Below are 57,671 nucleotides of genomic sequence, written 5' to 3'. Positions count from 1 at the left end.
CGCAAACATCAGCCGTCATACTCATCATTAAGGTGAATAAACTTCCTAAACCAAATGACATCAATGGAATTGGAATGAAAGAAAGCCAAACATTCTCTGGAGTAAAAGACCACCATTTTAAGGCATATCCCACGATAGATATAGCTGTGGAGATGATAAAGGCATTCTTTTTTCCCCATTTTTTTGACATTTGTGATACTATTGGAATCACTAAAAATGCTGAAACCAATGCGCCAATTGAACTAAACCAAGCCGGCCATGTTGCCGTTGCTTCATAGCTTCCATTAAAAATGTAAAAAACGAAAATAAAGAAACTGAAAGATGCCACGATCTGGTATCCATTAAAAACCAAGAAAGTCGCTCCACACAATTTCATAAATGGTTTGTTCTTAACCGCCTCTCCAATACTTCTAAACAAGTCTTTCACATTAGTGAAAATATTCTTCAGTGTTAGTGGTTTTCTATCCCCCATCTTAGCAGAATCTATTCCCCTGCAGAAAATGGCAGGTAAGAGCCCTAGGATCAAACAGGCAATACCAACATATAATGCCATTGTTCTGACCCCTTCAGCTTGGTTCTGGAAAATATCTGGATCAGCAATAATTACCCAAAACCAAGGAACTATTACCCAAGCTATAAGACCTACTGTTTGAGAAAAAGCCATTAAAGTAGTTCTTTCATTATAATCAGAAGTCATTTCGTACCCTAATCCCACCAATGGTGTAGCAAACATGGTATTTCCGATTAGAAAAACCATTGACATGATAAGGAAATACCAAAAATTATAGTCCGATGAGTTGTTTTCATCGAGTTGCCATAAAAGAACGAACGTAATGGCGCTCAAAATACCTCCAACCATAATATAAGGCCTCCTTCGACCCCATTTTGAACTTGTGTTGTCGGAAATGAATCCCATAATGGGGTCAGTAATTGCGTCAAAAAACCTTGGTAACCCACCTAAAAGCCCAGCTAAAAAAGGATCCATACCAAAGGCAGTCAATAAGAAAAACATAAAGAACCCTAGGGCTCCTGGGTATAGGTTTAAAACCAAATGACCTGCTCCAAAAGCGGCTTTTTGACCAATTGGGACTTTATCTTTCGGATTAGTAACAACGTTTGACATAATTCTATTTTTTTAGTTAGTTGGTTTGTGATTTAGGAATCACAATAGTTTGAATAGCCTGCGCATCTATCGAAAACACCACATTCTTTTCATTGATGGATAAGTTTATAGTTTTTGCGGTTTTTAATTCATTAAAAACTACCACCGCAATAGAACCATCAGGGTTTTCACAAGCTGTGACCATTAGCTCATCATCAGTTTTGGTCAGCCCAATTCTTTTGGATTCTGGACGAATGAATTTGCTGAAATGAGCCATTGTATAATACAATGGTGTAAAATAAACCTCATCAGAATCTGGATTGACGATTACAGGAGCAATACACCAGTTTTTGAACCAGTTTGGACCACCTTTTGTATCTAGAACCATATTCCAATCTACCCATCCGTCCACCCAGTTATTCAAGCATCCAATAATATCTCTGGCATAGCGATTAACTGGAGCATATTTTGGGTGTAAATGCTTGTCTTCTTCTGGCGCCCATTCAAAGCCCCAATCAGTTGCTTCTTTTTTCCAATACCAGGTATCATCTTCCCATACGGGAACTTCAGCATCTATGCAAGCTTCTGATTGAATTAAGAGTTTGTCTGGTGCCTTATGATGTGCATTTTGCAATTCTTCAGGAAACACGTCAAAGGTACTAGCATACCAATGAATGGCCGTGCCATCAAAATATTTTGAAGTTTCTTCATTTTTATATTGAGAATCTACCCATTCTTTTAAATGTTCTCTGTTCTGGTCGTAACCTAAAATTTTTAAGTCTCCCTTTCCATCTGCTTCCAGCTTTGGGCCCAAATGATTCTGCACAAAATTGGTCATTTCGTCAGGTGTATAATGCATGCTTTCCCAATTGTTTCCATTTCCTAAAGGTTCATTTTCAACAGTAAAACCCCAGATATCAATTCCTTCTTCTTTATAGGCATCTACATATTTTGAGAAAAATGAGGCCCATGTATCGTAATATTCGGGTAGTAATTTACCGCCCACCCAGTTGTTATTATCTTTCATCCAAGGCGCCGCTGTCCATGGTGAACCAAATATTTTAAATCCGTCTTCTGAAGCAGCCATGGCTTCTTTTATAAAGGGGATTAAATCATCTTTATCTTCTTCAATAGTAAAATGTTCGAGATCTTTATCACCTTCAACTGGCGTATAAGAATAATTGGAAACAGAAAAGTCACATGAGTTCATATGCGTTCTTGTTAAAGAATAGTGCGCACCATCTTTACTAAAATAAGCGTCGATGATTTTTTTACGATTCTCTTTTCCCATTTTATTGAGCAGATAAGCAGAAGATTCTGTAAATGCACCACCAAACCCTGTTATGGTCTGGAATTTTTCTTCAGGTAGCAAGTTTATCTCTACAACCTTATCCCCTGTTGAGAATTCGGTAATTGGAGTCAACTTATTTCCACTTTCAGAAGTTTCATATACTTCGACTTTTAATGGTTCTTGCTTTTCTTCGCAACTAAGCGTGATAAAAGTTAAAAAGACATACATTATTTTTTTAAGTGTTTTCATATTTAAGTATTTTAAAATTTTGCTACCTATGGCCAGCAATTTCTTGTCGAGTAGGCGGTACCAAAACGGTTTTCATTAATTCCTCCTTATTTCCGTCGTAGGTTTTTGTTATGGCATTGCCATTTCTTGTCAATCCTTCAAATATCCCTTGATCAACCAAATCCCAAATTGTATATTTTGCTTTCCCATCAACAGTGAACAGTCCAAAATGTTTTTCTGAATTTCCGGGATTATCGCCTCCTTTCCAGGGCTCGTCAAATCCTTCAAAATAGAAACAAGACATACCAGCCTCATTCGTCCATTCTCTCATATGCTTATAATACAATGCTTCTTTATACTCATCACATGCTTTTGAGCCATCAGGCCCATACTGCCCTCCAGAAAAACTAGCCCAACCGGTCTCGCCAATATGAATTGGCTTATTAACACCAAGACTTTCCATATATTTCTTCACATTTTCATATTGCATCATCGCATAATTCTTAGCCCTTAGCATAGAAATATCTATTTTCTCTATAGCCGTTTTTCCATCCAAACCTTCACCGTTCAACCAAAATTCAGGTTGATAATGGGTGTCATGCATCGGATACGTATGCATCGAGATAAAATCAACAGCTTTGATGAGTTGGTTTAGATCATCAATATGATATTCTTCACCACCGCCTCCCCAAGATGCAAAATTATCAGAACTGGTAACCCACAAATCTTTAGGTAATTTATCTTCCTTCTTCAGGTCTTGAAGGTGGTTTACCCATTTTAAGATAATCCAAGGCTCCACATAATAACTTGCTGCCCATTTCACCATAGCCTCATTGCCTACCGCAATTACTTTCACAATATCTGGATATTCGTTTGCCAGTGCTATAGCCCTTTCAATCTCAGCAGGATTTTCTTCATTTTCTTTGTTATGATCTGGTGCTCCGTTACCCGAATTAAATGAGTTTTTGCAATCGACCCATGCTCCTAACATTATATACATTTCAAAGTCAGGGTCTTCTTTTTTCATTTCACTAATTACCCTTACAAGATTAGCGGCTTGTGGCTTAAGCAATTTATAGGTCCGCAATATTCTAACCCCCATTGCATGTAAGATTTTCATATCCTCTTTAAGCTCTTCTGTTGTAGGCTCAATACTATGGTCTGCATGTCTATATCCGCCATATGACATTGCTTGGTATTTAGGGTTTCCTAAAATATCTTTTGCTGATAACTCTTTTGTCAAAACTTCTTCTTTCACATCACTCTTTTTAACCTCTTTGCAAGACGCTATTAAACCGATTAAAAAAATAAACAAATAAATTCTTATGATTGAAAAACAATTTTTCATAGTTCTTTCTTTTCCATATTACCTTACTGCTAGTGGAGGAATAAGCGCCTCCAACAATAAATCTTCTCTTTGACCATTAAATGTTTTTGTTATAGACCTACCATCTCTAGTCAATCCATTAAAATTTCCTTCATCTACTAAATTCCAAATAGCATATTTTGCTTCCCCCTTAAGGTTTATCAGTCCAAAATGATTTTCAGAACCTAATGGGTTAGTTGCATCTTTCCATTGTTCATCAAAAGCTTCAAAGTAAAAGCAAGAAACCTGTTCTTTTTTACTCCATTCTCTAATGAGTCTATAATATTTGCCTGATTTATACTCATCTGCAGCTTTAGAACCATCTGCGCCATAAGGACCATTAGATATAGTGGCCCAACCTGTTTCTCCGATATGCACGGGCTTATCAATACCCAAGCTTTTGATATAATCCGATACTCCTTGGTACTGCTTTGTTGCGAACTCAAGAGCCCGTTCCATCCCTGACTCAATTTTTTCTTTGTTTGAAAAATTCGCTTCACTCTCAGGCACCAACCAAAAGCCTGGATTATAGTGGGAGTTGTGCATGGGGTACGTATGCATCGAAATATAATCTACTGTATTTATTAAACTGGTTAGGTCTTCACAATGATAGCTAGGGTCACCGCCTCCCCAAGAAGAAAAATCATCGGAGCTTGTAATCCATAAATCTTTTGGAAGGTCTCCATTCTTTTTTAAATCCTGTAAATGACCGACCCACTTTAAAATAACATGGGGGCGTACAAAATAATTTGTAGCCCAACGTACCATTGCTTCATTTCCAACAGCTATTATTTTAACGATGTCAGGATATTGCTTAGTCAACGCAACCGCTCGATCTATCTCATCGGCATTATGTTCGCTCTCCACTTCGTGGTTAGGTGCATGCTCTGACCACGCGTTATGACAATCAATCCAAGCGCCGAGCATCATATACATTTCAAAAGATGGATCTTCGTCATTGAGCTGACTAATCGCAATTAATAAGTTTGGTACTTGTTGCAGCTGTACATTATAGGTCCTCAATATTTTAATCCCCATGGCACTTAAGATTTTCATATCTTCCTTAAGTTGCTGAATAGTTGGTTGAATATCTCTCGACTTCTCACGATATCCCCCATAGGAAATCGCTAGGTAATTGGGATTACCTAAAATATCTTTTGCTGTTTTGGTTCTATCTACAATCATAGATGTTTTTACAATCTTTTGCTTAAAGTTTTACTAACAATCTTTTTTTATCCTCAAGTAAAGTACCTACATTGATAAGCTCACCTCAATTCGATTGATTTCTCCTTTTCTTTCAAATAAGCCTCTTGACGTAATTGCATCTAGACTTGAGCCTTCAAAGACTAATCTAGATTTGTCGTTCATATAAACCGTGATGTTTTTATTCTCACTTAGAGTATAAATAATAGGAACTTGACAATAGGTAAATGCTAATGAATGTGGTTTCAATAAAATGCACTCATCATCTCCACTTAAATTCACATAATGAAATTCCTTATCCTTTTTAAGAAACTCTTCGCTGCGCAATAAGTAAGGTTTGAACAGCAGTTTTCCATTTTCTACCAATACTCCGAGTTCTCCAAACCTACTTAAAATATCTTCTTTTACCTGACCGGTCATCCCAGGTTGTTGCGCGCCTTTTCCGGCTGGCGTATGAGAATAAGGATCCGTAGGAAAAGCTCCGTATAATTCTGGAGATTTGTGTACGCCAATTCCTTCATTTATCTCATAATAATGCTCTAACAACCTTCCGACGATTTCATCTGACTCATTTTCTCTAATGGCCCTAAGGCATGTTTCTTGAACCGCCAAAAGCAATTTGGAGACCATATGCCAATAAATAGACCCTAAACCTTCATACCCAAAGAAAGTACCCGATCTTCCTGTAAAAGACTTATGATCAAAAATTTCTTCGAAAACCTTTAATAATAAAGAGGTGTCCTTTTCTAACAAGCTTTCATACTCTTTTGGCAAATCTGATAAGGCCGTTTTTAGACTTTCAGCGTTGTTGAAAGAACCATTAAAATGATAATTACCCAAACTGTCCTTTTCTACAATTTTAGTATTTCCATTCTTTAATAGCTTCATCACCAACTGTGACTTTTCTATCCTTTTAGAAGGAATATTATTTCTATCATTGAACTTTGCCAATTCTTTATTTGGATATAAAAGATAGCTGTATTGATCAGGTCTAAATAAAGCGCTATTCTTAAGACCATCTAGCAACTCAAGAGATGCCTTACTTGAAATAAAACCAGAACTAAGTGCAGCTACCTGCCCCTCAAGCATTTCCGATAAGTAGGAAATGGAAACCTCTGTTTCATTTTCCACAGTCATCAAGTTATAAGCGTGATACATTTTATCAGATCGCTTATTTGCCTCAATACTGTGATCCAAATATTTTAAGGTAGTATTGACAAATTGAAGTATGTCATCTTTTGAAAGTGTCTTGGCTTTTCCAACAAATCCTCTTTCATAAACCGTATTTCTATAAGTGCTTCCAGCAATTCCGAGACCATCCATAATTTTTTTTCTATCCGAGTTGGAAACAGGCCCGGAAAGAATGGATAAATTATTGCTCAAGGTTACTCGAACTTCATTAAAGAATATCAATAAATCCTTTGATAGATGGTAATTCATTTCTGGAATATCTTCTACTATTGTTTCGAAGAAATTCAAAAATCTTCGCAGGTAATTCAATGTTACCATTGAAACACCATTTCCTACAAGTGCATTATTGGCGTCATTCCATTCGGGCCTTTGGGTATTCATCCAAATACCACCTTCAGGTATAAAATTAGATACCTTGGCGAGTACGGTTGCTAGTAACTTTTCCAAAAGAGTCACTCTGTATATTTCTCCCGAAGCATCTTTCAACAAGGCGGCATCAGCGCCTTGCGCTATACGTTCTTGATCTATTTTACCATTCAATTCCTCATCAAATACAATAGTATCCTTGGGGTTTTCAAGTATGGATTCGTAGTCTTTGATTTTATAAGGAACATTAGCATAAACAAATATTTTTTCATTAAAATATTTCGCTAAATCGCCAGGATAATGGTTCTCACTAAACTCAAGAAATTTCAGTAAATAGATTATTTGATGGTCGCCCCAATATCCAATATAAGACCATGGGTCATCTGGTTCTATAATTTCCCAATCAAACCCACCTTTGGTCACCCTATAGGGATTATATCCATCAAAAGTTGTAGCATTGACGAATTTATGAATCATACTTTCAATGAATTCAGGATATGAATGTGCTAATGCTTCCCAATTTTGAAAAATATCACGCCAATTGCCTTCATAGTCTAAAATCTTTTTGCCCTCTTCAGTTGTTGTATTTATTGAAAAGCGATTCCATGGTCTACTGGGATCACCATGTCTTCTGCTAAACTTCAATGGTAAATATTCCAAACAAAGTCTTTCAAAATCTTTATCATTGCTTTTTGAGCCCAGTTCCTTTAATTGCTTATGAGCAAATTCTTCTGGGAGAATCTCAAATGTTGCCTTTTGATTAGAAAATACTATTGTATTGGCGTCAGCAATATATGATACAAAATCATCTTTCTCGATAACATAATTATTGTCGAAGATTCCACCACGCATAATATTGAACAGCACATTGGAATAATGTCTTGCATTTGTTCTTTTGTCTGAGGTAAGCTGTTTGCCATCGGACGCAGCAGTAAGTCTTACCAAATTTTCGGTGCCTTTCTCTACATCTGCATAAACCTGCTTTAAAATCTCTTTTGATGATTTAATCTCTTCCGATAAGCTGATAACCTTCGCAGAACTTTTGTTCACGTCTGCAATAATCGCCCATTCTTTTTCTTCTTTTTGCTTTAGTACTACTTCTGAAACAATAAAATAGGCTCCTTTTTCAGCCTTAATGTCTAATTCTTCTTTAATCGCTTTGCCATTTCTGAAATCATCTAATTGCAATGATGATAAAAGAACAGCATTATTTTCAAGACCTTTTGACCATACAACATTTGCTTTGAGTGCTTCACTTGGCTCTGCTTTGTCTACAATTATTGCACTCAGTGCAAAAATTCCTAATCGAGATTCTTTTATCAATTCACTTCTTTTGTAAGCATCTACCAAGTTGCTGCTTGCTTGTTGTGTACTCGCACCAACCCCAAATGGCATTATATTTTGAATACCATCCAAAATACAAACTTCAATAGTCCTGTCAGAAGTATTGGTCAACTTACTCTTTCTAACAAAACCAAAGCGATTACTAGAACTCCATTGATATTGAAAGGTTAACCCAAGATCATGATTTACTTCTTCAAAAATGACCTTATTACCAAACTCATTTTTATAGAGGTTACGGGTAAAATTAAAGACACCGGTATATCTATTTGAAAAAGGCTCCCAAATAGTTGTTTTATCTTTTTCTAGTGTTACTTGAAATATAGATTTGCTCCCGGTCAAATCAAACGACTCAGTTATCTTATCATCTGTATAGTAAGGAAATAGCGCATTGTCACTATCCTTTCTTCCTGCACTTAATCCTCCATTACTAGAAATGAACATCCAGTGATTTGAATCACTAACAATGCTCATAAAAAAGGGTCTTAAGGAATTGCTATCCCCAATCTTATAGTAACTTTCATTCTCTATTTGGATATAATCCATCAACTATATATTTTTTTAAATTTTACCTTACTATTAATTTTTTACTAATAATTCTTCAACTTCTTCAAGTGTCTTTCCTTTGGTTTCAATAACATATTTATAGACAAATAATATTGCTAAAAATGAAAGTATGGCATAGATACCAAATGTCATGGTAGGACCAAGGTTGGATAACTCCCAAGGGAAAACTTGTGTTACCGAAAAGCTCACCAAAGAGTTAAAAAAACCAACTACAGAAATAGCTATTCCTTTTATTTTTGTAGGGAAAACTTCCGAAATCAAAGTCCACATCACGGGGCCAAGAGAAATTGCAAAAGAAGCGACATACAATAAAATTGCAATCAACACCAACGTTGCGTTAATTTGAATAAAATTTGTTATTTCATTTCGTTTGAAATCTAAAAACTTACTCTCGTCCAGCTTATCTTCCAGAGCATTAAAAAGTGTAGCCTGACTATCAAATGACTGACCATTTAAATCTGAAAGTGCGGTTTTAATTTCAGCATCACTTACTTTTTCTAAGGTCTCTTTATTAAAATTATAAGTTGCATTATTGAATGCAAATGCCGCCATTAACAAAGCAATGGTCATAAAGCTTGAACCTATTAACAATAATGGTTTTCTGCCAAGGCGATCAATCAACCAAATTGCCACTAAAGTAAAAACAAGGTTGGTCAACCCTACCACAATAGCTTGTAAAAAAGAAGAATCTGTGCTACCTCCTGCTTGTTCAAAGATAGTAGGGGCATAATAAAACACTGCATTTATTCCTGTTATCTGTTGAAAAAAGGCTATCCCCAATGCAATTACCATTATTACAGAATACTTTTTTTGAAAAATATCAGATAATTTGCCTTTGGGTTCTTTCTTATCAACTCCTTTTTGAATTTCGGCTATAGTAAGCTCAGCATATTGTTCTCCGCCGATTTTCATTAAAATCTTTTGGGCTAGTTCAATCTTGTTCAAACGCTGTATTAACCACCTTGGGCTCCTAGGCACGGTAAACAAAGCTAAAAAGTAAATAATGGCTGGAATAGCCTCTACGCCTAGCATCCATCTCCAACTTTCTCCCTCCATATTTACCAAAAAGTAGTTCGAGAAATAAGCAACAGAAATACCAATAACAATATTAAGTTGATTAAAAGATACTAAGCTTCCCCTCAATTTTGCCGGTGCGATCTCCGCTATATAAATTGGAGCAATCAGTATAGCACCACCAATACCAATACCACCAATAATTCTAGCTATAATAAATTCATTATATGAAGTTGCAAGTGCTGACCATGTAGCTGAAATAGCAAATAGAGCGGCCACCATAATCAATACTTTTTTTCTGCCAAATTTATCGGCTAACGGTCCCGCGACCAGATTACCGGCCATTGCTCCAAATACCACACACCCTACTGAAAAGCCTAACATGGCATCGGTCATCTCGAAGTAAACTGTAATTCCTTTAATCGCTCCGGATATTACTGCGCTATCAAAACCCAGTAAAAAACCACCTAAAGCGACAATCAGGCTAATTAGAATAGTATACGATTTATTCATTTTCAAACTATCGTGTGGTTTCATATTGGTTTTTAGTTAGTTACATTGAAAATACGAAATAGAAAACTAGTTATTAGCATCAATAGTGATGAACTACAGAAAAAGGCTAGCAATTATATTATACAATGCCAACCTTTTTCATAATTCAAAAAAATGATTTTATTCTAATCTTAAATCGTCAAAATAAAAGGTTCGTTCTTCAGTAGTTACCTCACCATCCGAGCCATCTGGGTTATCGGGTTTGATAACCAATTGATTATAGGTTGTTGGAGTGGCTGGCAAGTTTATGAATGTAAATTCAATTTCTGTCCATGTATTAGCTCCACCACTAACTTGTCGAAATACAGGAGCAGGATTACCAGTTACTGGATCAGTTTGAGGGTCTAAAGCCAATTCAAATCTATATGTAACGTCTGGCACACTAGAGTATACCTTTACCTTAAACACCTGCGTTGTAATATCAATGGTACCAGCCGGAAAGGAATTCTGAACTCCACCCCAACGATTTATACCACTTGCTCTCACTACTTTTAAAACATTATCCGAAGTGTTGATTCCTGATGCTGATGGATTAGCATCTAAGCTTGGTACAACACCTCCATCGCCTATACTTGAAAACGCACTTATAAATGACTCACATCCTTCAAAGTCTAATGGAAGTGTAGTTGCTGAAACTTCAGAACCTGTGCAGCCTCCACCTGTTCCCCCACCGTTGGTGTCACTACCATCTCCACCTTCTACCAAAGATACATTGTCGATAACCACTGTCCCTACTGCAGCTCCCATATCGAATAATATTCGGCTATTGGCACCACCAAAATCATTAGCTGCCAATTGTAAAGTGAATGTCTGTGTTTCAGTCGTTAGATTTACTTCAGGTGCCGTGTTGGTAAAAGGAGCCTCGTTCAACCCGATTCCGGCCAGCATCGTTCTTGCCTGATCCGAAGAGGCATCAAAGGTCAAAGTATAGTTCGTGCCCTGAGTAATCTCAACAACTTGACTAAGGTTTACCGAAAATGGATCACCGGCCATTTGAACATCTGCAAAGTTAAAGCTATTGCCTCCCTCTGTCTGAACATTCAATGCATTGCCTATCCAAGAATCACCGCCATTTTCAAAATCGCCATTGGTCAATAATCCATCGTCAAAAGTACCGCCTGTACCGCCACCATTGGTGTCACTGCCGTCTCCACCTTCTACCAAAGATACATTGTCGATAACCACTGTCCCTACTGCAGCTCCCATATCGAATAATATTCGGCTATTGGCACCACCAAAATCATTAGCTGCCAATTGTAAAGTGAATGTCTGTGTTTCAGTCGTTAGATTTACTTCAGGTGCCGTGTTGGTAAAAGGAGCCTCGTTCAACCCGATTCCGGCCAGCATCGTTCTTGCCTGATCCGAAGAGGCATCAAAGGTCAAAGTATAGTTCGTGCCCTGAGTAATCTCAACAACTTGACTAAGGTTTACCGAAAATGGATCACCGGCCATTTGAACATCTGCAAAGTTAAAGCTATTGCCTCCCTCTGTCTGAACATTCAATGCATTGCCTATCCAAGAATCACCGCCATTTTCAAAATCGCCATTGGTCAACAAACCAGAGTCAAAACCACCGCCAGAACCAGCAGCTTCAAGTCTTAAATCATCAAAATAATAAGTCCCTCCATCAGTGATTGGATCATCAGTAGGAGTGTTATCAGGTTTAATAACCAATTGATTATATGCCATTGGCCCACCTGGCAAACCTGTAAAAACAACTTCAACCTCTGCCCATTCATTGGCATTAGGAACTGTCACAAAAACTGGGGCAGGGTTACCAGTCACCGGATCGGTCTGCGGATTCAGAGCCAATTCAAACCTGAATACCGTATTGGCCTTAGAACTGTATACCTTTAGTTTAAAGGCATCCGTTGTTGTCAAATCAAAATTACTTGCGAATGTATTTTGGATACCTGCAAAGAAATCTGACCCTGCGGGTTTATCTACTTTTAGAACAAAATCAGAATCATTAATACCACCCTTAGCTGGGTTCGCTGCTAATTCAGAAGTTATACCTGAACCAAAGTTGAATTCTGAGGCAAAAGTATCACATGCCTCAAAATCTAAAGGAAGTGATGCTGCCGCAACAGGGGTGTCAGAGCACCCACTATTAATATTGCCGCCACCACCGGCGGTGGTTTGAACAATATTATCTACTAAGAAAGTACCCTGAACACCAGGATCAGTATTGAACCCAATAAATAATATCATTCCACCATATTGACCATCTGGAACCAAAGCTTGGCCATTTTGAGGGTCTCCATCAATAAAACTAGCTACACCATCAGTGGCAAAATCAAAATTTAAGGTTTCCCAACCTGAACCGGTATGGGTAGTGCCAACCTCTACATCACGTGCTCCATCACCGTCCTCAAACTTGACCAAAACAGCAATTTCCGTTGAAGAGAACAATTCTAATTGAATCGTCTTATTCTCACTGCTAAAATCTACTGCGGTTCCTAAAGGGAATTGCACATTTTGGAATTGACCGCCACCGGCTACCATTTGTCCAACGTTTGTGGTGTTTCCATTTCCAGTTTCTGGGTTTGTCGCTACTGAAAACCCTATATTGTCCCCTACGATGGTATCATAATCTACATTAGTGCCATCAAAATCAATGGGCAATGCCAAAGGCCCTGGAGGTTCTGGAATACTGATAGTGATTTCATCTTCAAAAGTATCAGAGGCCCCTGCAACATTATTTGCTGTGAGAGTAACCGTGTAGGTACCCGAGGCAAATGTTACAGTGGGATCAATTTCGGTGGAAGTAGCTTCGTTCCCAAAATCCCATTCAAAAGTATCGGCATTCTCCGAAACATTAATAAAGGATACTGAACCAGTATTTGGAATCAAATCAAATGTAAATCCGGCAGTAACCGATGGCAAAGTTGTTCCCTCGTCGTCATCTTCACATCCTAAAAAGGCCAATACCAAAATTACCATTGACAGTATTCTGGCTTTTTTAAATAAATTTTTCATTGTATAATGGAGTTAGTTTAATTATTAAATAAGTTTTCGTCCAGTTCATAAACTCGAACGTAGTCTACTAGCATCGTTTGTGGAAATTGTGTCTCCGCGTTGGGAGGGCCCACAAAAGTGCCTCCAACAGCTAGGTTCATCAAAATGTAGAAAGGCTTGTTAAATACCCAAACCCCTTGACCATCCGTTTCTTCATTGACATCTTCGGGGGTAATTTGATTATACAAGACATCGTCAACATAGTAATTTATAAAATCGGGACCCCATTCAATTCCAAAAATGTGGAAACCCGTATCAAAACGGTCATTTTCTAAGGTATATTCCTTTGAAATGGCATCACCTCCACTGTATCCAGGACCATGGACACTTCCAATTAGAATGGTAGGTTCCTGTCCGCGATACTCCATAATATCAATCTCTCCGGCTCCAGGCCAAGGATTTTCATCAATATCCGCACCCAACATCCAAAATGCGGGCCAAATACCTTGGCCAAAGGGCAGTCTAATTCGAGCTTCAAACCTTCCATATTGTTGTTCAAATCGATTTTTGGTCGACAATCGGGCAGAGGTATATGACGCTCCTTCAAAAGTTTCCTCACGGGCCGTAATCAATAGTATCCCATTTTGTATAGTGGCGTTTTCTGGGCGATCTGTGTAATACTGCAATTCTTCATTGCCCCAGCCAGGGATACCTTGTTCGGTACCATCACCCAAATCATAGCCCCAACGATTAGAATCTGGTGCGCCGTCTATGTCAAAGTTATCCTCCCATACCAGAGTAGTTGACCTGGCTACGGTCTGGATATCATCATTTTCACAACCCAAAACCAATAGGAACATACCCAAACAAAGTATCCTTTGCCCCAGATTTAACTTTAAATGTCTATTTAGAATTTTATTTTTCATTGCTTTTTACTGTTTTATGTATTATTCCGCGGTGAAGAAAATATTATCTATCGAGATATTGGATATGGTGCCATCGGACACAAAGAATAACAATCCAAGTCCTGATTTGTCCGTCAAGCCTTCAAAACTGGAGAGTGGAATAGAAAAGTCCACAAATTCATTGGAAATCAGTTCCGATGATGCTATTGTAAAGGAAGAGCCTGACTCAACGCCGTTAAGAAAATTGTTTAGTTCCAATCGAATAAAATCATCAGGATCAACAGCTTCATCTACCCTTATCTGCAAGTTAAGGGTTGTCATTTCAGAGGCATCTATCCTGTTTTCTTCGCTAAAGAAATTGATACTTACAAAATCGAGGTTAGTATATTGTATGATATCATTGCCATTCTCATCAACGACTCCACCCAGTGTTCCTTGGCCTTGAAAAAATCCATTGAAATTATCCACGGGAACATCAGCAAATAAATCACTAAAGATGGAAATAATCTGTGCCGTTGCGGATGATTCCACTAATATTCCGCCCTCCGCTCGCACACCTGCGATGGAAGCGCTAATCTCTGTCGTACCAGTATTAACCACAGTTACCTCACCCAATTCGTTAACAAACGCCACGTTTGGATCTGAACTTGTGAAATCAAAGTAAGAAGGCGCAGGAATGACCGTTTGATTAATTCCCGATTCCAAATTAAACGTCTGCTGCAACTGGCCAATGGTAAGACTTTCCCCCACTATAGTCGGAAAACGGCCTTCATTACCCCCCAGTATGGAAGGTTGGGATTGTGCTATTGTTCCTAATTTTTCAAAACGTAACTCATCAATCCAAAAAGTATACCCAAAACCATTGGTACTTTGCGTTCCGGCAGAGAAGAAGAACATGCCCCTTTCTTGTATCAATTTTGACGGATCGGGAATGGGAATGATTACCTTTCTCCAATCCGTGGATAAACGGATGTTCTGGGCAGTTACTGCAAACTTATTTTCACCAAAATCGGTTCCAAAACCTACTTCGCCGATAGTGGCTGTTGTAGAGCCTTTCGCATAAAAGGTCAAAGCGTCGAAACCGCTTAAGTCCCTGCCATCACCTCGATCTAAGAAAATCCCTCCAATAAATCCCCCATCGGGATCATCGGGAGCTGGCACGTCAATTCGTATGGACGACTGTCCTTGAAAAGCGACGTTATCATCCGTGCCAAAGCCTTCAGGATTGGCTCCGGCATTAGGGTCAAAAGAATCAAAGAACTCATCCGTAAGACCTACAGGTGCATCCGTAAAGATGTCTCCAGTGGTCGAAAATGTTGCAAACTCCACATCATCAGAGAATTCTCTCTCACAACTTGAAAACAGGGCAATTCCTAAGCCCATGATAAGTATAGAACGTAAATTGATATATTGATTATTTTTCATGTTGCTTAGTTTTTAATTCCCGATATTGATGTGGACATACGTCATAATCTCCCATTCGCTGCCATTATCGAATCCGACTGGACTTAATGTCGGTTCATTTGAAAATCCGAGCGTGGCATTGGGTAAATATCTTGGAGAAAATTCATTGAGCGAGCGCCATGTTCCTCTAATACCCACTTGAGTACTTGGAAGGATAAACCAATCTGGTTTGCCAAGTGTTGTGGATATATCCAACATTAATTGTACAGGAAATGTTAGGTTAAAATCTCTATGGTAATCAAACGGTCCCCAGTCATTAATCTTTTGAGTGTATTGAACCTTCCAATTATTATATAACATTCGGATATCGCCTCCAAAACGTTTTATTAGTCTATCACTGTCCCCATTTGCTTGGCCATTCCCATAATAGAAATTTCCTATTATTCCAAAATCCGAACCTAGCTTAGATACCATACGAGAATGAACTTCCCAAAGATCTTGGGCCGGCGCAGAATTAGGAAAAGCAAAAAAGGTACGATCTGCCAAGAATCCAATAGCGGCATCTTGTGCTGTTGGAAGATGGCGGTATACAAAACCTAAGTTCATAGCGAACTTGGCATCTTCCGATCTATCATTATCCCACTCGTACATCCATGTACCTGGAGTTGGGTCAAATGTTAATAATATTTCGCCTCCAACAGTTTCACGATTGGCACGTACTGCAAAGGGATCGTCAAGTATATTCCTTAAACGCCCTGGTCCCTGCACATCTTGCGGCATCGCATCTACTAATGGTTTTTGCCACATAAAGTTTGGAGCGATTTGAAAATTCCCTGTAGCAAAAGTAAAACCAGAAAATACACTGGTAACATTACCGCTTCCGGTATCCTTAAGTTTCCAACCGGTAAAAGTAAGTGTTTGGTCTGCACCCCCATTAGCAATTAAACCCATAGCTGACCCTTGACCATACCAGTTAAATTTTCCTCCTTCATAAGTAATTTTAGCCTTACCTCCCCAATTATCTGTTGATTGAATTTTATCTTCAAATACTGTATAGTTACCAGATTCACCCCTAACATCTTGAAAATTAATACCATTAAGTGGGCTACCGCCCCAAATTCCTCCTACAGCAACTTCAAACTTTCCAAACTCTCTTTCTACTGCAATAGAAGCTCTTTCAGTTGGCCACGGTTGTATCACACCACTACGTGTTTGGTTCAAATCTAAAACTCGTCTTCCATTATCATCTAAAACAACGTCTTTTTCGAAGTCTCTGTGATAAATACCCGTAACACCAAACTTGCCGAGATGTGTACTATACTTAAGAAGCATTGTAGGGTTTGCGCCCCACCATAACTGCGGTCCAATAGCAGCTTTTAAGCCTTTCAGAGCTCCTTTTCCGTCAACTTCCATCCCTAAAATCTCACCATTATAAATATCAAGATTAGGACCATAATTAGCTTCGGGGTAAAAACCAAAGAAGTCCCCTTCGTAACCCCAATGGTAATGGCCTGTTCTATAAAAACCCCTTAAGTCGAATTCTTTTGCGTTCCATTCAAACTCCGCTTGATACATACGTATTCTATTTACATCCTGTACGAGCACATTACCTTGATCCGTATTTACCTCTAAAGGACGAGAATTATTCTCGTAAAATATTTCATTAATGGGGTTTTGAGCTACATTCCCTACAATATTAAAGTTCACTTCTGCCCTCATGTTCGGGGCAGGATTCCCTTCTACACCGACGAAGTAAGATTGCATGTGATCAAACCCTAATTGATTAGGGAAGGTGTTTGGGTCATCTGGGTCTGCATTAACTGGTGTAGTAATCAAGCTACCTCCTGTACTAAAAGTCGAAAACTTTGCCTGAAGATTGCTGATGCGAAGTAAATTGCTCTGCTCTCCCGTCAAAGCTGCTTTATCACCACGTGCCCTAAGCACTGCATCCATCAACTGTATATTATTAAAATGATTATCGACAAAATCAAGATTCACCCCTTCATCATAGGGATTTAGTTGATGCGCATCTTTTAATGCATAGTAAGCAGCTCGTGGATAAAGTTGATACAAACCCCTAGGGTCTGTTTGCCCTTTGGCACAAATACCAAACCACTCTTCATTCATATTGTTGGCTCCTTCTGATGCCAAATCTCTAGCATAGCCACCATTTGACCATGATGCGTTATTATCATGAACATCAGCATTTTTTCTATCGTCAAAACCGAATTTCCACCATCCATCACTAAACTGAAATGTAAATCCACCTATCGAGTTATTGGCTTTACCTAAACCAGCAGCATTCTCATAAATCTCTTTCCAATTTTCCACCATATAGTAGGCTTGGGAATATTGATCTTCTTTGTTGTCTATGGCATTAAAGGCATCAGCTCCAAACTCCGTAAACATGAGTGGTTTATTGAGCTTATCTTTAACCACATCAAACATATCACCGAAAGAAGCTCCTCGATAGGTATTGGTTCCATAGATATCAACATCTTTACATTCTTCCGCAACAATGTCAATAAAGAGTACATCCCCATTACATATAGCCACAGGATGTGAATCGTCCATTTCTTTCATCATTTTGGCTGCCTCGTTCATTAGTCTATACATCGGTCGCCCGCGCAACTCGCCTATAGCATCAATCTTTTCTTGACCATCAGGAAAATCTTCAGTTTCTGCTCCAGCCCAGAAAAGACCATAATTATTCTCGTTCCCCAATAAATACAATAGAAGACCAGGAGTATCCTTATAACCCTCAACTAGCTCTTTCATGTCGCTCATTAAAAGTTCCATGGTTTTTGCATCATCATAAATGGTCACTGGGGTCCAAACACCTTCTATGGTCAAGCCATATCTACCGAAAGAATGGTTTAACATGGTATAAATACCATAGTTCTCATAGATATAACGGATCCACTTTGCTGGAACCCCTGTATACTGTCTTATCACATTAACACCCATATTCTTCAAAAGTGACATCTCAGTATCAAGACCAGCTTTAATAACGTCGTCAGACTTGGTCCAAAAGGCGGCATTTACCGTATTGGTTCCAATTGGGATATAATCCCAATTCATACCATTAATCATAAAATCTTCTCCATTAACAACCAATTTCATCCCAGCTTCATCATCATTTACAACGGAAACTTTAGCCGACTGACTTAAAGCAGCTATAGTCGCTAGAATGAATGTTGATGTCAATAGTTTTTTTAGATATGTATTCATATGCGTTATTTTGAGTTTCTAAACTTATTGTTAAATATTGTCAAAACCGCAAAATCAACCTATACAAAAAACATACAATATAATTTAGGCAATACAATATTGAGAATATGACAATTGATAGATGTTTTGTTTAATTTTTTTTCAACAAAAAGGTTTTTTCAGCCCTTATGATTAAACAAAAAACAATGACCCAAAAAGCTATTGTATAGGTAATGTTGAGGTCTTATTTAGTTGTGATGTGGTAAATCAATGAAGTGTTGAGTTAATTATATAGTCAAAATATAGTTGACAAGGTTATCTTCGTGTTGAAGATTTAGTTTTTTCCTTAGTCGGTATCTTTTAATTTCGACACTTCTGGGAGAGATATTAAGCAATTGGGCAATTTCTTTAGAAGACAAATTCAACCTTAAATATGCGCATAACTTTAAATCATTTGGTGATAACTTGGGATGTACCTTTTTTATTTTTTTCAGAAACTTACTATCCGCATTATTAAAAGCTTCTTGAAAAAGCTCCCAATCATCATCTTGATTTAAATTTTCATTTATTACTTGAATTACTGGTTTAATAGCTTCTCTATCTTTAATTGGTGAAAGCTCATTCTTGATTTTTGTCAATAACTCATTCTTTTTAATAATATTCATTGTAGACGCGGCAAGTTCCTTACTTTTACCTTTAAACTCCGCTTCTAACTTTTGATTTTTGATCCTTATGATTTCTTTTTCACTTTGAATTTGGGCAAATTCAAGCTCCTTTCTGTTCTTTTCAATGAGCTTTTGGCGTTGTTTTTTATAATACCCTTGATAGATATTATGCATTAGAAAAGAAAATAATAAAATTCCCAAAATATAGAATACCACCATAGTATTGGAGATATACCATGGCTTAGCTATTTTGAAAGAATAAGTTGCCGTATTCAACGATAACTCCTTACCAATTTTACTTCTCACATTAAAAGTATATTTACCGTAAGGAAGGTTTTCAAAAGAAATGGTATGGTCCTTGGTCCAATCACTCCATGAATTATACATCCCATCTAGCTTGAATTGGTATTCCGTATCAAAAAACTTGTTGAACTCAGGTGTATAATAAGCTATTTCAATATTTTTCTCATCTGCTAAGAAATCGCCTTCTTCACTATTATACATTATCTTTCTTGAACCACCTTGTTTAACCACTGAAACATAATCTAGAAATATTTCAAACTTTCGAGGTACAACCTCATTTAGATTAGTTGTTAAGAAACCTGATGTTGTGCCCATTAAATACTTATTATTCCCTAAACTCAGTATATTTTCATAACCAAGAATTCCATTTCGAATATCCTTTGTGAGTGCTATATTATTTATTTTAGGAGTGTTTGTTAATGGTTCGTATTCTAAAAAATTTATCCCAGATTTTGTGAACGCCCATAAAACATCCTTTTTTTCATCAAAAATCAGTTTCCCAGATTCGTAATCTTCTTCGGCATATAGCTTACTAAAAAGAGTATCCTTTTTAAATTTTTCTTCTACCTCTTTATATACATATATTCCCTTTTTATACGAATAAAGAATTTCTCCTTTATATTTAACCATTCCAGAATTTGCCCCTTTAAGCGACCTATCTTCAGAAAAATTCTCAACTCTTTGAAAAAGTGAATCAACTTTTAATTTGAAAACACCGTTATATTCATGATTGACCAAAATTGTAGTTTCTATGGTTTCAAAATATCTAGAAGAATTTTTAAAACCTTCAATTTTATTCCTTAATGCCCAGATGCCTTCATCTGATTTTTCCAAAACATATAAACCATCATAATTTCCCTGTAGCAGAAAGTTTGAATTATCATCCAATAAGGCAATATCCCAAGTTCCTGGAATATTGGCCACTTTAGTCGCTAATCCGTTATTTATTAAAAAAGTACCCGAATGATGGGCACAAAATAGCATACCGTTGATGTTTTTCAAACTCCAAACTTGACCTTTAGTTCCCTTAACAAACTTGAAATTTTCAAAACTATCTAACCTTTTATAGAACAATCCCTGATTGGTACCCAAGTATAATATTTCATTTTTAATTTCCGCAACATAGACACTACCTAAAACACCTTTATCATCATTAAATACCCTATAGGGGGATTTGGTATTCAAGTAACTTATACCGTTATCCAAACCAAGCCAAATATTACTTTGAACATCTTCAAAAACAGATAAAACCGTATTATTCAATAGACCGTTATTAAGACTTATCTGGTTTAAAAAATCACCATTTTCATTGACATATACCACTCCATTTGATATAGTGCCTAAAACAAAATACCCATTCTTCGACTTGATACCATCATAAAAGGTAAGTGTAGCTAAAAACTCATTTGAGCTCATATTTGATTTTGTAAGGATACCATCCTTTAGGTCAAAGAATCCTTCACCTTGCGTAAGTATCAATAAATCATTGCCTTTTTGAAAGATATTAATGATCTCATTAGCTCTTAATATTGGATCGGCCGAAACTAAAGTATCTGCACCATACTCTATTCTAAAAACACCCTCACCAATTTTTTGAAAATATATGGTCTCACCTATCTTCGCTATGTTGGTGATAGTATTGTCTGAATCAATGGTCTTGAACGTATTGTTGGTAATATTATATATGTATATTCTCTTTTTTGATTGAAATACAATTAAATCGCCCAGCTCAAGAATATTCCAAAATTCTTCATCTTCTACTAAAGGAATGTCTAAATTTTTTGAAAGTGAGGTATAGTTCAGTACTCCAAAATCATCTCTTTTCCAATAACCAAACTCCATATAACAGCCTGTATAAATTCGGCCGTTAACAAACTTGACCGACCTCATTATACTTTCATTCGGACTAGGGTATAGATTCCAAACAGCACCATTAAACTCCAATAATCCCTTGCTATTTGCTACATAAATATGATTAGAAGAAGCTTGAGAAATATCCCAATTTTGATTCTCTCCATTATAATCAACAGAAGTGAAATTTTTTATAGGTGGTCTTAGTTGAGAAAATAGAGTGGCACTAAAAACTAAGAAAATGAATTGTAAAAAAAAACGCAGTCTAAAACCAAGCATTGTTAAAGATAAGAAACTATAGAATCTTAATCTAATTGCTACTATCTAGACCAATTCTGCACTTAAACCAGCTTGTAGCAATTTAGAACACCTTGGCTTTAAATCATCGTACTCTCCAGTTTTTACAGTGCATTTACCATTATGATGTACTATTAATGAGCATTGTTCTGCCTGCTCAGGAGTATGGTCGCAAACAGAAATCAGGGTATTTATAACATGATCAAAAGTGTTGACCTCATCATTAAAAAGTACTATTTCACTTTGCTTTAACACTTCTTCCTCTAAGAGAAGTTCTTCGGAGATTTTTTCTTTAGTGCCCATATTTTAGGTTTACTAAAAACTAAAATACATATTTTGCAGCAACCCAATTATTCTTTTCCAATTTTTTTTCAAATTGTAAATTATGGGCACTACATTTTTTAGATATCATATCTAAATCACTTAAATAGAAGCCACTAAGAAATAAGAATGCATTTCTATCCAAGCATGAAGCATAAATTGGGATGTCTTCTAAAAGAGTATTTCTATTAATATTAGCTAAGATGATATCATATTTCCTTCGAGAAAGCAAACTTGAATTGCCTTCAAAAACTTTGATTTTATTGGACCCATTACGCTCAATATTTTCAACAGAATTTAAATAGCACCAATTGTCAATATCAATTGCTTCAATGTATGACGCTCCTCTCATTTCTGCCAAAATCGCTAATACCCCTGTACCGCAGCCCATATCAAGAACAGTTTTACCATTAAAATCATTATCTAAAATATGTGAGAGCATCATATATGTAGTCTCATGATGACCGGTACCAAAACTCATTTTTGGTTCAATAACGATATCATAATCTGAATCTGACTTTTGGTGAAAAGGCCCTCTTACCATACAGCGATTATCCACTATTATTGGCTTGAAACCTTTCTCCCATTCAGCATTCCAATTTTGTTGCTTTACAAGCTTGGAGGTCCAGTCAATTTTGAATTCAGTCGAACTTAAAATGTATAAATTAGCCAAACTATTCTTATCAATATTTGCTTCGGAAATGTAGGCTATAAGCCCACTTTCTTGCTCAACAAAACTTTCAAAACCAATTTCACTTAATTCGGCAATTAAGATATCGGAGGCGGGCTGCAAAGGATAAATGGTAAACTGAAACTCTAAATATGTCAATGTCTTTTCTTAAAGAGCTAGATTGCTTTTACAATCTCCATAAAATCATCACATTTTAATGATGCACCACCTATCAAGCCACCATCTACATCAGGTTTAGAAAAAATCTCTTTTGCATTATTAGGTTTAACACTACCACCATACAAAATAGTAACATTCTCAGCAATTGAGCCATTAAAGGCAGTGGCAATGGTTTTTCTAATAAAGGCGTGCATTTCCTGTGCTTGTTCTGGGCTTGCAGTTTCTCCAGTGCCAATAGCCCATACTGGTTCATAAGCGAGCACAATTTGTTTCCATGAGGATGAATCTAAATCAAATAACACGTTTTTCAACTGGTTTTCAACAATATTAAAATGATTGCCCGATTTTCTATCCTCTAACTCCTCACCAAAACAGAAAATAACTTTCATATTCTTATCAAGAGCTGTATTGACTTTTTTAGATAACAACTCATCATTCTCATCAAAAAGAGCGCGACGTTCAGAATGCCCAAGAATTACGGTATCTACTTCAATGTTCAATAGCATATCAGCCGATATTTCGCCGGTAAATGCGCCACTCTCTGCAAAATGCATGTTCTGCGCTGCCACTTGAATTACAGATTGGGATAGTTGATTAACTGCCGAAGCTAGATTGACAAAGGTTGGTGATACGATAACTTCCGCCTTAGTATCTGGTAATTTTGCTGCCAACTCTCCTAAAAGTGCTTCCGTTTCTTCTAAATTTTTGTTCATTTTCCAATTCCCAGCAACTATTTTGGTTCTCATTTTCTTTTGTTTAGGTTTTAGTTTTATGAGTTTATTAATTATTCTTTTGAAATCTAATTAAAATTCAACTCATCAAAATCATTATAGTGTGTTTTTTGTAAAATGGTCCCTCTTTCTAAAATTAGAATAGCAGGGTTAGAACGCACTATTGTTTTTAGCGTAGTTTCATCGGTAAAGTAGAAATCAAAGTTTAAATCATACTCCTTTATCAAGGCTTTTCCAATTTCATCATTTGAGGCTGACATGCCAATTACTTTGTATCCTTTGCTCAAAGCGACATCAGTGTTTTTTTTGAGCGATTCAAAAACCTCATAATTACTTTTTGCCAAATCATAGGCAATCACCATCACCAATTTTTCTTCTTGCAACATGGAAGCTGTAAAATCTACCCCATCTCTCTCTATGGTAAAATCATGAACCGGTGGTTCATAGCCTTTTTGAATTTCAGTGGTTTCAACTCCAACAAAGTCTCCATTAACTGTTGGATAATCACCATTGGTTACCAAAATTTGTTCTTCCCCATTTACATTGAACTTCCAAGCATATTCATATATTGCGTTTGGAGCATCATCAGGTACAGTCATTCCTGCTTCAATATTAGTTCCTATTTTATACGGCCTAAAATCTTTTGATGGTAAATGGTTCAAAACATGATTGCAAAATAAAATACACCCGACAAGTGATACTATCATCAAAATCGTATTAGTTCTATTATTAAATATTGGTTTTAAATAGTTAACCCCCAACAGAAGAATCAATATAAATGCCAACAAAACAATATCTTTTGTAAATGACTCCCAAGGGGTCAGTTTTACAGCATCACCAAAACACCCGCAATCGGTTACTTTATTAAAATATGCAGAGTAAAAAGTTAAGAAAGTGAAGAATATTATCATTGCCAAAAGGCTCCATATCGTAAACTTGGGTTTAAAACCTATGAGTAGCATAACACCCAACAATACTTCAATTATCACAACAACAATTGCTATGGTCAAAGCATAGGGCATAAAAAAAGGAAGGTCTAACACGCCTTGACTAAAATATTCTTCAAGTTTAAAGGAAAAACCAACTGGATCATTAAGCTTTATAAGTCCACTTATAATAAAAAGTACCCCAACAAAAACTCGAGAAATGGCTACGATATATTTCATTTGTTTTCGTTTAGGTGAATTAAAGCAAAAACAGCATAATTTATCATATCTTGATAATTGGCATCTACCCCTTCACTCACTATTGTTTGACCTTTATTATTTTCAATTTCCTTAACCCGTAATAGTTTTTGTAAAATCAAATCAGTCAATGAGCTTACTCGCATTTCTCGCCATGCCTCGCCGTAATCGTGGTTTTTGTCTTCCATCAATTTTTTGGTCAAAGCGACTTTTTCATCATATAGTTTAATGGCTTCATTAGCATCTAAATCAGGGCTATCCACAACCCCTCTTTCAATTTGAACAAGCGCCATAATCGAATAGTTTATTATACCCACAAACTCCGATTGTTCCCCTTCATCAACCTTTTGCACCTCATTCTCTTGAAGACCTCTTATGCGCTGGGCTTTAATAAATATTTGGTCTGTTAAAGATGGTAACCTCAATATTCGCCATGCAGAACCATAGTCTTTTGTTTTACTAACATATAGTTTGCGACATTCCGCAATAACCGCATCGTACTGTATGGAAGTTTGTTGCATATAGGTTAATTTATGTAAATTTCGTCAATTGTACTTGACTCGAAATAGACATCGGCAAATATAATGAAACCCATTAAAGCGAAGTTTTTTTATGACAATAAACTGTAAGGGAATGCTAATTGATTTGAACACTCCAAAAATCATGGGCATTTTGAATTTGACTCCAGATTCCTTTTATGATGGAGGTAAATTTAAAAACTCTGATTCTATATTAAGACAAGTAGAACTTATGTTGAAAGAAGGGGCTACGTTTATCGATTTAGGTGCTTATAGTTCCAGACCTGGGGCTCATCATGTATCTGAAGAGGAAGAGCTTCATAGATTACTACCTACAATCAGTGTAATTTTAAAAGAATTTCCTGGCTGTTTATTATCTATCGATACTTTTAGAGCAAAAGTTGCCCATAAATCTTTACAATTGGGTGCTGCACTTATAAATGATATTTCTGCAAGCAACCTTGATAAAAATATGTTTGATATTGTTGCTCAATATCAAGTACCTTATATAATGATGCATATGAAAGGAACGCCCCAAAACATGAAAGAACTGAGCGATTATGACGATATGATAAAAGATATTCTTTATTATTTTTCGGAAAGAGTGGTATTGGCCCGGAAGAAAAAAATCAATGATATTATAATTGACCCTGGGTTTGGTTTTGCAAAAAACACAGCTCAAAATTTTCAACTTTTAGCACATTTTAATCTTTTCAAAACCTTTGAACTGCCTCTTTTAGCTGGCTTAAGTCGTAAGTCAATGATTTATAAAACTTTAAAGTCAAGTGCGTCAGAAGCACTAAATGGCACAACAGCATTACATATGATTGCTCTTCAAAATGGAGCCAATATCTTAAGGGCTCACGATGTTAAAGAAGCTACGGAATGTATCGCCTTGCACCATGAAATACAGGCCAATAGAATTTCAATTTAGGTAGCGCTATTTTTCATAATTTTACAAAAACACCGCCATTGGAATTTCTAAATTTTTTGGATTTTAAAATCACGGATTTCATTGACATCGTTCTAGTTGCAGTACTCCTCTATTACATTTACAAACTGGTCAAAGGCACAGTAGCAATCAATATTTTCATTGGTATCGTAATCGTTTGGGCCCTTTGGAAATTAACAGAATTACTACAAATGAAGATGATTAGCAGCATGGTAGGCGGGTTCATGAATATTGGTTTAATTGCTTTAATCATTGTATTCCAGCAGGAGATAAGAAAGTTTTTATTAATGATTGGGTCAACCAATTTTGCTTCTAAGCGAAACTTTATCAAACATTTTAAATTCTTAAAACAAGAGGCCTTACCAACCGATACTGATGTGAATGCCATCGTTGGTGCTTGTGAAAAAATGGGTATAAGTAAAACTGGGGCTATTTTAGTCATAGAAAAAAACAACAGCCTTGATTTTGTTAAAGCGACCGGTGATAAAATGAATATAGAAATTACGCAACCCATTATCGAAAGTATTTTTTATAAGAACAGCCCATTGCATGATGGCGCAGCTATAATTCAGGATAATTACATTACAGCAACTAGAGTTATCTTACCTGTTTCAAATGAAAGGAATATACCCCTACGTTTTGGTTTAAGACATCGAGCAGCAGTTGGGATAACAGAGAAAACGGATGCCCTATGCTTAGTGGTAAGCGAAGAGACCGGGCTTATTTCTTATATTAAGAATGGAGAATTTGTATTGTACAAAAGTCTTGATGAATTAACTGAAATGATTAAAAAAGATTTGACATAATCCACTTTCAAAAATATAAAGTGGCTTACTTTAGGCTACCTCTTCAACCATAAATTGCGCCTCATATAAATCACTATAATATCCACCCTTTTTAAGTAGCTGCTTATGTGTGCCACTTTCGACAATTTTACCAGCTTCCATAACCAAAATTTTATCCGCCTTTACAATAGTGGCCAAACGATGCGCTATAACTATGGATGTCCTGCCTTCGGTGATTTTTGCAGTCGCTTGTTGTATCAATTGCTCTGAATAGGTATCAATAGATGAAGTAGCCTCATCCAATACCAATATACTTGGATTACTTACATATGCTCGTAAAAATGCAATTAATTGTCGCTGTCCACTTGAAAGCATGGTACCTCTTTCTTTTACATTATAATCAAAACCTCCTGGTAATCTGCTGATAAACTCATGAACCCCTATTTCTTTTGCAGCAGCTTTAATTATTTCTAAACTTATCGATTTATCTTGCAATGAAATATTACTTTTAATAGTATCCGCAAACAAAAACACATCTTGCAAGACTACCGCGATATGTGAACGTAAAGAATGTAGTTTAAAGTCGCGAATATCTGTCCCGTCAATTGATATGCTACCCGAACTAATTTCATAAAAACGGTTCAACAAATTGATAATGGTAGATTTCCCGGCACCAGTAGCTCCTACTATAGCAATAGTTTCCCCTACCTTAACGTCAAACGAAATTCCATGCAAAACCTCTTCATTTTCAACATAACCAAAATGAACGTCCTTAAATTGAATATCACCTTCAACCTCTTCTTTAAGTATAGTACCTGAATCATCAATATGACTATCAGTATCTAGTATCTTAAAAACCCTATTTGCCGCTACCATACCCATTTGTAATGTATTGAATTTATCGGCAATTTGACGTAAGGGACGAAACAGTAAATCCATTAAAAAGAAAAAGGCAAAAATTGAACCCGTATCATTTAGTAATTGATTATCTAAATTTTGAACAACTCCAAAATAAACCACCAAACCAATACCGATGGAGTATGAAATTTCGGCAATTGGAAAAAAAATGGAATTGTACCAAACCGTCTTCAACCAAGCATTTTGATGCTTTTCATTAATAGACCTGAATTTCTCTTTCTCAATTTCTTCTCTATTAAACAGCTGTACTATTTTCATACCCGCTATTCGTTCTTGTACAAAAGAATTTAGGTTAGATACCTGTGACCTAACCTCAATAAAGGCAACTTTCATGGCCTGTTGAAACAAGCGTGTAGCAATTAAGATAATAGGTAAAATTGCAAATACTATTAAAGCAAGTTTCCAATTGATGTATATCATTACAAATGCTCCGGCCAGCATTTTTAATAAATCAGAAACTATTACAAAAAACCCTTGGCTAAAAATTTCTCCTATGCGCTGCATATCGGCAACAGCTCTTGTCACTAAAACCCCTATCGATGAATTGTCAAAATAGGTCATTTTAAAACCAATCATTTTCTTGAATAGTTTTATCCGTAAATCTTTAATAACAGACTCGCCCAATAAATTGGCAAAATAATTAAAACTGAGTTGACAAAGAACCTGACCCAGCAGAACACCCCCCATGACCAAAACCAACAAGGTCAGTAATTCAAGACTACTTTCAGGCAATGCCGTATTAATAATTTGGCGCACAAGAATCGGCGTTAAAACTGCAAACCCAGCCAAAAAAATGGCCACAAAAGCTACTAACCAAAAAATAGGTCTATATGGCTTTGTAAATTCAAAAACTCGTTTAAAAAGTCTAAAATCAAATGCTTTTCCTTGCTCTTTTTCGCTACTCATCAAATATTTTTTCGGGGTATAAAACTTTGGTTAAATATAATCCTTTTGCTGGCACAGAAGCTCCTGCTTCGCCCCTATCTTTACTTTCAATAATTGCTCTTATTTTTTGAGGGTCATTTTTGCCCAACCCAATTTCCAAAAGGGTACCAACTATTGCGCGTACCATGTTTCTTAAAAAACGGTCCGCTGTTATGGTAAAAATTAATTTATCATCTTTCCGATGCCAGACCGCTTTCTTAATTTTACATAAAAATGTTTTTACATCAGTGTTTGATTTCGAAAAGCACTCGAAGTCTTCATATTCCATTAAAATACTGGCTGCCTGGTTCATAGCATCCAAATCTAAAGCAGACCAAATAAAGTGGGTGGAATCAATATAGAATGGATTCTTGTCTTGAACAATCCAATATTCATAAGTGCGTTCGATAGCATCAAAACGGGCATGTGCTTCAGGTAGAGTTAAAAAAATAGATTTTACCGCAATATCAGGTGGCAAAAAACCATTCAATCGGCGTGTTAAGTCAATGGAGTCTTGAATTGGCCCAAAATCAAAATGTGCAAACATTTGTTTGGCATGAACCCCGGTATCTGTTCTACCCGCACCAGCTGTTTCAATCTTAGACCTTAAAAGTGTTGAAAGTCCTTCTTCTAAAATCTGTTGTACTGTAATAGCATTGGGTTGGTTTTGCCAACCGTGATATGCCTTCCCGAAATAAGAGAATTGAATAAAATATCTCAAAGTAAACCGCTATTTTTAGCTGGATAAAGATACTTGAATACCAAAGAAAGCGGATGGCACCACTATTTTTTAGCATATTTTTAGCGTTATGACCAAAATTCTATTGCTTTCTGATACCCACGGCCATATGGATGACACCATTCTAAAGTATGTAAGACAAGCGGATGAAATATGGCATGCAGGGGACATTGGCAGTCTTGATGTGACAGATAAATTAGAGGCCATTAAACCCCTTAAAGGGGTTCATGGTAATATTGATGACCATATGATTCAAAAAGAATTTCCAGAAAATAATCGCTTTTTTTGCGAAGATGTTGACGTTTGGATTACCCATATTGGGGGTTATCCCACAAAATATAATGTTCGGGTTCGCGAAGAAATAAAAGCAAATCCACCTAAATTATTCATTTGTGGACATTCACATATTTTAAAGGTGATGCATGACAAAAAGTTGGATGTTTTACATATGAATCCTGGAGCTTGCGGAAAACATGGGTTTCACGCAGTAAGAACTATGCTCAGGTTCAAAATTGATGGCAAGAAAATTAGTGATTTAGAGGTTGTTGAATTAGGAAAAAGATAAGTATGAAAGTTTTTTTTAATATCATCTTGTTCTTTGCTTTTGTAACCTGCCAGTCACAAACGAATCCTAAAGTATCATTAGTTGTATTAGGAACGGTTCAAGATGGAGGAAGTCCTCATATTGGTTGTAGAAGAGACTGTTGTATTGAGTTGTTCAAAAATCCTGACCCGACTCGAAAGGTTGTTTCCCTTGGTGTTATTGATCATGAAAATGATAAGACTTTTCTTTTTGAAGCTACGCCCAATATAACATCCCAATTGAAATTGCTTAAAGAAATCGGACAAAAAGAAACTGAAATTCCAGATGGAATTTTCTTGACCCATGCCCATATTGGACATTATACGGGCTTAATGTATTTAGGTCGTGAGGCCTTAGGAAGTAATTCTACACCGGTATATGTTATGCCCAAGATGAAGGGCTTTCTAGAAACTAATGGTCCGTGGAGTCAATTAGTACTTTTGAAAAATATCAACCTCCACCAAATTAAAAATGAAAATGAGATTGCCCTCACTAATAATCTAAGTGTAGTTCCCTTTACGGTACCTCATCGCGATGAGTTTTCAGAAACTGTAGGATATAAAATTATTGGACCTAACAAAGTGGTTCTCTTCATACCTGATATTGATAAATGGTCTAAATGGGAAAAATCTATTCTCGAAGAAATCAAAAAAGTGGATCTTGCTTTTTTAGATGCCTCTTTTTTTGATGGAAAGGAAATCAAAAATCGAGATATTTCTGAAATTCCACATCCATTTGTCATTGAAAGCATGGCTCTTTTTAAATCGCTTTCTAATTCCGAAAAGAAAAAGGTGCATTTTATCCATTTCAATCATACCAATCCTTTACTTAATCCAAAAAGCAAAGAAGCAAATCAGGTATTGCAAAATGGCTTCAATTTTTCAAATTTCAAAGACGTTATTAGATTGTAGTAAGGATACCCGATTTCTTCGTCTAACACCTCAAACAATATAAACCATAATGAAATTAACTCTAAAAATTTTATCAGTTCTGGCTCTTTCATTATTTATTTCTTGTGCTGAAAAAACAAAAAAGGAAGTAAAGAAAACAGGAGCAGTTGTAGAAGAAGTGGAAAAAGCACCTATCTATGATACCAATGACCCGCAAACAGTTCTAGCAGCAATTGAATATGCCCACGGCGGTTGGAACGACCTTTGGAAAAAAGGAGATGTGCAGTACACTTATAATTATCACAGCACAGATGCCAATAAAACCGATATTTCAACTGAGCGCTATATTTTTAGTAATGAAGCCTCTTACGGTCATTATACCAAACATGAAATTAATGTTATGCCCGATGTTGAAGGAAATGTTACCCAATGTTTTGACGGTGAAAAAACTGTTGTGCTTATTAATGGCGAAAAAACCGATAATCCGCAAGGCAATGTAGTAGGTGATTTTTTACGCAAAGCAAATTATTTTTGGTTTGTTATGCCCTATAAACTAAATGACCAGGGAACAATTACGACTTATATTGGTCAAGAAGAATTGAATGGTAAGACCTACGATAAATTAAATGTTACCTATGATCCTAAATTAACGGGCAAAGAAGAAAACGATATTTATATTCTTTATGTGAATCCTGAAACGAAGTTAATTGACCGTTTTTTCTTTTCATTGCCATTTATGGGGGTGAATGAACCCGTTATTATCGCAGATTATGAATATTCTGATGTTGAAGGCCAAATGATTGCGACAAAAAGAAATTATTATATGCCAAGCCCTAATGGCTATGCAGACTCACCAAATTTAGTGCAAACCCTAACAGATATTAAATTCAACAGCGGTTTTACCACCGACAATTTAATGGCGGCCTCCAAATAAATAGGGAACTTATAAAAGCTAAAAACCCCGATGTAAACATCGGGGTTTCACGCACTAATACTACTAAGATGTTAGGTTTAACGTAAACGATCTACAGATTTTACAAGATCCTCATCCTTTTTGATAGCTCTGTTGGCCAGAACCAGAAAAACGATAGAAAATACAGGAATCAACATCCCAATACCCTTCTCAGAGACCGCCGTCCCTCCGGATAAGTTTAGTGATCGGTAAACGAAAAATCCTAGTAAAAAAAGATTCAATATCATGTTCAATCTGTTTACCACAAATTGGTTTTGTCTTTTCTTATAAAGAAATATGGCTACAACTGCCAATATAGCCACAGCATAAAACGCAATCGAAATCAGTATGTCATTTTTTGCATAATATACTTTGATTTCGGCCTCTACCCAAAGATTTATAAAAAAAGGTAGAATTGCTGAAAGCAAAGCCACTATGAGCAAATAAAACGTTTGAATTCGTTGAATCATTGTATTTTGCCTTTTCGGACAGCAAAAATACGTGTCTTTTCGATAAATTTCCCTAGTTGTTGAAAAATAATTTGTATCATTGTAATGTTATTAACAGAACACTTACCCCGAGAAATCTTTCTCAATTGTAATATCCAGAATAACATTTTACTTCAAAATTATACACAAGTCTAACTTATTGATTATTTAATGTTCGAGATTTCAGATCTAAAAGCAAAAAAGCTTCCTGAGCTACAAGAAATAGCTAAAGGATTAAGTATCCCTAAATTCAAGACCACCAAAAAACTGGATTTGGTCTATCAAATTCTTGATGTTCAGGCATCTAACCCAAAAGCAGTGGCACCTAAAGTCAGTGAACCCGCAGAAAAAGCCGAGGCAAAACCGAAAAGGGCAAGAGCTCCAAGAAAAGACAATACTAAGAAAGAAGCTGAAAAACCCGCTTCCCCTGCCCCTACTGAAAAGAAAAGTACTCCCCAAAAAACCAACAATCCGCAACCTCAAAAAAGAGAGCCGCATAAACAAAATGGGCAGCACAAACATCAAAATCAAAAAAGGGAGCAGCGCAAGCCTAATCCGCGTCCTCATCAAGATAAAAAGAATAGCAACTTTGATAAAGATTTAAAAAACCGCTATAAGGAGCCAGAATTTGAGTTCGATAGTATTATCGAAAGTGAAGGGGTTTTAGATATAATGCAAGATGGATATGGCTTTTTAAGGTCATCTGATTACAACTATTTATCATCACCTGATGATATTTATGTATCACAATCTCAAATTCGCTTATTCGGATTAAAAACAGGGGATACTGTGCTGGGCAATGTTCGCCCACCAAAAGAAGGTGAAAAGTACTTCCCTTTGATAAAAGTGAACAAGATTAACGGAATTGACCCGCAAGTGGTTCGCGATCGTGTATCTTTTGAACATTTGACTCCGCTTTTCCCTAAAGAAAAATTCAATTTGGCTGAACGCCAAAGTACGATATCGACCAGAATCATCGATTTGTTTTCACCAATTGGTAAGGGGCAACGTGGTATGATCGTTTCGCAACCAAAAACTGGTAAAACGATGTTGCTGAAAGACATTGCCAATGGTATTGCAGCAAATCACCCAGAGGTGTATCAAATTATTTTATTGATTGATGAACGCCCTGAGGAGGTAACTGATATGCAGCGTAATGTTCGTGGAGAGGTTGTAGCTTCCACTTTTGACAAGGAAGCTACCGAACACGTTCGTGTTGCCAACATTGTTTTAGAAAAAGCAAAACGTTTAGTAGAATGCGGTCATGATGTTGTTATTCTATTGGATTCTATTACACGTTTGGCAAGAGCCTACAATACAGTACAACCAGCCTCAGGCAAAGTTTTATCAGGAGGTGTAGATGCTAATGCTTTGCATAAACCAAAACGTTTCTTTGGTGCGGCACGTAATATTGAAAATGGAGGTTCGTTATCCATTATTGCGACGGCATTGACAGAAACAGGTTCAAAAATGGATGAAGTAATTTTCGAAGAATTTAAGGGTACCGGTAATATGGAGCTTCAGTTAGATCGTAAAATATCTAACCGAAGAATATTTCCGGCTATTGACCTTACCTCTTCAAGCACAAGACGCGATGATTTATTGCTAGATGAGTCCACCATACAGCGTATGTGGATTATGCGTAAATACCTTGCAGACATGAACCCAGTTGAAGCGATGGAATTTATTGAACAACGTTTTAAACAGACAAAAAACAATGAAGAATTTTTAATGACTATGAATCAATAGGTTACTTTAAGAATTCAATCATATATTCTAAACCTCAATGGTACTTTACTATTGGGGTTTTTTGTTAAAGTCGTTTTAATAAAAACCATATCTTTAGCGAAGATTCCCCTATGAATTGTAATCTTTTAACACTTAATGTATGAAAAACACTAGCAAATTTTGGTCACTTTTAGGACTGACTATTGTATTCTCAGCCTGCCAAGAACGACCCAAAAAAGAAAATCAAGAAACACCAGCCGAAGAAGTTAAACCAATGGTAGTTGAGGCTCCAAAGGGAATAATCCCAAATACAGAGGCAAAAGCTATTTATGATAATTATTCAACCAATAGGGTGCCTATTATTAAAGAATATGAAGAACGTAGAAGCCCAAGTGAAGATTTTGTTGTGACCAGATTCATTGATTTTGATTACAAATCAATACGACAATATTTAGACTATATCGATCAAGAAGCGGCTAATGGCGGTGTAAAAAATGTAACTAAGTTAAGAGTTTATCTTGCTGAATATGATAGTGAAAATAAAAACTCTAGAAGAAATACTGTTTTCTTTGTACCAACTATGGATGTAAATGGTGAAAACCTTGGGTTTTTCATAGGAGAAGACGGTAAAGCAAAAACCATACGTTCTATTACACAAGCTGATGACATGAAGCAAATGGGAAATATTCAATCAAAAGAACAAAAGAATTTTGCTGGTCTTTTTCCAAGTTTCTCTCTTAATACTAGTTTACAAGGCGGGGGCAGTTTGACATATAATAGAGGTACATCAGCTCCTCCTCCAAATGCGGATTATTAAAAAATAAATGTTCCCAGAAATTTCAGACTTTCTACTAGAGAATTATTTTATTTCTATTTATGGAATAACATTAGTATTATCTATAATACGGTATCGAAGATATTTTGATACCGTATTAAAATATTTTCCAATAATCATAGCTTACACTCTTTTTAATGAGATTCTAGGTGGAATGATAAAGTATTTTGATGAATTCCAGGTTGTATTTATTGATAAGTATTCTTATTACAACGTGATACTTTTTAATCTTTATTCTTTGATTTTCTTTTTATTTTTCTATTATGTTTATTGGAATTCCATTCAGAATATATCTCACAAGAACATAGTCAAAATTGGTGCTGTAATTTTCTTAAGCATTTATATTTTAAGTTTATTTTTTCAAAATCCCATGCTCATGCATTTATACTATGCCTATACTATTGGAGCTATTGTTTTGATTTTATGTGTTCTGTTTTATTTCAAAAAAATATTTTCTGAAAAAGAAAAACCTTATAAACATCATCAAAACTTACTTTTCTGGGTAAGCTTAGGGCTTCTGGTTTTCTATGTATTTGATCCAGCTCTTATGATTATAGGTTTAAAAAATGACTACATCTATATAAAATATAACTTGCATACTTTATTATACATATTAATTGTGGCCATGTATACTTTTTTTATAATTGGTTTTTTACTTGGAAAAAGAAGAGCATTTCGCTAAATCAGTTCTGTGATAGAATTTTTAGAGTCGAGTTATTTTATTGTTCTCTATTTGGTTACTCTAATCGTGGCCATTGCTACCTATCGTAACTATTTCGATACGGCATTACAATTATTCCCCATTTATATCGCCTATACTTTTTTTACAGAATTGCTAGGTTATTTTATCACAACCTATGAAGAGTTTTCCTTTTTTGAAGACATTGCCTATTCTTGGCATAATGTGGCTATTTTTAATCTCTATGGTGTTTTAGTTTTTAGTTTTTTTAGCTGGGTATATTATCAAGTCCTTGAAAAAAATAGCCATAAAAAGATTGTTCGCTGGGGCAGTTTGGCAATACTAGCTTCATATTTAATTAGCAGCTTTTTTCAAGACCCTTTGCACACTGGCCTATTTTATTCAGATGCGCTGGCTTCTTGGTTTTTAGTATTAGTTGTACTGCTATACTTTAAAGAAAGGCGTATTCAAGAAAAAGTAATATTTGACCAATATAACCTGATGTTCTGGGTAAGCAGTGGCTTGTTCGTTTTTCATATTTTCTTTCCTTTTCTGTATGTAACAGGCTTTCTAAAACCCAACATATGGATAGCTTATCATTTTAGAGAAATACTGAAAATTCTAATTGTAATATCATACTCATTCTTTCTATGGGGCTTATTGGTAAGTAAACGAAATGCATTTCATTAAATGTAATTTCACCTCTGATTCTTCTAATTTCACAACATTACAGTGCGCTTTATCGGTAAAATATATTTTTCTGTAGTCTTTTTCGTTCATTTACAGTGCTTTTTACATATAAACTATTCATCGATAGATTTGAGTAGTATATCGAAACTTAACACTAGTTCCATATAATATTAAACCTACTTGATCATCAAAAAATGAAATTTGTTGGTCGTTAAATCGTATGCTATGTTAATTAAGAATGTTTTTAAATCACTTTTTGCCTTTGCACTGTTGTTATCAATACAGTCATGCGTAAAAGATGAACTCACTGAAACTGTAAGTCCGGATGAAGAAAACCTTGTTGAAGAAGAGGAAGAATCATCAATAACAGACATTACTAATTTGCAAATTCCAGAAGGTTTTGAATTTGAAACCTCAGAAACCGTAGCGGTTACTATTACCGATAACTCGCCAAATGCAATTTATACGGTTTATGCCTATAACAACACCCAATATAATATTGAAGAAGTTGATATTGTCAATGATGACGGAGAAGCTGACACTGTGGTAACTTTTGAATCCGATGAACTTAATCAATTGCTTTTTAAGGGTAGACCTGTAAATGGCGTATTAGAACATATTATTATGTCACCCTCTTACTATTCGCAAATATATATTCGCCGTAAAGAAGGTAATTCGTTTACTTCTGAGATAGTCGATATTCAAAATGGCTCTGCTGATTACACTTTTGCCGACACCTCTGGAAAAATGCGAAAAACCGAAATAGCAAGCTTTAAACACAAAATCACACAAAGCAGATTTGAAGCTAAAAATGTAGAGATAGACACCTTATTTGCTGTAAACGGGTCTGGGCAATTATTTTCAATAAATCCACTAAATGGTAGTTTAAAAGAGCTAGCCGCCATGCCAATGGGCAGTTATACTGCAGCTATTGATCATGCCAATATGTATTTATATTCTATTGGAAGAAGTAATGGCTACCCTTTAATGCGTTATGACATGATTAATAACTCATGGACTACAATTGCAAATCTTGGAATGGGAGGGCCTCGTTTGGCGTATAATGAGAATGATGGCTTATTGTATTTTTCAACAAAGGCAAAAGTGCATACTATAGATCCTTCTAACGCCACGGTACTGAATACTTGGAACATCAATAACCTTAATAATACCAACGGAGGCGATTTGGCTTTTTCAGCCGATGGCACCCTATTTTTAAGTAGTTTTGGTGGTCTTTATCGCTTAGATTTAGATAATAACAACGTTTATCAAGCGACTCGTATTAGTGCTGACAATCTACCTTTCAATCCAACATCAATGACCTTTGATTCTAATAATGAACTCTGGTTGGCAGCCAATGGTTCAGATTCTGATTTAATAATTATGGATACCGTAACTGGAGGATGGGAATATGTTTATGGTCCTAACTCTACTTCTGGGGTTAGTCTTGGGCGTACCGTAAATGATTTAACAACTTATACGGTTTCAGAGGATATTGAAGATCCTGATTCAGATGGTGATGGTATTACCGATAGTGATGATGAATATCCCGATGATGCTGAAAAAGCATTCGAAACATTTACTCCCAGTAAATACGGCTGGGGTACTTTGGCATTTGAAGATCTTTGGCCATATTTAGGTGATTATGATTTTAACGATACTGCGGTCAACTACAGATTTGTAGCTATTCAGAATGCCTTTAACGAAGTCGTTCAACTAGATATTTATTTTGAAGTTACTTCTGATGGGGCAGGTTTAACAAATGCCTTGGGTATTGAATTAGAGAGTATTGCTCCAGGACAGATAGAATCAGTGGTAGGCACTGTTTTGACCGAGAATTACATCAACGTTGGCGGTAATGGAACAGAGGAAGGACAAGATAGGGCGGTAATTATTTTATTCGATAACAATGAGACCATGTTAAATATAGCCACTGAAGTCAATGTCAAATTTACCACACCATTGACAACAGCTCAAATCGGTATTGCTCCATTTAATGCATTTTTAATTATCAATAAAGACAGAGGAAGAGAAATTCACCTTCCTAATAGATTAAGAACAGGTTTAGGGGTAAATACTGTAGAGGTCGATGGGGTGAATCAAGATCCTGATGGAAACTATCAGACGGATACGCGTTTACCATGGGCTATAAATATCATGCATAATTTTAAGGTTCCACAAGAACGTGTTCCTGTAAACCAGGCCTACAATTTCTTTAATGATTGGGCAACCTCTGGCGGAAACACGTATCCAGATTGGTATAAAGATAATTCAGGGTATAGAAATGAATCCAAGCTAAAACAATAATACAAGAAAAGCATAAAAAAAGCCCTTCAAATAATGAAGGGCTTTTTTTTTCTATACCAAACCAATTTTACATTGTAGCAACTTTGGTCATCAATTTGCTTTTTAAATTCGCAGCTTTATTAGAATGTATAATGTTGCGTTTAGCCAATTTATCAATCATACTAACTACTGAAGGCAATAAAGTTTCAGCAGCTTTTTTATCTTCTTCACTTCGCAATTTTTTGATTGCATTACGAACAGTCTTATGCTGATATCTATTGCGTAAACGTACTGCTTCGTTTCTTCTTATTCTTTTTAATGCTGACTTATGATTTGCCATTATTCTAATTTAAATTACAAAGTTGGAATTTTTATCCCAACATTTCTATGTTTTACTTTTTGTAGCCCGTAGGGGAATCGAACCCCTGTTACCAGGATGAAAACCTGGCGTCCTAACCCCTAGACGAACGGGCCATGAACTAAATACTCAAAATAATTTGAAGTCTTGAAGTCATCAAAACAACAACTTATTTTCAATATCTAAATGAACTTCGTAGCCCGTAGGGGAATCGAACCCCTGTTACCAGGATGAAAACCTGGCGTCCTAACCCCTAGACGAACGGGCCATAGGGTCGCATAATTTGCGGATGCAAAAATACAACTATTTTTAAGTATTGCAATACCTAAATATTATTTTTTGGTTTACTAATATGCTTTTGCAAAAAGAACTCTAAAAGATGATGGTTTTCCAGTCACCATGCACTTCCCTTCTTCTTCGATAACGTCTATAGGGATACAACGAATAGAGGCCTTTGTTTCCGTTTTAATTTTGTCCTCTGTTTCTATTGTTCCGTCCCAATGTGCCGCTACAAAACCACCTTTTTCTTCAAGCACTTTCTTAAACTCTTCATAAGTCTCCACATTAGTGATATGAGATTGCTGATGGGTCTTTGCTTTGCTATAAATGTTCGTTTGAATATCTTCTAAAAGTGATGTTATCTTTTCAATAATAGCCTCAGCTGCTACCGTTTCTTTCTCCAAGGTATCACGTCTGGCCACTTCAAAAGTATCGTTTTCCAAATCACGTTGTCCAATAGCCAATCGTACAGGCACCCCTTTTAATTCATATTCGTTGAACTTAAACCCCGGCTTGTGCGTATCACGATTGTCAAATTTTACCGAAATTCCTTTTGAACGCAATTCTTTGACCAATGGATTTACTTTTTCAGTAATGGCATTCAATTGTTCCTCCCCTTTATATATCGGTACAATGACCACTTGTATCGGAGCCAGTTTTGGAGGCAATACCAACCCATTATCATCACTATGAGTCATAATCAAAGCACCCATTAATCGTGTCGAAACTCCCCATGAAGTTGCCCAAACATAGTCCTGTTTTCCTTCTTTATTTGCAAACTTTACATCAAACGCCTTAGCAAAATTCTGACCTAAAAAATGCGAGGTTCCGGCCTGTAAAGCTTTACCGTCTTGCATAAGCGCTTCAATACAATATGTTTCTACCGCGCCGGCAAATCGCTCGCTTTCCGTTTTTGTTCCTTTTATCACCGGTACTGCCATATGATTTTCAGCAAAATCAGCATACAAATGCATAATCATATCTGCTTCTTCAACAGCTTCTTTTTCCGTTGCATGTGCCGTATGGCCCTCTTGCCATAAAAACTCCGCAGTTCGCAAGAACAAACGTGTACGCATCTCCCAACGCACTACATTCGCCCATTGATTTATTAAAAGGGGAAGGTCACGATATGATTGAATCCATTTTCTATAAGTATCCCAAATGATGGTTTCTGAAGTAGGTCTTACAATAAGTTCTTCTTCTAATTTGGCATCCTCATCAACAACGATTCCACTTCCGTCTTCTGCATTTTTAAGTCGATAATGGGTTACAACAGCGCACTCTTTTGCAAAGCCTTCAACATGGCTTGCTTCTTTGCTTAAGTATGATTTAGGGATGAATAAGGGAAAGTATGCATTTTCATGCCCAGTTTCCTTGAACATTTTGTCCAATCCAGCTTGCATTTTCTCCCATATGGCAAAACCGTAAGGTTTGATAACCATACAACCCCGTACTCCAGAGTTTTCGGCTAAATCTGCCTTAACAACAAGTTCGTTATACCATTTGGAGTAATCTTCTTCCCTGCTCGTCAATTTTTTTCCCATTAAAAGTAGTTTGGCACAAAACTTGTGACTTGATTAACAAAAATAGTGCGGTAAAACTAACTATTTTTACTATGTTCAACAATAAAAATAAAAACATGCAGCATTCTCTACCCCGCCAAAAATTTCAGTATGTCGCCATATTACCCTTAATCGCGATTTTACTCGCATCATGTGGGTCATATCAACAAGCTTCTTATTATGATGATGATGGAATCTATTCCAATGGAAATCAAACGGTTTCTGTTGAAAAAAAATCAGCTGAGGCAGTCAAAAACCAAAAGCTTGAAAGTGATATTTATGGAGATTATTTTGGAGAACAGGCCAATCAATATAATGAAATACTAGACTCTGAAATATTTACCGATGTAGATGGATACTATAGTGGTGCTCAAAATGATTCTATCCCTTTAGGAGAACAAACAGATTATTTTGCTTACAATAACAATTATGAGGGCAATCCTGGGTGGGGTGACAATCCTACTAATTTAAGCATTAATGTTTACGGTAACAATTGGGGGTGGAATGATCCTTGGCTATGGGGCGGCGGCCTTGGCTGGGGATGGGGCTGGAACAATTGGGGTTGGGGTTGGAATAACCCGTGGAGATGGAATCGCTTTGGCTGGGGCGGTGGCTTTGGTTGGAATGCAGGTTTTGGTTGGGGCTATGCAGGTTACGGCTGGAATAATTGGGGCTGGGGAGGCTACGGTTGGAACAGGCCTTTTTATGGAGGATATTATAATAGAAATGTAGCTTTTAACAGAACTAGGAGAGCTTCTACAAGAAATACCTTTGCCTCAAGTGCCTTAAGAGGCAGATCAAACTTACTTAATGATTCTAGGGGCACTACATCAAGATTGCGCTCTAATAGTGGACGATCAAATGTAGGGCGGTCTAATGCGGTATCTCGCAGTGCTTCAACAAGAAGTTCTAGAACATACAGCGGAAGAACAAATACTGGAAGATCAATAAGTGCTGATGCAATTGCTAGAAATCGAAGCTATCGCACCAGCAGAAGTACGCGAGCAGTGCCAAACTATAACCGCTCTGCGAGAAGTGGTCAAACTTATCGCAACACTAGTCCTAGAACAAGTGGTTATAGAAGCGGCACTTCTACGAATAGAAGCTCAGGTTACGGAAGTTCAAGAAGCTATCAATCTTCTACACGCACCGCACCAAGAAGCAACAACTACAGCAGGTCTTCTGGAAGAAGTTCGGGCTATAGAAGTTCTGGCACAAGATCTTCGGGCAGAAGTTCAGGATACCGGAGCTCAGGGAGTAGAAGCTCAAGAAGTAGTGGAAGTTTTAGGAGTTCTGGTGGCAGCTCTCGAAGTTCAGGTGGTGTAAGGAGCTCTGGTGGCCGTTCGAGCAGTAGGTCTTCAGGTGGACGAAGCAGCGGACGACGAAACTAAATCCAAATTAATTTGCAATCTTAAAGAATACAAAATGAGAAGTATATTAACTTTCATAGTGGGTATGGTATGTGTTTTTGCCAGCGCACAGAATATTAATGATGTTGTAAGGTACGGCACGGAAAATCTTCAAGGCACTGCAAGATTTCAAGCCATGTCAGGAGCTTTTGGAGCCCTAGGAGGAGATTTATCATCTCTCAATATTAATCCAGCGGGTTCTGCAGTTTTTAATTACAGCCAGTTTACTGTAAGTGGTTCTAATTACAATAGAAATAATGATGCCACATACGGTAACAGCATTCAAAATGCAGATTTAAATTCTCTTGAGTTTAATCAAGCTGGCGGGGTATTTGTATTTAAATCACCAAATTCGCCATGGAAGAAAATAGCGTTGGGGCTTAACTATGATCTAGTTGAAAATTTTGATAATGAGATTTCCGCCTCTGGTAATACAAATCAAGGTATTGACAATTACTTTCTCAATTTTGCACAAGGTATTCCTTTTGGGAACTTACTTCTGGGGCAAAACGAGTTTTTGGAAGAAGCTTATCTGAGAATCGGAGCGCAGCAGGGATTTGCGGACCAACAGGCCTTCTTAGGATATTTTGGAGGAGTTATAAATCCAGTAGACGAAACCAATCAAGCTGGAACAAGCTACATCTCCAATGCCGAGTATTCAAGTGTCAATCAACAATTTCGTCAATCGACAAATGGTTACAATAGTAAGTTTACCGCCAATTTAGCTGGACAGTATCAAAACAATCTTTATTTAGGTGCATCTTTAAATTTTCACAGTGTTTTTTATGATAAGGTTACTTTTTTTGATGAAACTGGTTATGACGCGGGCTCACCCATTCAACGAACAACATTTGATAATTTTTTACATACACAGGGTACCGGATTTTCATTTAGCCTTGGCGGAATAGCAAGATTAAATGATAACATTAGAATTGGTGGTAGCTATCAATCGCCTACTTGGTATTACTTAACCGATGACACCTCTCAAAGAATCAACTCCGATTTGGCTGATGACGATATTAACTTTATTGATTTTAATATTGTCAACCTATTTGAAGAATATCGTATCAAAATACCATCTAAACTAACGGGTAGTGTGGCAGTAATATTCGGAAAAGACGGTTTATTAAGTTTTGATTATGGCTATCAAGATATGTCGCAAGCGGAGCTAAGGCCCAATTCTGATCCAAGTTTTTCAGCAGAGAATGATTTTATAGCTAATGAGTTGGGTGCTGTGAGCACGTATAGAATCGGTGGTGAATACCGAATTGAAAAAGTAAGTTTAAGAGGTGGTTACCGTTTTGAAGAAAGCCCCTATGAAACTGAGGGTATCATTGGCGATTTAGAAGGTTACTCTGCGGGTATTGGTTACGATTTTGGTGGAAGTAAATTAGATTTAGCAGTAAACAGAACCGAACAAGAGGTTAATGAGTTATTATTTGATAGCGGAATTTCTAATTCAGCTTTAGTTGATAAAGTAAATACCAATATCACCTTATCGTATACCTTAAAATTCTAGAAAAAACTAAAAAAATGATTTCTAAAGGCCAACAATAAGTTGGTCTTTTTTTATCTTACTAAAGAGAAATGATTTCTGACAGTGGTAGCAACTATTGCTGTTTGTTGATCACGTTCATAATCAATTCTGAACCAGTAATCTGAAGAGGGTAGGTCAGTACCATTAAAAGTTCCGTCCCAACCACCCAAGGTAGTTCCATCCAACTGTTTGATGAACTTTCCGTAACGGTCAAAAATAAAGATTGCGGGGTTTATTAATTGATCTATTCCTAAAACGTTCCAATTATCATGAATTCCATCACCATTAGGCGTGAAGAATTTTGGATATCCTACAACTACAAATTCAATCGGTTCTGAAGCACCACAGCCGTTCTTGTCATTAATGACCACTGTGTTAATACCTGGAGGTACATCTAGAAAAATAGGGTCATCTTGAAATTCGCCATCATTTATGGCATATTCATAATCTCCATCACCGTCTACCACAATTTCTACGTTATAGGTATCTGGGTCATCAGATACAATTAAATCATCAATAATGACAACTTCTTGTAATACTGGTACACCAAAAAAGGTAATAAGAATATCATCTGAAATTATTTCTCCAAAGGTAGTCTCAATGGAAACAAAGTATCGACCTGAATTAGGACTTGTAACTGTCAATTCTATCTCGCCGGCACCTGTAGCCAATACTGTATCTATCGTACCGTCATCATCTGTATCAACAGACCAGGTGATATTGGTAATATTAGGTCCCGCAGGTGAATTTAAAGCACTTAAAACGATATCTGGGTCATCTTCACAGGCAATGATATCAAACCCTAAAAATTCATCACGTAAAGTACAGTCCAAGGCGGTGTCTTGATTTGCATTAACTGAGTTACCAGTAAATGTCAATTCAAAAGATTCTGCATTGCCATCAAAATTTGTGTTGAAGTTATTGATAAGTAAGTAATATATCTCTCCTGCTATCACATCAATAAACTCGTCATACGTATTTTGACTTCCAGTTACATTTGGTGCGCCCAATTGTCCATTCTCAGGATTTGTACCAAGACCAGTGAAATTTGTATCATTCACCTCATAGTTACATCGTATAGGCTGTGCAGATCCATTACTGATATCAGCACAAAAGTTATCACCAATAGTTTGGTCAAATGGTCCATATAAGGCAAAATCCCATTCAGAAGTCACAACTCCGCCAGGAACCACAGGAAGCGCTTCGATATCAAAACCAATTTGGCCATCGGTACCAGCTCTAAACACATACCAAGAAGTATTGTTTTCAATGTTAGCCGAGGCTACGCTCCCTTTCTCTAGACAGCCAGTTTGCCGTATGACATCTGGATCAAAATCGTCAATATCACCACCTCCGTCCGCTATTCCCATTATTGGGGCATCGGCACATACGGGTATTGCTGTTCTACAATCAGGGGAGTTCTGCGCTTTTAAACTAAAAACGGCACAAAAAAGAAAAAAACTGATAGCACAAAATAGTGTTCGCATAGAATTTGGGGCTATTCTTACGTGTATATAACTTAAGGAATACCCTGTTTAGTATAAAGTGCATAAAAGATCGATGAAATACACAAAATAATTTGGCAAACAACTTAGGTCATCGTCGTAGCGAAAAGTGATTTTTCAAGAACTTAGCTTTTACCCTATTACCGTTACCATCAATAAAAGAGAGCTGAAACCAGTAATCTGAACCAGGCAATTGCTCGCCATTTTGTGTGCCATTCCAGTCTGGGTTATCCTTATTTAAAACATGCAATGGTTTTCCATAACGGTCAAAAATGGAAACAATGGGCTCATTCAGGTGCTCTATTCCCATAATATGCCAATAATCATTTATACCATCACCATTTGGAGAAAAGTAGGGTAAATACCCTATCACCGCAATTTCTTCTCCATCAACTCCACATCCACTCAAATCACGCATATAAACCGTATGATTTCCTGGTAATATACCTTCAAAAATTGCACTGCTTTGAAATTCACCATCATCAATGCGATATTCAAAATCTCCATCTAAATTAGTAACCACTGTTACTGTATTGCTAAATCCATACTCACCTACTTGTACATCTGAAATTTCAGGAAGTTGTGTTCTAATGACCGTAAACGTTCTAGTTCTAACGCAAAAAACATTATCTAAGGATGTAGTAGCAGTCAAAACGTAAGTTGCCGGTTCTGAAACTGTAATATTTGGAGTAGTTTCACCGGTATCCCATAAATATTGATAATTGTCATTCAAAATAGTCTCCCCAATAGTAATGCTCATTAGGTCATCACATAAATACCTTTCTTGATTTTCGCCGAGTATTGGTGACGCAATAGTATTAAGTTCAAAACGCTCTGAAGCATCAAAACAGTTCAGGTTCTGAATTGATGAAACTCTAACGTAAATGGTTTGCACCCCTTGAGCAGTGACATATTGTTTGGAAAGTTCATTAATGCCCATTTCAGCATCCAACTGAGATAAGTAATATCCAACTATATAATTACTAGGGTCTTGACCCCCCAAAGCTTCGACGTCTTTAACACTAAGGTCAAATCCTATTTCATTTTCACATGTGATTTCATCAGCAATAACATTTGTTGTCGGCGGAGGTAAAAAAGCTACTTGAACTTCACTTATGATTTGTTCATCAGTTGTAATTACTAAAACTCGATACATTGCACTTTGTATGGGCTGAAACATAGCATCTGTCTCCCCTATTATCTCTTGGTAACCATTTCCAATATCTTGGTACCAAACATAACTCAAGGCATTAATAGTCGTTGCATCTAAAAGCACTGTTTCGTTTGAACAAGCAGCTACCGGTGGGCCCAACAAATTATTTACGATTGAGCAGTCTAAGGCATCATATGGATTAGTATTGAAAATTTCTCCAGAAAACTGAATGGAAAATCCTGAATTTGCATCACTAAAATTATTGATCAAAAGATAATAATCTTGACCTGGTTGTACCATTAACCAATCCGTGTATTGTAATGTATCCGTATCGCCAGAAGGATCTTCCCCTACACCGATAAAAGTATTTTCATCTCGATTATCAAAAAAATTACAGCGGACAGGCTCGCCCAAACTATTACAATCATTGGCTTGATAAAGCGCAAAATCCCAATCCTCTGAAGCATCATGCCCTATATTAAAACCCAATTGTCCAGATGCATTTGTTCTAAATCGATACCATGCCGAATTTGATTCTATCGCTCCAGTGTTGGTTTGCTCCAAACATCCGCTAGAAGCAGCTCCATTAAAATCATCAGAACCATAGCCATTTGTACCACCATTTACTGGGGTATTATAACATATGGGGATTGCATTGGTACATTCAGGTGAAACTTGTCCCCAAACTATAGCTTGGACAGTAGAGAAAAAAAGAAAAAATAGAACGTGCCTGTACATAAGTACTTGTTAATTCGGGTATTGCAAAAATAAAAGCAACTATCCCTTAACAATAATTTATGTTGTCAAACCCAGTATTTCAGATGTTAAATAAACCATTAATGTATATCTTTGCTGTCTTTATCAAATGTGAAATGAAATTAGAGCAAACTTTGGAAGAACAATATGAAGAACGGGGCGATGGGCATGTTGGATCATCCCAAGACACCCCTATGAGGATTGATGCATTTGGGTTAAGTGATTCCGAAAAAATAGAACGCATTCAAGAAAACGTTAGGGAGATTATGCTGACCTTAGGGCTTGACTTAGATGATGACAGCTTAAAAGGTACTCCAAAAAGAGTCGCCAAAATGTACGTAAATGAAATTTTTGGAGGGCTCCATCCAAAGCGAAAACCTAAGTCATCTACTTTTGACAATAAGTATAAGTATGGTGAAATGTTAGTGGAAAAGAACATTACTTTATATTCCACTTGCGAACATCATTTACTACCTATTGTTGGAAAAGCCCATGTCGCATACATCTCTAATGGTACTGTAGTAGGCTTATCAAAAATGAATCGTATTGTTGACTATTTTGCTAAAAGACCTCAGGTACAGGAACGTTTAAACATTCAAATTGTAAAAGAATTGCAACAGGTGCTTGGGACGGAAGATGTGGCCTGTGTTATCGACGCTAAGCATCTTTGCGTCAACTCAAGAGGTATCCGCGATATCGAGAGTAGTACCATTACCGCAGAGTATGGTGGTAAATTCAAAGAAGAAAAAGTAAGACGCGAATTCTTAGATTATATCAATCTTGATACCGAATTTTAATGCAATTATTTAAAAGCCAAGTCTTAAAAGTATCCAACTCTCTTTCTGGGAAAAAAGAAATTTTCAAACCTGTAAAAGAAGGTTACGTGGGCATGTATGTTTGTGGCCCAACAGTTTATAGCAATGTGCATTTAGGTAATTGCAGAACTTTCATGTCATTCGACATGATTTTTAGGTACTTCAAGCATTTAGGTTTTAAAGTAAGATATGTTCGAAATATTACTGATGCAGGTCATTTAGAAAATGATGCTGATGATGGTGAGGATAAGATTGCAAAAAAAGCAAAGTTAGAACAGATCGAACCTATGGAAGTGGTTCAACGCTACACGGTTGATTTTCATGAAACCCTACAAAAATTCAACTTGCTTCCGCCAAGTATAGAACCCACGGCTACCGGTCACATCATTGAGCAAATTGAAATTATCAAAGAAATTTTGAGCAAAGGTATTGCTTATGAAATCAATGGTTCCGTCTATTTTGATGTCATTAAATTCAACGAGACTAATGATTATGGCAAGTTAAGTGGCCGAAAATTGGAAGATATGATTGCCAATACTAGAGCACTTGCATCCCAAGATGAGAAAAGAAATCCTCAAGATTTTGCCCTTTGGAAAAAAGCAGAACCACAACATATTATGAGATGGCCTTCGCCATGGGGTGATGGTTTCCCAGGTTGGCATTTAGAATGTACCGCAATGAGCATTAAATATTTGGGCGAAAACTTTGATATTCATGGTGGCGGAATGGATTTAAAATTTCCACACCATGAATGTGAAATTGCTCAAGCCGAAGCATGCAATGGAAGTTCCCCAGTAAATTATTGGTTACATGCCAATATGCTGACCTTGAATGGCAAGAAAATGTCAAAATCTACGGACAATAATATTTTCCCAAATGAAATTTTTAGCGGTGAAAACAATATTTTGAGTAAGGCATTTAATCCTTCTGTAGTTCGCTTTTTTATGATGCAGGCTCATTATACGAGTATTCTTGATTTAAGCAATGATGCGTTGTTGGCTTCAGAGAAAGGATATTTTCGTTTAATGGACGGTCTAAATTCATTGGAAGGACTTGACACTGCCACTAACAGTAGTTTTGATGTCTCAGTCTGGCAACAGAATTGTTATGATGCCATGAACGATGATTTTAATACCCCAATTCTAATAGCTAATCTTTTTGAAGGGGTCAAACATATCAACCTGATTAAAGAAGGTAAGGAAAGTATTACAGCAAATGATAAGGTGCTTTTTCAAAAAACCTTGCATAGTTTTATTTATGATGTTTTAGGGCTTGAAAACCAAAGTGCTACCGAAGGAGGTTCTGATACCCTTGCAGGGGTAGTAGAACTATTGATTGAGCTTCGCAACAATGCCCGTGCAAATAAAGACTTTACAACCTCTGATAAAATTCGTGATGAATTGTTAGCTCTAGGGGTACAGCTTAAAGATGGAAAAGAGGGAACTAGTTTTAGCTTAAATTAAATATCTCAAAGGCGCCTAAAGAAATAATCAATTAAAGTGAAAAAAATATTGATAGCCCCTTTTGTTTTCTTGGTTAGGGCCTACCAGCTTTTGATTTCTCCGTATACCCCGGCCACCTGTCGTTATTCCCCTACTTGTTCGGCCTATACCTTAGAAGCTTTAAAAAAGCATGGGCTCTTTAAAGGAGGTTGGCTATCTCTGAAACGCATTTTTAGCTGTCATCCATGGGGCGGTAAAGGCTATGATCCTGTTCCTTGACAAAATACATGTTCAAGGTCAAATTCAAACATCGAATATCATTCACCCAACCTTTGTGCAAACAATCTCTAATCTAACTTCTAAAAAGCGAAGTGGTCTACCATCTAATTATTTATCTTAGCCCAAAAACAATTCATATGTACTTTTTAGGTTTTAATTGGAATCCTGATGACATTCTTTTCAAAATTGGTTTTATTCAAATAAAATACTACAACTTATTGTGGATCCTTGCTTTTGTGGCGGGTTGGTACATTATGAAACAGATTTTTAAAAAGGAAAACAAACCCATGGAAATGCTTGATTCCCTTTTTGTTTACGCAGTAGTTTCCATAATGTTGGGCGCACGTTTGGGCCATGTTTTCTTTTATGACTGGGATTATTATAAAAACCACTTATTGGAAATTTTATTACCAATAAGAGAGCGTACCGACAGTACTCTTTTGGGTTTTATAAATGGTTATGAATTTACTGGTTTTACTGGACTTGCAAGCCATGGTGCCACAATTGCCGCTTTCATTGCGCTTTATCTTTTTTCAAGAAAATATAAAGACATGAAATTTCTATGGTTGCTTGATAGAGTTGCTGTGGTCAGTACCATAGGTTGCGCTTTTGTACGACTGGGAAATTTTTTCAATTCTGAAATTAATGGCAAAATAGTTGATAAATCTTTTGCATTAGCAACCCGATTTATTCGTGATTCTGATGATATGCCAAGCTATAAGGCCATGCAATTGACTAAAGAAAAAACTGCAAGTGCCGCCTATAAAGCAATTGAGACTAAATCTGAATTTGCACAAATTCTGGAAAGCATTCCTTATCGTCATCCTGCCCAGTTATATGAAGCAGTTTTATATCTCGTATTATTCGGTCTAATGTGGTTCGTGTATTGGAAAACAGATAAGGCTCAAAAATCAGGATTCCTTTTTGGACTTTTTATGATTGGCCTTTGGACCGCTCGTTTTATAGTGGAATACTATAAAAAAAGCCAGGGAGGTTTTGAGGAAACCTGGGGTACTTTTACTACTGGGCAATGGTTGAGTATTCCTATGATTTTGGTTGGGCTTTATTTCATGTTCAGGCCTGCTAAAACGATGAAATAATGAAAAAAGTTATTGTTTTCATCTTTAGTTTATGGCTCTTTGTAAACTTTTTCGGATGCAAGGAAACTTCTAAAACAGAAATTAAGACTGAAACTATTTCTTTTCAAAAAGAAGGAGAACTTCAAATTTTCAAATCAGTCAATGATTCACTTTTAGTGAATTTGGATGTAGAATTTGCCAAATCAGATTATGAAACCCAAACTGGATTGATGTATCGTGAGTCCATGGAAATAAAACAGGGAATGTTATTTATTTTCCCAGAAACATCAGTACATTCATTTTATATGAAGAATACCCAAATACCATTGGATATTATCTTCATCAACGAAAAATTAGAAATAGCCAGCTTTCAAAAAAATACGCGCCCTTTTGATGAGAAGGGACTTTCATCTCAAGTGCCTATTAAATATGTTCTTGAAATCAATGCGGGCCTTGTTGAAAAATGGTCGCTTGAAGTTGGTGACCGTATCAAATATTCTGAAAATTAAATGATTCCTTATTTACTTGAAGGTCAAAAAAGTGAACGATTATCCTTTCGAAAAATAGCTACTACTGATTTTGAAGCATGGTTTCCATTTTACCAAAATCCCAATTCAACAAAATATTGGGAAGGCCTTCCCAAAAACCCTCAAGTGGCTTGTAAAGAACAATTCGACCGTATTTTTGAGCGCTATAAAAAGGGATTGGGAGGTATGAATGCTTTAATTTCTATGGAAACGGGCAATTTAGTCGGTATTTGCGGGCTTCTTGTACAAACTGTTGACGAAATACAAGAATTGGAAATCGGGTATTCCATACTACCCGAACATTGGTTAAAAGGTTATGCTTTTGAAGCTGCACAAAAATGTAAAAAAATTGCTTTTGAAGAGCAATTTTCTGATTCCCTAATTTCGATAATTCATATTGACAATGTTCCTTCTCAAAAAGTTGCCTTGAAAAATGGTATGCATTTGGATAAAAGCACTTTTTACAAAAATAACCCTGTGCATATTTATAGAGTAAATGCCACTCAAAGCAAATGAACCAACCGGTTTAATAGCTAAATTTGGGTAAACCAGTATTTTGAAACACTTCGCTATTCTTGTTGAAAATGAATCTAGCCTACAAACACTTATTACTAGTATTTATGAAGGAAGTTATAAATACTTTGAATCATTAAAAGATAAAAAGGGAGGTATTTTTTCTGCTGAGGAATTAGAGCATTTTATTGACAGAGAAGAACGCCACGAAATTAAAACCCTTACAAGCAATCGTAATCAATCACTTCTGTCAATGAGTAGCGGTGAGCGAAAAAAAGCACTCCTAAAACATATTTTATCAAAAAGTCCCGAATATTTGATAGTGGTCAATCCATTTGATAATCTAGATATTGAAAGTCAAGCTGATTTAAAAACAAGATTGGAAGTAATCTCTGAAAAAATCCATTTAATTCAATTAGTTAGTCGACTTGAAGATATACTTATGTTTACAAGTGATTTTTTTACTTATAGTAAGGGAGAACTACACTATTTTCAAAACAGAGAATTATTTTGGAAAGTTCATGAAAAAAGCAAAAATAACTTAAGTAACGCCATTCCAGCACCAATACGAGCCAGTAATTTCTTTAATACCGAACTAGTAAGATTTCAAGGTGTATCCGTAAGTTTTGACGGAAAACAAATATTAAAAAATATTGATTGGACCATAAATAAAGGAGAGTTTTGGCAACTCATTGGTCCTAATGGAAGTGGTAAATCTACGCTTTTGAATATGATTACCGGTGACAGCCATAAAGGATATGGACAAAATTTAACACTTTTAGGAAATAAAAAAGGAAGTGGTGAAAGTGTTTGGGATATTAAAAAACATATTGGTTACTTTACCCCTTCCATGACCGATAAATTCAAAGGTCGACATACGCTGGAAAACATGCTTGTTGCTGGGTTACATGATTCGGTAGGGTTATATATTAAACCAACAGATAATGAAAAACAGCTTGCCTTAAAATGGTTAGCGCTAATTGGGTTGGACAAAAAAAAAGAGGTTTACTTTCATCAACTCTCCATGGGCCAAAAAAGGTTGCTCATGGTTGCGCGAGCAATGATAAAGCATCCTATTTTGTTAATATTGGATGAGCCTACGGTGGGACTAGACGATTCAAACACCGGTTTATTTTTAGCACTTGTAAATAAAATTGTTAATGAAACCGAGTCAGCTATTATATATGTTTCGCACAGGGCTGAAGCTGGACTAAATCCTCAATTTATTTACAAACTTAGCATCACAGAAAATGGCTCTACAGGTAAAATAGTATACATTTAATCATGGATAAACTAGAAATCAAAGCATTAATCTTGACTAATCATCAAGCTTTTCTATCAAAATTGGATGAACTTTCTGATATTGATTTTATGAAGAGTACCAATGGAAAATGGACGGCAGGGCAGCAATTGGAGCATATTCTAAAGTCAACAAAACCTGTTGCTCGAGCTTTTGAGATTCCTAAATCTGTATTAAAAGACAAGTTTGGTCTTGCAAGTAAACCAAGTCGCGATTACAAAAAAATCGTTGCTGATTATTTGGAAACATTAAGACAGAACCCAGATTACAAACTTGAAGAAAGATTTTCTCCTGAAGAAGTGGACTTAGAACAAAAAAATGAAAAACTGAAAGCTTTAAAAGAAGTCATTGAAAAGTTAACTGTGGGCATTGAAAACTTCACAGAACCTGAACTTGATATATACATACTGCCCCATCCTGTTATGGGAAAATTCACACTAAGAGAAGTACTTTACTTCGTTGCATATCATGTAACACACCATGATAAACAGATTTTGCAAAACTTAAGACATGAAAATTAAGATAGTACCTACCTATATTTCATCCTCTTCAAAATTTTGTTCTCAAAACTAATCATATTGAGGGTAAAACTCTATCAAAAAAACAAAACCACCTTAATAAAGGTGGTTTGAATATTTTTGAGCTTGTTAGCTAAAAAATTAACCTGTGTACTCCTCTTCTTCAATTAATGAATGATTCAAAGAATAATTAAAATGTGTGTTCATAAGCTCTTTTTTTAGTTAACGTTGTAAATATAGTATTATTTTCTTAAATCACGGAAAATCAACCTAGTCCCTTGGTTTTTAAACATGATACCCTCATATTCATACGTTTTAACGTAAGAGTCGCCTACTTCTCTGATAGGTTTAGTATCAAATTTGTTTAATGTTCCATTTTCATAAAACTTCACCTCAAGTTCTTTAGGGTGGGTAACTTCTAAAGTATAATTCTTAAAAATATGAGAGCAATTATGCGACTTTGTATTCTCAACCAAAAGAGAATATTTCTTGACCTCTTCTTTTTCTATAACATATCTATTTTTACCATTTAAAAATCTATTGTGTATAACCAATATTTTCTTTCCTTTGTAGCTTTTGTCGATTGTTAATTCAGGATTTTTAGGATTTAATTCTTTTTTATTAACTCTAAATGAAAGCATTTTATAGTCAGAAATTGTATCCTTATAATTCTCTTTTTCAAAAATAGTCGAAGATTTATACTCTACTTTATCAGTAGTTTTACTGACCAATGAGAAAGATTCTCTTTCTTTTAAGTTAATATAATTCAAATCCTGTTCATCAAATGAAATATCGACCTTGTAAACATAATTCTCATAATACTTGGTAGAGTCGATAGGTATGTAGTTTTCTACATTGTCTTCTATAATATCACATAAATCAGGAAAATATTTCTCATACATAGCTTTTGAGGTGGTGTGCCATAACTCCCTAATATCCTTCCTATTTTCTAAATGCTCTGAACAATAGATAATATTACGTAATTGTTTATTAAAAATATTTGAGAATTGTTTGGACTTGACCAATGTTAAAAAAACCATGCTCGTAATAATAGTAGTTCCAGAAGCGTAGAGGCCTTTTGAAAGGTATACAATTGATTCCGCCCAAGATGTAAACGAGACTATAATCAAAATTATACCAATAATAATTAAAGGTATCCAAGAATAAGTTTTCAGAACTTCTTTATTCTCGTCTGAAATGGTTTGAAAAAAATTTGACATGAACTAGTTGGTTTTAAAGCCCTTAAAAATAAGTTAATTTAGTGTAAACAAACAAAATTACTGTTCATCGATAAAATCGCACCATTCACATATTTTTTTAATAAAAGAATCAATAAATTACAGTGTTCCCAATAATAATAAAAATGTTAAAAATCTTACATTTTAACCCTTTTCATTGTGCAAAAACCATTGTTTTAACAAGGAAAATGCATATCGACATAAATTTTAATAAAAATGCTTGAACTATATATCAATGCAAAAATTAGCTTAATAAAAATTACAATAATATGGTCCGAAATGAAGTAATAACAAACTACGATGAAATTGTTACCCTTGCCAATCTAGAACGAAAAGGCAAGACCACTCCCTATGCTTCTGCAAATGGTTATATGTTTTCATTAATAAATAAAGATGATGAAATGGGTATTCGCCTCTCTAAAGAAGACACTAGAGAATTTGAAAAGTACGGTGCTTTACCTTTTAAGTCACATGGTGCTATAATGAGGGAGTATGTATTGATACATACTCCCTATTACAAGATAAGGCCAAATTGGTTGAATACCTTAAAAAGGGATATGAATATGTAATGAGTTTGCCTAAAAAACAAATAACTACAAATGGCTCTGCGACCTATTAAATAACTAAGAGTGTTTTAGTACCATCATAGTTTAAATCTTTACCTTTTTTCAAATGAAGGTTCCTATATCGGAAAGACAGAAAGCAAAAAAGCCGCTTAATAGCGGCTTCTTCATTTGGGTTAATTCATTAATTTATTCTTTACCAGAAGATATTTTCTTCTTTAAAGCATCAAACATTATTGGAGTTGCAATAAACACCGATGAATAGGTACCAACAATAACACCAACAATCATGGCGAACATAAATCCTCTCAACGATTCACCTCCGAAAATAAAAATCGCCAACAATACTATCAAAGTGGTCAATGAGGTATTCAAAGTTCGGCTTAATGTACTGTTCAAAGCTTCATTGATATGATCTCCATTTTTCCAGCCTTTAAGGCCCACAACCTCTCGAATACGGTCAAAAACAACCACGGTATCATTCAATGAGTAACCGATTACTGTTAAGATTGCGGCGATAAACGCTTGGTCAATTTCCATATTAAAAGGCATAATCGCACCTGTTAATGAGAAGATGCCCAATACAATCAGTACATCATGGAATACAGCAGTTACAGCACCCAAAGAGAATTGCCATCTTCTAAAACGTAATAAGATGTATAAGAAAACAACAGCCAATGAACCAATAATTGCCCAGAAAGCATTCTTCTTGATATCGTCTGCTATGGTCGGGCCTACTTTTACCGACTGTAAAATTCCAATAGATTTCTCAGAAGCGCCAACGGTAAAATCATTAAATGAAGTGCCATCTGGCAAGTATTTTTGTAGTGATTCGTACAATTTATTCTGAATCTCAGTATCAACTTCTATACCTTCAACATCTACTTTGTACGGCGTAGTTACCTTTATTTGATTTGACTCACCAAAGGTCTTAACATTAGTGCCACTTCCAAAAACTGCATTTAATTCTGATGCAATTTCAGAAGCATTGACTGGCTGTTCAAATCGAATTTGGTAAGAACGTCCCCCAACAAAATCAACACCCTGTTGTAATTTTAATGTAAAGAGAGAAAATATACTAACTCCGATTAAGATAAAAGATATAATGTATGCAATCTTTCTTTTACCCAAGAAATTGATATTCATATTTTTGAACAAGCCCTTGGTCATACTTGTAGAAAATTGAAGATCTCTCCCTTTTTTAGAAATATACCAATCAACCAATAATCTGGTGATAAAAATCGCTGTAAACAATGAGGTAACGATACCTATCAATAAAGTAGTCGCAAAACCTTTAATTGGGCCTGAACCAAATATAAAAAGTATAATCGCTGTTAAACCAGTCGTAATGTTTGCATCGAGAATAGATGAAAGGGCGTTGCTGAAACCATCTGCAACAGCTTGCGCTTTTCCTTTACCTCTATCTAATTCTTCTTTGATACGCTCAAAAATCAGTACGTTAGCATCTACAGACATACCAATAGTTAAAACAATACCGGCAATACCGGGTAAGGTTAAAACAGCTCCAAGACTAGTCAATACTCCAAAAATCAAGAGAATATTGAATACCAAGGCGATATCTGCAAAAATACCTGCCTTTCCATAATAGAAAATCATCCAGACCAATACGAATGCCATAGCAATTATAAAAGACATAAAACCACTATCTATAGCCTCTTGCCCTAAAGAAGGACCAACAACCTCGGATTGAATAATTTCTGCTGATGCAGGTAATTTGCCTGCTCTTAACACATTGGCAATATCTTTGGTTTCAACTAAGGTAAAGTCACCAGTAATTTCAGAGCGTCCTCCAGAAATTGGACCTCTTGAAACACCGGGAGCGGTATATACTTTATCATCCAGTACAACTGCAATACCTGTTTGGTTTTTAAAAACTTCACCGGTCACTTCTTCCCATTCTTTAGCACCTCGGGTATTCATGACCATAGTAACTTTAGGGTCATTGGTATA

General features: G+C 36.1%; 46 protein-coding genes and 2 tRNA genes (2 of these 48 cut by a window edge). 21 read left to right on the top strand and 27 right to left on the bottom strand.

Annotated elements, in window-relative coordinates; genetic code table 11:
• The 16 genes from RM706_RS13860 to RM706_RS13785 form a co-directional block, all read right to left on the bottom strand.
• A protein-coding gene (locus RM706_RS13860) for an MFS transporter (RefSeq protein WP_311352569.1) crosses the window boundary here: on the bottom strand, positions 1-1,123 show its 5' portion. Its footprint begins 308 nt before the window's first position; 1,123 of the gene's 1,431 nt are visible here — the first part of the coding sequence; its start codon is at positions 1,121-1,123; its stop codon lies off the left edge, out of view.
• A 16-nt stretch (positions 1,124-1,139) separates the two neighbouring features.
• Positions 1,140-2,642: a glycoside hydrolase family 30 protein gene (locus RM706_RS13855; RefSeq protein WP_311352567.1), complete on the bottom strand. Its 1,503-nt coding sequence runs from the start codon at positions 2,640-2,642 to the stop codon at positions 1,140-1,142.
• 22 nt (positions 2,643-2,664) lie between these two features.
• The gene (locus tag RM706_RS13850; protein ID WP_311352565.1) at positions 2,665-3,969 is read right to left on the bottom strand and encodes a glycosyl hydrolase family 17 protein; all 1,305 of its coding nucleotides are present in this window, start codon (positions 3,967-3,969) and stop codon (positions 2,665-2,667) included.
• A gap of 18 nt (positions 3,970-3,987) precedes the next feature.
• A complete protein-coding gene (locus RM706_RS13845) occupies positions 3,988-5,172 on the bottom strand; it encodes a glycoside hydrolase family 17 protein (RefSeq protein ID WP_311352563.1) in 1,185 nt (394 codons plus the stop codon).
• 66 nt (positions 5,173-5,238) lie between these two features.
• A complete protein-coding gene (locus RM706_RS13840) occupies positions 5,239-8,634 on the bottom strand; it encodes a hypothetical protein (protein WP_311352561.1) in 3,396 nt (1,131 codons plus the stop codon).
• Between the two features lie 33 nt (positions 8,635-8,667).
• The gene (locus RM706_RS13835; RefSeq protein ID WP_311352559.1) at positions 8,668-10,206 is read right to left on the bottom strand and encodes a sugar porter family MFS transporter; all 1,539 of its coding nucleotides are present in this window, start codon (positions 10,204-10,206) and stop codon (positions 8,668-8,670) included.
• A 135-nt stretch (positions 10,207-10,341) separates the two neighbouring features.
• Positions 10,342-13,200, bottom strand: a complete 2,859-nt coding sequence (locus RM706_RS13830; protein WP_311352557.1) for a PKD domain-containing protein — start codon at positions 13,198-13,200, stop codon at positions 10,342-10,344.
• Between the two features lie 17 nt (positions 13,201-13,217).
• Positions 13,218-14,105, bottom strand: coding sequence for a glycoside hydrolase family 16 protein (locus RM706_RS13825; RefSeq protein ID WP_311352555.1), 888 nt, complete (start codon positions 14,103-14,105; stop codon positions 13,218-13,220).
• A gap of 21 nt (positions 14,106-14,126) precedes the next feature.
• Entirely contained in the window at positions 14,127-15,509 is a 1,383-nt protein-coding gene (locus RM706_RS13820; RefSeq protein WP_311352553.1) for a carbohydrate-binding protein, read from the bottom strand.
• Positions 15,510-15,521: 12 nt separating this feature from the next.
• Complete coding sequence (locus RM706_RS13815; RefSeq protein ID WP_311352551.1) at positions 15,522-18,719, bottom strand: glycoside hydrolase family 2 TIM barrel-domain containing protein; 3,198 nt, start codon at positions 18,717-18,719, stop codon at positions 15,522-15,524.
• Positions 18,720-18,985: 266 nt separating this feature from the next.
• The gene (locus RM706_RS13810) at positions 18,986-21,796 is read right to left on the bottom strand and encodes a helix-turn-helix and ligand-binding sensor domain-containing protein (RefSeq protein WP_311352549.1); all 2,811 of its coding nucleotides are present in this window, start codon (positions 21,794-21,796) and stop codon (positions 18,986-18,988) included.
• Between the two features lie 45 nt (positions 21,797-21,841).
• On the bottom strand, positions 21,842-22,117 hold the full coding sequence (locus RM706_RS13805) for an ATP-dependent Clp protease adaptor ClpS (protein ID WP_311352547.1): 276 nt from the start codon (positions 22,115-22,117) through the stop codon (positions 21,842-21,844).
• A 19-nt stretch (positions 22,118-22,136) separates the two neighbouring features.
• A complete protein-coding gene (prmA, locus tag RM706_RS13800; protein WP_311352544.1) occupies positions 22,137-22,964 on the bottom strand; it encodes a 50S ribosomal protein L11 methyltransferase in 828 nt (275 codons plus the stop codon).
• A 17-nt stretch (positions 22,965-22,981) separates the two neighbouring features.
• A complete protein-coding gene (tpiA, locus tag RM706_RS13795) occupies positions 22,982-23,731 on the bottom strand; it encodes a triose-phosphate isomerase (protein ID WP_311352542.1) in 750 nt (249 codons plus the stop codon).
• 53 nt (positions 23,732-23,784) lie between these two features.
• A complete protein-coding gene (locus tag RM706_RS13790) occupies positions 23,785-24,882 on the bottom strand; it encodes a BT_3928 family protein (RefSeq protein WP_311352540.1) in 1,098 nt (365 codons plus the stop codon).
• Positions 24,879-25,421 carry a DUF1599 domain-containing protein gene (locus RM706_RS13785; protein ID WP_311352538.1) on the bottom strand — a complete coding sequence of 181 codons (543 nt, stop codon included), beginning with the start codon at positions 25,419-25,421 and terminating at the stop codon, positions 24,879-24,881. Before RM706_RS13785 ends, RM706_RS13790 begins: the two co-directional genes overlap by 4 nt.
• A gap of 91 nt (positions 25,422-25,512) precedes the next feature.
• On the opposite strand from RM706_RS13785, the gene folP reads away from it, so the two are divergent.
• Both folP and cdaA read left to right on the top strand, forming a co-directional pair.
• Positions 25,513-26,352 (top strand): dihydropteroate synthase, encoded by an 840-nt coding sequence (folP, locus tag RM706_RS13780; RefSeq protein ID WP_311352535.1) that lies wholly within the window; start codon positions 25,513-25,515, stop codon positions 26,350-26,352.
• 38 nt (positions 26,353-26,390) lie between these two features.
• Positions 26,391-27,176 carry a diadenylate cyclase CdaA gene (gene cdaA / locus RM706_RS13775; RefSeq protein WP_311352533.1) on the top strand — a complete coding sequence of 262 codons (786 nt, stop codon included), beginning with the start codon at positions 26,391-26,393 and terminating at the stop codon, positions 27,174-27,176.
• A gap of 30 nt (positions 27,177-27,206) precedes the next feature.
• Here the strand turns inward: cdaA and RM706_RS13770 are convergent, their stop codons facing one another.
• The gene (locus RM706_RS13770; protein ID WP_311352531.1) at positions 27,207-28,979 is read right to left on the bottom strand and encodes an ABC transporter ATP-binding protein; all 1,773 of its coding nucleotides are present in this window, start codon (positions 28,977-28,979) and stop codon (positions 27,207-27,209) included.
• Positions 28,972-29,718 carry a tRNA pseudouridine(38-40) synthase TruA gene (gene truA, locus RM706_RS13765; protein WP_311352529.1) on the bottom strand — a complete coding sequence of 249 codons (747 nt, stop codon included), beginning with the start codon at positions 29,716-29,718 and terminating at the stop codon, positions 28,972-28,974. The genes RM706_RS13770 and truA overlap by 8 nt, the downstream gene beginning before the upstream one ends.
• 88 nt (positions 29,719-29,806) lie before the next feature.
• Here truA and RM706_RS13760 point away from each other — a divergent pair, with 88 nt between their 5' ends.
• From RM706_RS13760 to RM706_RS13750, 3 genes are read left to right on the top strand one after another with little or no spacing between them, the layout of a single operon-like run.
• A complete protein-coding gene (locus tag RM706_RS13760) occupies positions 29,807-30,301 on the top strand; it encodes a metallophosphoesterase family protein (protein ID WP_311352527.1) in 495 nt (164 codons plus the stop codon).
• 2 nt (positions 30,302-30,303) lie between these two features.
• Entirely contained in the window at positions 30,304-31,230 is a 927-nt protein-coding gene (locus RM706_RS13755; protein ID WP_311352525.1) for an MBL fold metallo-hydrolase, read from the top strand.
• A 49-nt stretch (positions 31,231-31,279) separates the two neighbouring features.
• A complete protein-coding gene (locus tag RM706_RS13750; protein WP_311352523.1) occupies positions 31,280-32,143 on the top strand; it encodes a DUF6503 family protein in 864 nt (287 codons plus the stop codon).
• 77 nt (positions 32,144-32,220) lie between these two features.
• Here the strand turns inward: RM706_RS13750 and RM706_RS13745 are convergent, their stop codons facing one another.
• Positions 32,221-32,631 carry a DUF4293 domain-containing protein gene (locus RM706_RS13745; RefSeq protein WP_311352521.1) on the bottom strand — a complete coding sequence of 137 codons (411 nt, stop codon included), beginning with the start codon at positions 32,629-32,631 and terminating at the stop codon, positions 32,221-32,223.
• A 189-nt stretch (positions 32,632-32,820) separates the two neighbouring features.
• Between RM706_RS13745 and rho the strand changes: the two genes are divergently transcribed.
• The 5 genes from rho to RM706_RS13720 all read left to right on the top strand — a co-directional run bounded on the left by rho (position 32,821) and on the right by RM706_RS13720 (position 38,888).
• Positions 32,821-34,398, top strand: coding sequence for a transcription termination factor Rho (rho, locus tag RM706_RS13740; protein WP_311352519.1), 1,578 nt, complete (start codon positions 32,821-32,823; stop codon positions 34,396-34,398).
• Positions 34,399-34,537: 139 nt separating this feature from the next.
• Positions 34,538-35,194, top strand: coding sequence for a hypothetical protein (locus tag RM706_RS13735; RefSeq protein WP_311352517.1), 657 nt, complete (start codon positions 34,538-34,540; stop codon positions 35,192-35,194).
• A 7-nt stretch (positions 35,195-35,201) separates the two neighbouring features.
• Positions 35,202-35,894 (top strand): hypothetical protein, encoded by a 693-nt coding sequence (locus tag RM706_RS13730; RefSeq protein ID WP_311352515.1) that lies wholly within the window; start codon positions 35,202-35,204, stop codon positions 35,892-35,894.
• 9 nt (positions 35,895-35,903) lie between these two features.
• Positions 35,904-36,581 (top strand): hypothetical protein, encoded by a 678-nt coding sequence (locus RM706_RS13725; protein WP_311352513.1) that lies wholly within the window; start codon positions 35,904-35,906, stop codon positions 36,579-36,581.
• Between the two features lie 225 nt (positions 36,582-36,806).
• Positions 36,807-38,888 carry an LruC domain-containing protein gene (locus tag RM706_RS13720; protein WP_311352511.1) on the top strand — a complete coding sequence of 694 codons (2,082 nt, stop codon included), beginning with the start codon at positions 36,807-36,809 and terminating at the stop codon, positions 38,886-38,888.
• 67 nt (positions 38,889-38,955) lie between these two features.
• On the opposite strand, the gene rpsT is transcribed toward RM706_RS13720, so the two are convergent.
• The 4 genes from rpsT to proS form a co-directional block, all read right to left on the bottom strand.
• On the bottom strand, positions 38,956-39,207 hold the full coding sequence (gene rpsT / locus RM706_RS13715) for a 30S ribosomal protein S20 (protein WP_311352509.1): 252 nt from the start codon (positions 39,205-39,207) through the stop codon (positions 38,956-38,958).
• 62 nt (positions 39,208-39,269) lie between these two features.
• Positions 39,270-39,341, bottom strand: a tRNA-Glu gene (locus RM706_RS13710).
• A gap of 80 nt (positions 39,342-39,421) precedes the next feature.
• Positions 39,422-39,493 (bottom strand) — tRNA-Glu (locus RM706_RS13705).
• A 79-nt stretch (positions 39,494-39,572) separates the two neighbouring features.
• On the bottom strand, positions 39,573-41,048 hold the full coding sequence (proS, locus tag RM706_RS13700; protein WP_311352508.1) for a proline--tRNA ligase: 1,476 nt from the start codon (positions 41,046-41,048) through the stop codon (positions 39,573-39,575).
• A gap of 71 nt (positions 41,049-41,119) precedes the next feature.
• On the opposite strand from proS, the gene RM706_RS13695 reads away from it, so the two are divergent.
• Positions 41,120-42,457, top strand: coding sequence for a hypothetical protein (locus RM706_RS13695; protein WP_311352506.1), 1,338 nt, complete (start codon positions 41,120-41,122; stop codon positions 42,455-42,457).
• Between the two features lie 34 nt (positions 42,458-42,491).
• Entirely contained in the window at positions 42,492-43,994 is a 1,503-nt protein-coding gene (locus RM706_RS13690; RefSeq protein ID WP_311352504.1) for an OmpP1/FadL family transporter, read from the top strand.
• 50 nt (positions 43,995-44,044) lie between these two features.
• On the opposite strand, the gene RM706_RS13685 is transcribed toward RM706_RS13690, so the two are convergent.
• Together RM706_RS13685 and RM706_RS13680 are read right to left on the bottom strand one after the other, a co-directional pair.
• The gene (locus RM706_RS13685; protein WP_311352502.1) at positions 44,045-45,499 is read right to left on the bottom strand and encodes a T9SS type B sorting domain-containing protein; all 1,455 of its coding nucleotides are present in this window, start codon (positions 45,497-45,499) and stop codon (positions 44,045-44,047) included.
• A gap of 109 nt (positions 45,500-45,608) precedes the next feature.
• Positions 45,609-47,408: a T9SS type B sorting domain-containing protein gene (locus RM706_RS13680; RefSeq protein WP_311352500.1), complete on the bottom strand. Its 1,800-nt coding sequence runs from the start codon at positions 47,406-47,408 to the stop codon at positions 45,609-45,611.
• 134 nt (positions 47,409-47,542) lie between these two features.
• Between RM706_RS13680 and folE the strand changes: the two genes are divergently transcribed.
• The 8 genes from folE (at position 47,543) to RM706_RS13640 (ending at position 53,902) form a co-directional block, all read left to right on the top strand.
• Positions 47,543-48,223 carry a GTP cyclohydrolase I FolE gene (gene folE, locus RM706_RS13675; protein ID WP_311352498.1) on the top strand — a complete coding sequence of 227 codons (681 nt, stop codon included), beginning with the start codon at positions 47,543-47,545 and terminating at the stop codon, positions 48,221-48,223.
• On the top strand, positions 48,223-49,704 hold the full coding sequence (cysS, locus tag RM706_RS13670) for a cysteine--tRNA ligase (protein ID WP_311352496.1): 1,482 nt from the start codon (positions 48,223-48,225) through the stop codon (positions 49,702-49,704). The genes folE and cysS overlap by 1 nt, the downstream gene beginning before the upstream one ends.
• Positions 49,705-49,740: 36 nt before the next feature.
• Entirely contained in the window at positions 49,741-49,962 is a 222-nt protein-coding gene (yidD, locus tag RM706_RS13665) for a membrane protein insertion efficiency factor YidD (protein ID WP_311352494.1), read from the top strand.
• Between the two features lie 137 nt (positions 49,963-50,099).
• Positions 50,100-51,062, top strand: a complete 963-nt coding sequence (gene lgt, locus RM706_RS13660; protein ID WP_311352492.1) for a prolipoprotein diacylglyceryl transferase — start codon at positions 50,100-50,102, stop codon at positions 51,060-51,062.
• Complete coding sequence (locus tag RM706_RS13655; protein WP_311352490.1) at positions 51,062-51,550, top strand: DUF192 domain-containing protein; 489 nt, start codon at positions 51,062-51,064, stop codon at positions 51,548-51,550. The genes lgt and RM706_RS13655 overlap by 1 nt, the downstream gene beginning before the upstream one ends.
• Entirely contained in the window at positions 51,551-52,084 is a 534-nt protein-coding gene (locus RM706_RS13650) for a GNAT family N-acetyltransferase (protein WP_311352488.1), read from the top strand.
• Positions 52,085-52,124: 40 nt separating this feature from the next.
• Positions 52,125-53,363 carry an ATP-binding cassette domain-containing protein gene (locus RM706_RS13645; protein ID WP_311352486.1) on the top strand — a complete coding sequence of 413 codons (1,239 nt, stop codon included), beginning with the start codon at positions 52,125-52,127 and terminating at the stop codon, positions 53,361-53,363.
• Positions 53,364-53,365: 2 nt separating this feature from the next.
• On the top strand, positions 53,366-53,902 hold the full coding sequence (locus RM706_RS13640) for a DinB family protein (RefSeq protein ID WP_311352483.1): 537 nt from the start codon (positions 53,366-53,368) through the stop codon (positions 53,900-53,902).
• 239 nt (positions 53,903-54,141) lie between these two features.
• Here the strand turns inward: RM706_RS13640 and RM706_RS13635 are convergent, their stop codons facing one another.
• Positions 54,142-55,119, bottom strand: a complete 978-nt coding sequence (locus tag RM706_RS13635; RefSeq protein WP_311352482.1) for a hypothetical protein — start codon at positions 55,117-55,119, stop codon at positions 54,142-54,144.
• Between the two features lie 287 nt (positions 55,120-55,406).
• On the opposite strand from RM706_RS13635, the gene RM706_RS13630 reads away from it, so the two are divergent.
• Positions 55,407-55,706, top strand: a complete 300-nt coding sequence (locus RM706_RS13630) for a hypothetical protein (protein ID WP_311352480.1) — start codon at positions 55,407-55,409, stop codon at positions 55,704-55,706.
• 183 nt (positions 55,707-55,889) lie between these two features.
• Here RM706_RS13630 and secDF read toward each other — a convergent pair whose 3' ends face one another.
• Positions 55,890-57,671: the 3' portion of a protein translocase subunit SecDF gene (gene secDF / locus RM706_RS13625; RefSeq protein ID WP_311352478.1), read on the bottom strand. Its footprint extends 1,188 nt past the window's final position; only the last 1,782 of its 2,970 coding nucleotides appear in the window; its start codon lies off the right edge, out of view — the gene reads right to left on this strand; its stop codon occupies positions 55,890-55,892.

It is taken from the genome of Croceitalea rosinachiae (genome assembly GCF_031846445.1).
Taxonomy (GTDB): domain Bacteria; phylum Bacteroidota; class Bacteroidia; order Flavobacteriales; family Flavobacteriaceae; genus Croceitalea; species Croceitalea rosinachiae.
This window is presented reverse-complemented; position numbering and strand designations above follow the sequence as displayed.

Coding starts and splice junctions, on each gene's coding strand:
- RM706_RS13855 (WP_311352567.1), bottom strand. CDS start 2,642: ATGAAAACACTTAAAAAAATAATGTATGTCTTTTTAACTTTTATCACG.
- RM706_RS13850 (WP_311352565.1), bottom strand. CDS start 3,969: ATGAAAAATTGTTTTTCAATCATAAGAATTTATTTGTTTATTTTTTTA.
- RM706_RS13845 (WP_311352563.1), bottom strand. CDS start 5,172: ATGATTGTAGATAGAACCAAAACAGCAAAAGATATTTTAGGTAATCCC.
- RM706_RS13840 (WP_311352561.1), bottom strand. CDS start 8,634: ATGGATTATATCCAAATAGAGAATGAAAGTTACTATAAGATTGGGGAT.
- RM706_RS13835 (WP_311352559.1), bottom strand. CDS start 10,206: ATGAAACCACACGATAGTTTGAAAATGAATAAATCGTATACTATTCTA.
- RM706_RS13830 (WP_311352557.1), bottom strand. CDS start 13,200: ATGAAAAATTTATTTAAAAAAGCCAGAATACTGTCAATGGTAATTTTG.
- RM706_RS13825 (WP_311352555.1), bottom strand. CDS start 14,105: ATGAAAAATAAAATTCTAAATAGACATTTAAAGTTAAATCTGGGGCAA.
- RM706_RS13820 (WP_311352553.1), bottom strand. CDS start 15,509: ATGAAAAATAATCAATATATCAATTTACGTTCTATACTTATCATGGGC.
- RM706_RS13815 (WP_311352551.1), bottom strand. CDS start 18,719: ATGAATACATATCTAAAAAAACTATTGACATCAACATTCATTCTAGCG.
- RM706_RS13810 (WP_311352549.1), bottom strand. CDS start 21,796: ATGCTTGGTTTTAGACTGCGTTTTTTTTTACAATTCATTTTCTTAGTT.
- RM706_RS13805 (WP_311352547.1), bottom strand. CDS start 22,117: ATGGGCACTAAAGAAAAAATCTCCGAAGAACTTCTCTTAGAGGAAGAA.
- tpiA (WP_311352542.1), bottom strand. CDS start 23,731: ATGAGAACCAAAATAGTTGCTGGGAATTGGAAAATGAACAAAAATTTA.
- RM706_RS13790 (WP_311352540.1), bottom strand. CDS start 24,882: ATGAAATATATCGTAGCCATTTCTCGAGTTTTTGTTGGGGTACTTTTT.
- RM706_RS13785 (WP_311352538.1), bottom strand. CDS start 25,421: ATGCAACAAACTTCCATACAGTACGATGCGGTTATTGCGGAATGTCGC.
- folP (WP_311352535.1), top strand. CDS start 25,513: ATGACAATAAACTGTAAGGGAATGCTAATTGATTTGAACACTCCAAAA.
- RM706_RS13770 (WP_311352531.1), bottom strand. CDS start 28,979: ATGAGTAGCGAAAAAGAGCAAGGAAAAGCATTTGATTTTAGACTTTTT.
- RM706_RS13760 (WP_311352527.1), top strand. CDS start 29,807: ATGACCAAAATTCTATTGCTTTCTGATACCCACGGCCATATGGATGAC.
- RM706_RS13755 (WP_311352525.1), top strand. CDS start 30,304: ATGAAAGTTTTTTTTAATATCATCTTGTTCTTTGCTTTTGTAACCTGC.
- RM706_RS13750 (WP_311352523.1), top strand. CDS start 31,280: ATGAAATTAACTCTAAAAATTTTATCAGTTCTGGCTCTTTCATTATTT.
- RM706_RS13745 (WP_311352521.1), bottom strand. CDS start 32,631: ATGATTCAACGAATTCAAACGTTTTATTTGCTCATAGTGGCTTTGCTT.
- rho (WP_311352519.1), top strand. CDS start 32,821: ATGTTCGAGATTTCAGATCTAAAAGCAAAAAAGCTTCCTGAGCTACAA.
- RM706_RS13735 (WP_311352517.1), top strand. CDS start 34,538: ATGAAAAACACTAGCAAATTTTGGTCACTTTTAGGACTGACTATTGTA.
- RM706_RS13730 (WP_311352515.1), top strand. CDS start 35,202: ATGTTCCCAGAAATTTCAGACTTTCTACTAGAGAATTATTTTATTTCT.
- RM706_RS13720 (WP_311352511.1), top strand. CDS start 36,807: ATGTTAATTAAGAATGTTTTTAAATCACTTTTTGCCTTTGCACTGTTG.
- rpsT (WP_311352509.1), bottom strand. CDS start 39,207: ATGGCAAATCATAAGTCAGCATTAAAAAGAATAAGAAGAAACGAAGCA.
- proS (WP_311352508.1), bottom strand. CDS start 41,048: ATGGGAAAAAAATTGACGAGCAGGGAAGAAGATTACTCCAAATGGTAT.
- RM706_RS13695 (WP_311352506.1), top strand. CDS start 41,120: ATGTTCAACAATAAAAATAAAAACATGCAGCATTCTCTACCCCGCCAA.
- RM706_RS13690 (WP_311352504.1), top strand. CDS start 42,492: ATGAGAAGTATATTAACTTTCATAGTGGGTATGGTATGTGTTTTTGCC.
- RM706_RS13685 (WP_311352502.1), bottom strand. CDS start 45,499: ATGCGAACACTATTTTGTGCTATCAGTTTTTTTCTTTTTTGTGCCGTT.
- RM706_RS13680 (WP_311352500.1), bottom strand. CDS start 47,408: ATGTACAGGCACGTTCTATTTTTTCTTTTTTTCTCTACTGTCCAAGCT.
- folE (WP_311352498.1), top strand. CDS start 47,543: ATGAAATTAGAGCAAACTTTGGAAGAACAATATGAAGAACGGGGCGAT.
- cysS (WP_311352496.1), top strand. CDS start 48,223: ATGCAATTATTTAAAAGCCAAGTCTTAAAAGTATCCAACTCTCTTTCT.
- lgt (WP_311352492.1), top strand. CDS start 50,100: ATGTACTTTTTAGGTTTTAATTGGAATCCTGATGACATTCTTTTCAAA.
- RM706_RS13655 (WP_311352490.1), top strand. CDS start 51,062: ATGAAAAAAGTTATTGTTTTCATCTTTAGTTTATGGCTCTTTGTAAAC.
- RM706_RS13650 (WP_311352488.1), top strand. CDS start 51,551: ATGATTCCTTATTTACTTGAAGGTCAAAAAAGTGAACGATTATCCTTT.
- RM706_RS13640 (WP_311352483.1), top strand. CDS start 53,366: ATGGATAAACTAGAAATCAAAGCATTAATCTTGACTAATCATCAAGCT.
- RM706_RS13635 (WP_311352482.1), bottom strand. CDS start 55,119: ATGTCAAATTTTTTTCAAACCATTTCAGACGAGAATAAAGAAGTTCTG.
- RM706_RS13630 (WP_311352480.1), top strand. CDS start 55,407: ATGGTCCGAAATGAAGTAATAACAAACTACGATGAAATTGTTACCCTT.